This is a genomic window from Proteus sp. G2618 (assembly GCF_009915995.1).
In the GTDB taxonomy this organism is placed as follows: domain Bacteria; phylum Pseudomonadota; class Gammaproteobacteria; order Enterobacterales; family Enterobacteriaceae; genus Proteus; species Proteus terrae.
In genome coordinates, this window is sequence record NZ_JAABNI010000004.1 from 57,672 (window position 1) to 100,896 (window position 43,225).

Genomic DNA, 43,225 nt, shown 5'->3' on the forward strand with positions numbered 1-43,225 from the left:
TGATTCAGAGATTTTCATAAGATCTCTACCATCAAAATAGAGCTCTTGTGCGCTCACTCGCCCCGGAAAATCAATAAGCCCCATAATCGCCAACGAGCTAACGGATTTACCCGAACCAGACTCCCCTACAATGCCGACTACTTGCCCTTCTTCAACCTGATAGCTAATTCGGTCTACCGCTTTAAACGGAGTATCTTCATCACCAAAGTGAACAGATAGTTGATTAATATTTAGTAATGCCATGTTCTTACTCCGTTACTGCTTTAATTTCGGATCAAGCGCATCTCGTAAACCATCACCCATTAAATTAAAGGCTAATACGGTAAACAAAATCGCCAGACCAGGAAACGTCACAACCCACCATGCACTTTGTGTAAACTGCAACACATCAGATAACATGGTTCCCCATTCAGGGGTTGGTGGTTGTGCGCCCATACCTAAAAAGCCCAATGCCGCCATATCTAAGATTGCATTAGAAAAACCTAAAGAGGCTTGAACAATTAAAGGCGCAAGGCAGTTAGGTAATATATTGATAAACATCTGACGCATTGAACCCGCGCCTGCAACACGAGAGGCAATCACATAATCACGGTTAACTTCAATTAAAACAGCGGCACGAGTCAGTCGAACATAATGCGGTAAGGCAACAAAAGTTAATGCGATAGAAGCATTAACAATAGAGGGACCAAAAATAGCGACCAACACTAGCGCCAATAATAAACTAGGTAATGCCAGCATGATATCAACAACACGCATAATGCCGATATCCACAAGGCCACCAAAATAACCCGCTGCTAACCCTAGAATAATTCCTAAGATAAGTGACAGAACGACAACAATACAGCCCACCAATAATGAAAGGCGAGCACCAAACATTAAGCGCGAAAGAATATCGCGACCAACATCATCTGTACCTAGAATAAATTGCCAGCTTCCACCTTCTTGCCAAACAGGAGGTACCAATAAGAAATCACGGAATTGCTCATTAGGGGCATGAGGTGCAAGAAAACCTGCAAATGATGCAATAAGCAACATAATTACAATATAGATTAACCCAACAACGGCACCTTTATTTTGTTTAAAATAATGCCAGAATTCTTGGAAGGGCGTCATGGGAGCCGGTGCACTGATGACCGGTGTTACTTTATTTTCAGTCATTTATGCATTCCTTATTTTTTATGGCGAATACGAGGATTCACAATGCCATAAAGAACATCAACCAACAGATTGACGAAGATAATCATCGTTGCAATTAAAAGTACACCACCTTGAACAACGGGGTAGTCACGCCGCTGTAGAGCATCAATCAACCAGCGTCCTAATCCCGGCCATGAGAAAATGGTTTCTGTTAAGATTGCACCTGCCAGCATTGTCCCGACTTGTAGACCAATAACGGTGACAACAGGCAACATCGCATTACGTAATGCGTGAATAAGAATGACGCGAGCACGGCTTAAGCCTTTTGCTCTTGCAGTACGAATATAATCTTCGCCTAATACTTCAAGCATCGAAGAGCGTGTCATACGGACGATAACTGCTAAAGGAATGGTTCCTAATACAATGGCAGGTAAAATGATGTGATGAACGGCATCTAAGAAATCCCCTTCCTCACCCCAAATAAAGGTATCAATCAGCATAAATCCAGTAAGTGGATTACTGTCATCTAAAAAGACACTATCCGCGAGGCGTCCAGAGACAGGTGTTAGGTCTAATTTCACAGACACTAACATGATTAACATGATCCCCCACCAGAAGATTGGCATGGAGTAACCTGCCAATGACACACTAATCGCAGTATGATCAAAGATAGATCCACGTTTTACCGCTGCCAAAACACCAACGGGGATCCCAACTGAAACCGCAAAAATCATGGCACACACGCCAAGTTCTAAAGTGGCTTTAAAGCGAGGTAAAAATTCATCCCATACAGGAATGCGACTTTTTAATGAGATACCCAAATCACCATGGAGAATGCCATTTAGGTAATTGATATATTGTTGCCATAAAGGCTTATCCAGCCCCAACTCTGCCATTAAATAAGCATGACGCTCTGGAGAAAGTCCACGTTCACCCGCCATAATCATTACCGGATCACCGGGAATAAGATGGACGAAAATAAACGTCAATAATGTAATTCCGATAAACGTAGGGATCACAAGTCCCAAACGTTGAAGGATAAATTGCAGCATATCCTAATTCTCTTTTCAAACATCAGCTAAAAGATAGCGCTGATAAATCAGGGGAAAGCCCCCTGCGCCCACAGTGTACTGAATGTATTCGTTATTATTGAATAGCGGTGCCTTTCACAAAGAAAGACACCGTATTTAAGGCAATCCAACGATTAGGTATTGCTATTATTTAAGAGAGACATTCTCGAAGTGATGTTTGCCTAACGGATCAACCACGTAGTTTTCTACTTTTTTACTCACTGGTTCATAAACGGTCGAGTGAGCAATAATCAGTGCAGGTGCTTGATCATGCATAACAACTTGAGCTTGTTTGTAAAGTTCAACACGCTTGTCGTGATCGGCGGCGACTCGAGCAGGTTGGATCAGATCTTCAAATGGCTTATAGCACCATTTTGAATAGTTCGATCCTTGCTCTTTTGCCGCACAACTAAATAGCGTAGCGAAGAAGTTATCTGGATCCCCATTATCCCCCGTCCAACCCATCATCACGGCTTGGTGTTCACCGGATTTAGCACGTTTGAGATATTCGCCCCACTCGTAACTTACAATCTTGGTTTTAACGCCAATTTTTTCCCAATCCGCTTGTACCATTTCAGCCATACGGCGGGCATTCGGATTGTAAGGGCGCTGTACTGGCATTGCCCATAAATCGATAGTAAAGCCATCTGCAAGACCCGCTTCTTTTAGCAGTGCTTTGGCTTTTTCCGGGTTATATTCGTAATCAACGATATCGTCGTTATAACCCCACATTGTAGGAGGGATGAGGTTTTTCGCTTTCTGACCTGCGCCTTGATAAACAGCTTCAATAATAGCGTCTTTATTCACCGCCATACTTAATGCTTGGCGAACCTTTTGGTTATCCAGTGGTTTTTTCTCAACATTAAAAGAGATATAACCAACATTTAAGCCTGGTTGCTCTAATAGGTTGATATCGCTATTTTGTTTCATCTTCGCAATATCAGCAGGATTTGGGAAAGGCATTGCCTGACACTCACCTTTTTGCAGTTTTGCATATCGTACAGAGGCATCAGGTGTAATGGAGAAGACTAAACGGTCAATATCTGGTTTTTTATCCCAATATTGGTCATTAGCTTTATAAAGAATACGAGAATCTTTTTGATATTGTTGTAATTGGAAAGGCCCTGTACCAATAGGATCTAAGTCCACTTTTTCAGGCGTACCTGCTTTCATCATATTATCTGCATATTCAGCAGATAATATAGAAGCAAAGTCCATTGCCATATCAGCAATAAAAGGGGCTTCTGAACGAGTTAAAACAAAACGAACGGTATGATCATCAACCTTCTCGATTTTCTCGATCATGTTGTTCATATCCATTCCTGAGAAGTATTCATAACTTCCGCCAGACACTTTATGGTAAGGATGTTTTGGATCCATTTGACGCATAAACGTATACATCACGTCATCCGCATTAAATTCACGTGTTGGCTTAAAGGTTTTACTACTATGCCAATTTACGCCTTTACGCAAATGGAAGGTATACACTTTGCCATCATCGCTCACATCCCAGCTTTCAGCTAAGCCTGGAATGATTTCTGTTGTACCCAGTTTAAATTCAACTAAACGGTCATAGATAGGTACTGAACTTGCGTCATAGGTTGTTCCAGAGGTAAATAACTGAGGGTTAAATCCTTCAGGTGAGCCTTCAGAGCAATACACCAATGTTTTTGCCTGCACACCAGCAGAAACAGCTAATGCGAGCAATCCAATTGTTGCGGTCAAAATTCCTGTCTGTTTTTTGGAGCTTTTCATCATTACTCTCCGAAATTGTTCTGTTGTGTTTTGGTTTCCTGTTTAAAAACGGAATACCTTTTTATTTTGTCATTGTTCAATTAACCAACTGTACTCCCTTACGTCAATAAGGTGTTGGAAGGTAAAAAGAACAAGTTATAAACACAAATGAAACGAATATCGAACAAACTCAGAATAAAAAAATAAGTCTGCGACTAATATCTAGTCAATAAAACCACACATTAAGAAATCCTTAAGTGAAATGACTATTTTAAAAAAAGCCATAATTTGTGATTAACCGCTTAAATATTGAACGAATATTTTGAAATGAAACAAAGAACTTGGTGCTTTATTCTGTTATGGAAGAAAAACAATCACCTTGCTAGAGGATCCTGATTTTAGTTTTAATCAAGCAAATAGAGTGAAAAGTATCAATTTTTAGCTCTTAGCAAATCACTTAACTAGATAAGACCATGAAATTCAGTCTGTTATTAATGATTTTAATTCTTTCATAGTGAAAAATTTATATTATTTAAGCATTATCAGAAGTTCTATCGTCCATAAAAGTGACGTTGGAAGAAAATTTACAGACTTTTTTAGATTGTTTATTAAAAAATTTCTAAAATAATTTAATGCCTAAACGACTTTATAGGCCAGCTAAGCCCTCTGCATTTTCAGCTAATATTTATCTTGATTTGGAAAATATTTCCACGGTTCTCTGTTTCTGAGTTGTATGGAAGTTTGGAATGTAGGGAGAGAGATGAGATAAAAAGAAGATGAGCGAGAGAAAACACCTTTTATGGTGAAATCAAAAATAAGAGTGAGGTATTTTTGGTAAGGCTAAAACGACAAAACCCCGCTTTAAAAGCGGGGTTCTTAATATGGTCGGCGAGAGAGGATTCGAACCTCCGACCCACTGGTCCCAAACCAGTTGCGCTACCAGGCTGCGCTACTCGCCGAAAACGAGGTGCATCTTACTGCCAGAAACCCACTCCGTCAATACTTTTTTAGTATCTCCTGACTATTCGTATGGTTTTCAACCAAAACGGTTGATTTTTAACTTTTTTATCATAAAAAGAGATGAATTTTAGCGTTATTGTAACACGCTTACCTGTCTATCTTCGTTTTACTATGGCTTTCTTTACGTTACCCATAAAACATGAAAAAAAATCACAAATTTATTCTCAATTATTATCGTCTAATTAGTATACTTTTTATATAATTCCCTTATGTCAAATAAGGTAGGTAGTTTAGAGAATGAAACAATGTTGGTGGGGTGTCGCATTACTTTTATTGTCAACCACACTTCCAGCTCAAGCATCTACAGCTCATGCTTGCCGAGTGTACTTTAAAGAAGCGGATAGATTTATTCAGTACATTTCTCAAAGAGAAGATCTAAAACATAATATGCCGGAGATTAAAGCTAACTTCGAGCAAAGCAAAAAACAGATAATGACAGCGCCTCTGGCAGAACAAAAAGTAATATGTGATAAGGAAATGCAGGAGCTTAATAGTTTGAACAAAATGTTTGGACCTAAAGAAGAAACGGTACTAAATAAATAATCAAGTAAACAGATAATGACTAAATATAATTACTTATTCATTATTTAGTCATTAATTTGATATTAATTCTTATTTTCATGATTATTATTCGTAGTTGTACTTTCCAATCTTTTTATGCGTTCTTTAGGGGAATTATCACTTTTATCATCACCCTGAGTATAATAATCGTAAGGTAATAATAAAGTATCTAATACAGCACTAAAAGGGAGATCGAGAATAACCAATGGTTTCATTGCCCATCCGGTTTCATCATCTTTTAGCATTGTCATGTTATTTTTTGTCCCTGAATAAAGTTCTTTATTCGGGCCTGCATGGGTCATAACACTTGAGCAGCCTGTCAGTAATGTCGTCAAAAATGTGACTAATGTTAAATTTTTACTTGTCGTTCTAAATATCATAGGGCACCTATAAAACGAGATCCGTAGTCAACGCTTTTTATCATATAGTTAAACCTGTTTTCTCTTACAGGACAAGAGAAAGATGATATAAAAAAGCTTAATTTTTTAGTTATTAAATAAATAAGTCTAGCGTGAGAATGTTTCACTTTATCTAATTAAAAAAAACATAATAATATTATTAATTATTATGTTTCGATGATATTAAAATTCAACCTTCATTATTTTAAATAAACACTTTAACTCTATATTTATCTTTCTTGTTTTTTTGATCTCTATATATGTTGAATCTGTGCGATAAGACACAGCGACTTTCATGATTCTTTGCCAAAATAGGTTTATCGTTTTAGCTCAAATTTTCTCATTTTTATTTTTGGGTACAGGATCTTTTTTATGAGTGATATTGCATTAACAATGGTGATGTTGTCATTAGCAGGCGCTCTAGGTCTTTGGATTGGCAATATCAAAATCTATCGAGTCAGCCTAGGAATAGGTGGCGTTCTTTTTGGTGGAATTATTATTGGTCATTTTGCTCAACACTATAATTTTTCACTTAATGCACAAACTCTTCATTTTATTCAAGAATTTGGACTTATTCTTTTCGTTTATACCATTGGTATCCAAGTCGGCCCTGGTTTTTTCTCCTCACTGCGTGTTTCAGGCTTAAAACTAAACGCCTTCGCCATCTTAATTATTCTTCTGGGCTCAGTCATAACCGCTTCTATTTATCGTCTATTTGACGTTCCTTTACCTATTATTTTGGGTATTTTTTCTGGTGCTGTCACCAACACCCCTTCTTTAGGTGCTGGGCAACAAATACTGACAGATCTGCATGTTGATCCGGCTTCGGTGGGGCAAATGGGGATGGGCTATGCCATGGCCTATCCTATGGGTATCTGTGGCATTCTGCTAGTAATGTGGCTTATTCGTGTGTTCTTTAAAATCAACATTGATGAAGAAGCAAAAGCCTTTAGTAACCAACAACACAGTACTAAAGATGCCCTACATACCATTAATATTGCGATTAAAAACCCCAATTTAGATGGCTTATTAATGCAAGATATTCCTCTGCTCAATGAAGATGCCATCGTCTGCTCCCGCTTAAAGCGTGGAGATAACATTATGGTACCTATGCCTTCAACGATTATTCAGTTGGGAGATTTACTGCATATTGTAGGTTCAAAAGAAGATCTCAATAAAGTACGTCTAGTACTTGGTGAGGAGGTCGATGCTTCACTTTCAACATCAACAAATTTACTTCAATCAGTACGAGTCGTCGTAACGAATGATTCCGTGCTCAGTAAACGTTTAAAAGATCTGGATCTTAAAAGAAAATACGATGTTGTAGTGACTCGCTTGAACCGCGCGGGTATCGAACTTATTCCGAGCAATAATAGTATGTTGCAATTCGGGGATATTCTTAATGTTGTTGGACGCCCTGAGTCTATTGAAGCCATTACAGTCCTGTTAGGTAACGCCCGTCAGAAATTAGAACAAGTTCAGATGCTTCCTGTCTTTATTGGTATCGGCTTAGGGGTTTTGCTTGGCTCTATTCCTATTTTTATTCCCGGTATTCCTGTGGCTCTTAAATTAGGTTTGGCTGGTGGTCCTCTTGTTGTTGCCTTAATTTTAGGACGTATTGGTACATTTGGTAAGCTCTATTGGTTTATGCCTCCAAGTGCAAACTTGGCATTGCGAGAGTTAGGAATTGTCATGTTTCTTGCTGTGGTAGGATTAAACTCTGGCGGTGAATTTGTCGAAACCTTAATTTATGGTCAAGGCTTGAGTTGGATTGGTTATGGTATTTTGATTACATTATTACCGTTATTGATTGTCGGTGTGATTGCCAGAGTCTTCTTTAAGCTTAATTATTTAAGCCTCTGCGGAATGTTGGCAGGTTCAATGACCGATCCCCCTGCATTAGCCTTCGCAAACTCAATTCATAGCTCAAGTGGAGCTGCTGCGCTTTCCTATGCCACAGTTTACCCTTTAGCAATGTTTTTACGCATCATAACACCACAATTAATGGCGCTTATTATATGGACTTTGTAGTAAAAATAATAAATATATTAAATAGTTGAACCAAATTTGTTATCAAAATCCACATTTGGCTTAGCAGAGGGATAATTAAGGCAATGAATGGCTCTTATTTAAGCCATAGATTTTATAAATGTCTGTTTTAATAGTTCTCGTGCTAAGAAATTTAGATTGAGACGGATTGCTAAATTTTTAGTAATCAATTTCTTTCCGTCAAACTTATGCTCAAAAGTCCTCGTTATTGTCTTTGCCCCTTCTTCTCGCTGAAGGGGCATTTTTATTAGATATTCACTGGCTGATAGATGTTCTCGATTTCTTCAGCCAGAATTTTTATTCCTTTCTCAATCAACTCAGGCTCAGGTACATAATTCATCCGCATACATTGATGAGCGTGATCCCATGAATCTTCTAATCCTGGAAAGAAGTAATGTCCCGGCACCATTAATACACCACGTTTTTTCAAACGACGATAAAGCTCTTCACAAGAAACAGGTAAATCTTTAAACCAAAGCCATAAAAATATCGCACCTTCCGGCTTATGAATAAGACAACGTTCCTCAGGTAAGTAGCGGCGGATAATATTAATAGTTTCAAGTACTCGTTGATGATAGAAGGGCCCTATCACATCTTGAGATAACCGCATTAAATCATCGCGTTTTAGCATTTCTAATGCCATTGCAGGTCCAATTCCACCAGGTGCAAGACTAATAATGCCGTTAATATTTGTAATGGCTGAAATCAGCTCTTCATTGGCGATAATAATGCCACAGCGTGCACCCGGTAAACCTAACTTGGACAGGCTCATACAAAGGATAGTGTTGTCATTCCAACGAGGTGTTGCTTTAGTGAAAATAATACCCGGAAAAGGAACGCCATAAGCGTTATCTATAATCAGAGGAATATTGTGACGTTTAGCTAAAACCTCTAGCTTTTCAACTTCATCATCAGTAATCACATTACCCGTTGGATTTGTTGGTCTAGAAACACAAATAGCGGCTATGTCATCACCAATCTCAAGATGAGCAAAATCGACATGATATTTAAATTGCCCATTCGGCAACATTTCTATTGTTGGTTTATTCGCAACAAACAGATCTTCTTCTAATCCAGAATCAGTATAACCAATATATTCAGGGGCAATTGGGAAAAGAATTTTACGTTTCTTCCCATCTTTGGTTGTGCCACCTAATAAATTAAATAGATAGAAAAAAGCACTTTGGCTACCATTAGTTAGCGCAATATTTTTTGCCGAAATATTCCAGCCTAGCTTCTGTTTTAAACATGCTGCCAACGCTTGTAACATAGCATCTTTGCCTTGCGGGCCATCATAGTTACAAACTGCATCACTTAATGAGCCATTTTCGGTCATTTCTTTAAGTAATTGGCGAAAATAGTCATCCATTTCAGGAATATGAGCAGGATTCCCACCTCCTAGCATCACAGCACCGGGTGTACGTATTCCTTCATTTAAGTCTTGCATCAAGCGAGCAATGCCTGAGTGCTGAGCAAACTTTTGTCCAAATTGTGATAGTTGAGTCATCTTTGCAGGTATCTTCTATGTTGCTTTCTCGTTAAGAAATACCATACCGCGAGCTTTAATCTGCATCAATAGTTATAATCGAAATGATAGAATAGTAATATTAATATGATTTTAAATATTGAAATATAAAACCAATAACACTCTAGATTAAAGATAACTCAACTCATATTTTACTTTTTATTGGCGTTTTCACTCTCTTCTTGGCGGCAAAAACAAGAGAGAATATGGTCATCAACCATACCAACAGCTTGCATAAAAGCGTAGCAAGTTGTTGTACCAACAAATTTAAAGCCTTTTTTCTTCAACGTTTTTGCCATTTTATCTGAGATTTCAGTGGACGCGGGCACTTGGGAAATATTGGACCACTGATTAATAATGGGTTTATTATCAACAAATTGCCAAATAAACTGACTAAAATCTTCGCCTTGTTCTTCCATTGCCATGAAAATACGGGCGTTATTAATAATGGCGTTAATTTTTCCTTGATGACGAATAATTGCGGGATCTTGCAGTAAGGTTTCAACATCTTTATCTGTCATTGTGGCAATTTTTTCAGGTGAAAAATTAAAAAAACAGCGACGATAACCTTCTCTTTTCTTAAGTACGGTATACCAAGATAACCCAGCTTGTTGACCTTCAAGACAGATCATTTCAAAAAGCTTGTATTTATCTCGTTCAGGTTTACCCCATTCATCATCATGATATGCCAAATATTCAGGATCATTAGTTACCCAATCGCAACGCTGTTTATTCATTTTCTTATTCCTTGTTACCAATAACTTGTAATAGCACCATTTTATATACTGTATAAATATACATGTAAATAGGTGAAAAAAAATTCAATCTAATTCTTTGAGCATAGTCATAAAGTCAATTAAGGGATTATTTTTTTGATCGAGGGAAAATTGCCCGCATTCCTTGCTGTATATCTTTCGCCTAGAAGGTATACTGAAACCTTTCTTTTTATTCTATGTATCGCCATGCGGATATAACATGCAAAAGTTTGATACCAAAACCTTTCAAGGTCTTATCCTGACACTACAGGATTACTGGGCTCGCCAGGGCTGTACCATTGTCCAACCATTAGATATGGAAGTGGGTGCAGGCACATCACACCCAATGACTTGTTTACGTGCATTAGGCCCAGAGCCTATCGCTGCGGCTTATGTACAGCCTTCTCGTCGTCCAACAGACGGACGTTATGGTGAAAACCCTAACCGTTTACAGCACTATTACCAATTCCAAGTTATCATTAAGCCATCACCTGATAATATTCAGGAACTTTATCTTGGCTCATTAAGAGAATTAGGTTTAGACCCAACAATTCATGATATTCGTTTTGTAGAAGATAACTGGGAAAACCCAACTTTAGGTGCTTGGGGCTTAGGCTGGGAAGTTTGGCTCAACGGCATGGAAGTGACGCAGTTTACCTATTTCCAACAAGTAGGTGGATTAGAGTGTAAACCTGTTACGGGTGAAATCACTTACGGCTTAGAACGTCTTGCCATGTATATTCAAGGTGTTGATAGCGTTTATGACTTAGTTTGGTGTGATGGTCCATTAGGTAAAACCACCTATGGCGATATCTATCATCAAAACGAAGTTGAGCAATCAACCTATAACTTTGAATACGCCGACGTAGACTTCCTGTTCTCTTGCTTTGAGCAATATGAAAAAGAAGCTCGTGAGTTGTTAGAGTTAGAAAAACCTCTGCCTTTACCTGCCTATGAACGTATTTTAAAAGCAGGACACACCTTTAACTTATTGGATGCACGTAAAGCTATCTCTGTGACAGAGCGCCAGCGTTATATTTTACGTATCCGTACTTTAACCAAAGCGGTTGCTGAAGCATATTATGCTTCTCGAGAAGCGCTTGGTTTCCCTATGTGTAAAAAGTAAGAGGCTATCATGACAACTGAGACTTTCCTCGTGGAAATCGGCACAGAAGAATTACCGCCGAAAGCGCTTCGTTCTTTAGCCGAATCTTTTGCTGCTAATTTTACTGCTGAACTGGATAACGCCAATATCACTCATGGTGATGTATCTTGGTTTGCAGCTCCTCGCCGTTTAGCTATTAAAGTGGTTAATATGGCGAAATCACAAGCAGATAGAACCATTGAAAAACGTGGCCCTGCAATTGCTCAAGCATTTGACGCTGACGGCAAACCGACAAAAGCAGCTGAAGGTTGGGCAAGAGGTAATGGCATTACAGTTGACCAAGCAGAGCGTTTATCAACAGATAAAGGCGAATGGTTATTTTATCGTGCAGAAGTAAAAGGTGAAGCTGTTAACCAATTACTGATTGGCATGGTAAGCAATGCATTATCAAAATTACCAATTCCAAAATTAATGCGCTGGGGTGATAAGGAAACTCACTTTGTACGCCCTGTTCATACCGTCACTTTATTATTAGGTGATACCGTTATTGATGGTGAAATTTTAGGTATCCAAAGCGATCGCGTTATTCGTGGTCACCGCTTTATGGGTGAAGCTGAATTCACTATCGATAATGCGGATCAGTATCCTGAAATTCTTTATGAACGCGGAAAAGTGATTGCTGATTACGAAACGCGTAAATCAATTATTCTTCATGATGCCCGTCTTGCTGCTGAAAAACTTGGCGGTATCGCAGATTTAAGCGATAGCTTAGTCGAAGAAGTCACTTCATTGGTTGAATGGCCAGTTGTGTTAACAGCAAAATTTGAGGAAAAATTCCTTGAAGTTCCTGCTGAAGCGCTAGTTTATACGATGAAAGGTGACCAAAAATATTTCCCTGTTTATGACAAGCAAGGCAAATTATTACCTAACTTTATTTTCGTCACTAATATTGAATCTTCTGATCCACAACAGATCATCAGCGGTAACGAAAAAGTAGTGCGTCCTCGTTTAGCTGATGCGGAGTTTTTCTTCAAAACTGACCGTAAACAACGTTTAGAAGATAACTTACCACGCCTTGAAACCGTATTATTCCAGAAAGATTTAGGCACACTGCGTGATAAAACAGACCGTATTCAAGCATTAGCTGGCTTTATTGCTGGCAAAATGGGGGCTGATGTTAATAAAGCAACTCGCGCAGGTTTACTGTCAAAATGTGACTTAATGACCAATATGGTGTTCGAATTCACAGATACCCAAGGTGTTATGGGTATGCATTATGCGCGTCATGATGGTGAAGCTGAAGAAGTCGCAGTTGCATTGAAAGAACAATATCAGCCTCGTTTCGCGGGTGATGAATTACCTTCTAATCCTGTTGCTAGCGCCCTCGCTATTGCAGAGAAGATGGATACACTTGCGGGTATTTTCGGTATTGGTCAACATCCTAAAGGAGATAAAGACCCATTTGCTCTACGTCGTGCATCACTGGGTGTTTTACGTATTATCGTTGAGCAAGATTTACCGTTAGATATCGAAGAGCTGACACAAGAAGCGGTTCGCCTTTACGGTGACAAACTGACTAATAAAAATGTGGTCAGTGATGTGGTTGAATTTATGTTAGGTCGTTTCCGTTCTTGGTATCAAGAACTAGGCTACAGCATTGATACTATTCAAGCTGTATTAGCACGTCGCCCAACACAACCTGCTGACTTCAATGCTCGCGTTAAAGCAGTAACTTACTTCCGCACATTAGACGAAGCCTCTGCATTAGCAGAAGCAAATAAGCGTGTTTCTAACATCTTAGCAAAATCCGCTGATGTAAAACTGAATGACACTGTTTTAGCTTCCGTCTTAAAAGCCCCAGAAGAAGTTCAACTAGCGGCTAATCTTTCTGTATTACAAGATAAATTGGCACCATTATTTGCAGAGCGCAAATACCAAGAAGCATTAGTTGAACTGGCCTCATTACGTGATGTGGTCAATAACTTCTTTGACAAAGTCATGGTAATGGATGAAGACGAAGCTGTTCGTATCAACCGTTTAACCATGTTAAGTCAATTGCGTGAACTGTTCTTAAAAGTCGCGGATATTTCTGTTTTACAATAAGTTGTAACCCCCAGAAAACAGAAACCGGCATTGCTTTCACAATGCCGGTTTTTATCAAACATCATTATTTTTTTAGGGGATGATGAACAAGTTCCATAATTCTTATCGACTCTCTATCAATGATATTCACAATAATATGCAGTAAATCATCAATATCCTCCGCATAAAAAGATTCAATCTCCGTTTCTATTTCAATAGGAAAACCATTTATTTTACTAAAACTATAACCAAATAATATAGATCCAGACTCATCACTTACATTTACTTTATCAACATAAATAAGCCTTTCGCTATTAATAAATTTAGGGCAGTAATGATGATTATCTTTAAATAATACCTTAATTTTATTATTAGTGATCACTTCTAGTTTTTCGATAATTATACTTATTTTATTCTCTATTTTATTTTTTATATCAATAATAGAGGATGCTCTATTCAATGAAGCCTTTATCTTTTCAAAAAAATTATTTTCATCGTTCATGCGAGACTCTACAAAATATTGGATAATGATCAAATTTTTTAAAGAAAATATCATCGAGGCAATGATTCGCATCATTTAGGATCCGATAGAAATCAAGCTGTTCAAGGTCTAACTTAAAACAGTCTTCTTTTCCATATAAAAATGATGAAGAGAAAATCATTTGGTCAAAAACATACCATCGATTTATTGATGCAGAATTATAATAATACGTGCCTAAGTTATTCGTTTTCTTATCCGACAAAAGATACCAAAATGGATTAAATAATAGTTCTTTGGGTATCTTTTCCTTTATGTTCAAATAGCTTATCAATACTATTCCTCAACTCTTGAGCAGTTATACGCCTAGCTTTTTCATCAGCACTTAGTACATGATAAAAATAGAAAAAAAGAATAAAACAAATCCAAATAAATAAATATTTTAATTCATATTTAAACTATTAATTTTTTATTAAATAAAAAGGTATCTCATTATTTAAGATACCTTATTTATAGACGATAAAACTTTACAACCCAGTCTCTACGGTAAATATCTGGCGATAACCATCAACATCACGCATAAATGCAATATATTGGTCATTTGGAGAGAATACGACAGCATCACTACTTGGTGCCTGTGCTGTTTTTTCTGTTAATCGAGTTAACTCACTCGTTTTCACATTACATAGCATCACGCTATTATCGCAAATAAAGGTGAGATATTGTCCATTACTACTCCACGTAAAGGCTGACTGAATATCCCAATCCTGCGAAGTGATTTTTTTTATCTCTTTCGTACTTGGCGATACGGTATACAACTGCACAATACCGTTATCATCTTTCATTAAGAAAGCGATCGCATCACCTTGTGGGGAACTTCTTAACCAGTGACGAGGCTGATTTAAAACACCGGCATATTTTCTATTTGCTGTATTTGTTAGGCGAACTTGATGAATACCTTTAGCCACTGCTGGCATTGTTGTATCAGTTCCTGCCAATGGTTTATCACCTTCAACACTGAAAGCCTGATTATCATCAGGTAAATCCACTAGGAAAATATCAGCAACTTTATCGCCATTTTCACTCACGGTATCGCCGATAAATGCAATAGCCCAACGTTGCTGTGAACCATCAGTCTTTATATAACCTTGAGTACCAACCCAACACTCTTCATAAGCTTTATTAATTTCGTCGCTTCCCTTTTGTGGGTGAGCAACAGTTTGGCTTACTACAGTGCAAAAATATTCACCGTCATATTCGCGTGGGTGCTTTTTAGCGACATTAACCGCTTTTAGTGGCACTGCAACAGCCACATTACGTTGATCATATTCGCCACCAAGTTCATGCATAATATGATCATTGTAGGTAAAGCTTAAACGCGTACCGTCAGGACTAAAGACGTGAACATGTGTACCGCCACGTAATGCACCGGCTTGATAAGGTGATGTCAACGAACATGCGTCGATATTAAATGCACGATTATTATTTGACTCATCAACAATCACGCCTCGACGATGATGAAAGTCATAATGCCATTCATTATCTGGGTTTTCTGGCCCATGAATAAAGGCGTAACGCACGGGCTCTGTAGGGCTTACTGTTGCAACCCCTACATGTGCCCCTTGTGTTGCTGTGTAAATGATCTGTTGCTGTTTTGTTTTCGCATGAATTTTTTCTATGGTTAGACCTGTAAAAGATCCCCCATTGGGACGTACATCATAGACTAACCACTGGCTATCTGGCGTCCAAACATTTATATTAGTTAGCTGATGATGACGGCTATCAAACGTAATCTGGTGTTCCTGAAAAGACATATTTATCCTTATCGGGAAATAAATTTCCACATTATAAAAACTAATTAATTTTACCTGGCACTAAAAAAATTCAGTCGAGACTTTTTCGCAAGGTAATTATTCTACCCTCACTAAATAGTCAGAAAATTAGAAAATCATGTTACTTAGTGTTCTCTATATTATTGGTATTACTGCAGAAGCCATGACTGGTGCGCTTGCTGCTGGTCGTCGTAAAATGGATGTTTTTGGCGTTATTATTATCGCCTCTGCAACTGCCATTGGTGGTGGCTCTGTCAGAGACATTCTACTCGGCCATTACCCATTAGGTTGGGTAAAACACCCTGAATATATCGTCACTGTTGCATGTGCTGCTGTCATCACCATGTGGGTTGCTCCCATGATGAAACACCTTCAGCGACTCTTTCTTATCTTAGATGCCATTGGTCTAATGGTTTTCTCTATTATCGGTGCACAAATCGCACTCGATATGGACTATGGCCCAATTATTGCTGCTATTGCTGCGGTGATTACGGGCGCGTTTGGTGGTGTATTAAGAGATATGCTTTGTAATACCATTCCTTTGGTTTTCCAAAAAGAAATTTATGCCGGTATCGCTTTTGGTGCCGCGTGGCTTTATATGGGATTACTGTTTTATACACCATTACCAAGAGACGTCATTATCATCATTACCCTAATTGCAGGGTTAACCGCTCGACTTCTCGCTATTCGTTATAAATTGGGCTTACCTGTCTTTAATTACGAGAATCAAGATTAACGAATCGCTGTTTTAACGACAGCGGTTCTTTTTGATTCTGTGGGGTATCTCAAAATATAATCTCTTTTCGCTATTGTGATAAAAGGTAATTCCTATCACTGAGCCTTTAATTATATGTTAATATTGACATAGTTTAATTTTTCTCTTGTTTCTATATTCAGAAAATAGAATGTAATAAGAAAAAAATGGCTCTGTATTAAACATGGGCGCTGTATGTCATTCATTGTATGTGTATACTATATGGGGGATTTGCTCCCTAAACATGTATTTATACTTAATTCTCCAGTCAAATTCAGAAAGTCATCATGATCCAAGGAACACTTTATATTGTTTCCGCTCCAAGCGGTGCGGGTAAATCAAGTCTTATTCAAGCGCTGTTAAAAACACAGCCTTTATATGACACTCAGGTTTCAGTCTCTCATACAACCCGCCCAATGCGACCGGGAGAGAGCCATGGTGAACATTACTTCTTTGTTACTGAAGAAGAATTTAAAAGCATGATAGACAGCGGGGATTTCCTCGAACATGCTTGTGTTTTTGGTAACTATTACGGAACATCCGGCAAAATTATCAAAGAAATCTTAGCCAGTGGTGTAGATGTCTTTTTAGATATCGACTGGCAAGGCGCACAGCAAGTGCGTAAAGCGATGCCAGAAGCTCGCAGTATTTTTATTCTGCCACCGTCAAAAGAAGAGCTTTACCGCCGACTTCGTGGACGTGGGCAAGATAGCGAAGAAGTGATTACAAAACGTATGTCGCAAGCTGTATCGGAAATGGAACATTTTAATGAGTATGATTATTTGCTGATTAATGATGATTTCAATACTGCGCTTGCTGATTTACAATCAATTATTCGTTCAGAAAAATTACGCCTTGATCGTCAAACGCTACGACATGGTGATTTAATCAGCAAATTATTGGCAGACTGAGTTAACTTTCAGTATTATGCCCAGTCATTTCGTTAATGGTGGAGTAACACAAATATGGCACGCGTAACCGTTCAAGACGCTGTAGAGAAAATTGGTAACCGTTTTGACCTCGTTCTGGTCGCAGCACGTCGTGCGCGTCAGTTACAAGTTGGCGCTAAAGATCCTTTAGTTCCAGAAGAAAATGATAAAATGACTGTTGTCGCGCTACGTGAAATCGAAGAAGGCCTGATTAACGGTAAAATTCTTGATGCTCGTGAACGCCAAGAGCAGCAAGAGCAAGAAGCAGCAGAATTACAAGCTGTTTCAGCGATTGCGGAAGGTCGTCGTTAATCGTTTTATAAAATAGGGGTAGGTCTGCCTTGTACCTGTTTGAAAGCCTGAATCAGATCGTTCAAAAATACTTGCCATCGGAGCAAGTTGAACAACTTAAAAAAGCCTTTATCGTCGCCCGAAATGCCCACGAGGGACAAACTCGTTCAAGTGGTGAGCCTTATATTACTCACCCTGTTGCGGTTGCGTGTATCCTCGCAGATATGCGATTAGACCAGCAAACGCTGATGGCGGCGCTGTTGCATGATGTTATCGAAGATACACCTGCAACCTTCCAAGATATCGAAAGCCTCTTTGGTAGTACGGTAGCCGATCTTGTTGAAGGGGTATCTAAACTTGATAAATTGAAGTTTAGAGACAAAAAAGAGGCTCAGGCTGAAAACTTCCGTAAGATGATTATGGCGATGGTAAAAGATATCCGCGTCATTTTGATCAAGCTGGCAGACCGAACTCACAATATGCGCACTCTGGGATCATTACGCCCAGATAAACGTCGCCGTATTGCTCGCGAAACACTCGAAATTTACAGTCCTCTCGCACATCGTTTAGGTATACATCATATCAAAACAGAGCTTGAAGAGCTGGGTTTCGAGGCGCTACATCCTAATCGCTACCGTGTAATCAAAGAAGTCGTTAAAGCAGCTCGAGGCAACCGTAAAGAGATGATTAATAAAATCCTCTCTGAAATTGAAGGACGCCTGACAGAAGCACATATCGAATGCAAAGTTAACGGTCGTGAAAAACACCTTTACTCTATCTATCGGAAAATGTTGTTAAAAGAGCAACGTTTTCACTCGATCATGGATATTTACGCCTTTCGCGTGATCGTGAAAGAAGTCGATACCTGTTATCGCGTTTTAGGTCAAATGCACAGTCTTTATAAACCGCGTCCCGGTCGAGTTAAAGACTATATTGCAATTCCAAAAGCCAACGGCTATCAATCTCTTCATACTTCACTTATTGGCCCTCATGGGGTACCTGTTGAAGTGCAAATTCGTACTGAAGATATGGATCAAATGGCAGAGATGGGAGTTGCTGCACATTGGGCTTATAAAGAGCAAGGTGAGCAACCGGGCACAACTGCACAAGTTAGAGCTCAACGCTGGATGCAAAGTTTACTTGAATTGCAACAAAGTGCGGGTAGCTCATTTGAATTTATTGAGAACGTAAAATCAGATCTTTTTCCTGATGAAATCTACGTTTTCACGCCAGAAGGTCGCATTGTCGAATTACCAACGGGTGCTACTCCTGTCGATTTTGCTTATGCTGTACACACTGATATCGGTCATGCTTGTGTGGGTGCAAGGGTTGATAGGCAACCTTACCCACTATCACAATCGCTACGTACCGGACAAACGGTTGAAATTATTACCGCTCCTGGTGCAAGACCCAATGCGGCTTGGCTAAACTTTGTCGTCAGTTCAAGAGCTCGCTCTAAAATCCGACAACTGCTGAAAAACTTAAAACGTGAAGACTCTATTAATTTAGGTCGTCGTTTACTCAATCACGCATTAGGTGAGCACAAGCTTGCTGACATTTCAGCTGAAAATATTGAGCGTGAATTGAAGCGTATGAAACTTCATTCAATCGACGACTTAATGGCTGAAATTGGTTTAGGTAATACCATGAGCGTTGTTGTTGCGCGTAATTTATTGATTGATAGTCAAAATCAAGATGAAAACGCACAAACAGAAACAACCAATGATGAAACGCCTAAACTCCCAATTAAAGGCGCTGATGGCGTATTAATCTCCTTCGCTAAATGTTGCCGCCCTATTCCGGGTGATCCTATCGTTGCACATATTAGCCCAGGTAAAGGTTTGGTTATTCACCATGAATCTTGTCGTAATATTCGTGGTTACCAAAAAGAGCCTGAAAAATTCATGCCTGTCGAGTGGGATAAAGAGATCAACAGCGATTTCATTACTGAAATTAAAGTCGATATGATCAACCACCAAGGCGCTTTAGCAAACTTAACCGCAGCTATTAACGATGCTAACTCAAGTATTCAAAGTATGAATACAGAAGAGAAAGATGGTCGCGTGTATTGTGCTTTTATTCGCTTAACTGCGAAAGATAGAATTCAATTAGCCAATATCATGCGTAAACTTCGCATCATGCCAGACGTTCTGCGCGTTAGCCGTAATAAAAACTAGTCATGAATTCAATTCGATATGCCCGCATCTGCCAAATGATGGCGATGCGGCAACCTGATCTTACCGTTTGCCTTGAAGAAGTGCATAAATCCCATAATGTTGCAGCCGTTATAAGAACGGCTGATGCTGTAGGCATTCCTAAAATTCATGCTATTTGGCCTGAAGAAAAAATGCGGATGTTAGTTTCCCCCGCAGCAGGAAGTAATAGCTGGGTCAATGTAGAAACTCATCCTACTATCACAGAAGCGGTTAACGCCTTTCGTACCCAAGGTATGCAAGTTCTTGCGACTCATCTCTCAGATAAAGCAGTTGATTTTCGTGAGATTGATTACACTCGTCCAACTTGTATTATTATGGGACAAGAAAAAACGGGGATCTCACAAGATGCTATCGCACTTGCAGATCAAGATATTATTGTGCCGATGATGGGAATGGTACAATCGCTGAATGTTTCTGTCGCCAGTGCACTAATTTTATATGAAGCACAACGCCAACGTCAGGCTGCAGGTATGTATAATCGAACAGAGAGCACCTTAACAGAAGAAGAACAACAAATTCTTCTCTTTGAAGGCGGATACCCGGTATTGGCAGAAGTTTCTCGCCGTAAAGGACTGCCTCGCCCTTATATTAATGGTAGCGGTGAAATTGAAGCGCCGGAGTCATGGTGGGCGGAAATGCAAATGACACAAAAACAACTTAGGAAATTAAAAAAGACGGAGTATTGATCCCATGAAAGGAAAACTGCTTGATGCAATCCCCTTAACCACTCTTCACGGCGTAGGTGCAAGTCAGGCAGACAAGCTGGCAAAAATAGGGCTTGTGACTATTGAGGATTTGTTACTCCACCTTCCTTTGCGTTATGAAGATCAAACGCATCTTTATGCTATCAGTGATCTCCTTCCCGGTATTCCTGCCACTGTTTCTGGCGAAATCTTAAGAACTGAAGTCAGTTTTGGTCGGCGTAAAATGATGACCTGCCAAATTTCTGATGGCTCTGGAATTTTAACACTTCGCTTTTTTAACTTTACAGCGACGATGAAAAATAACCTTGCTCAAGGTAAACAGGTCACAGCTTATGGCGAAGTTAAACGAGGAAGTCGGGGCCCTGAAATTATTCACCCTGAATATAAAATCAAAGTTGCAGGCTCTGAAGTTAAACTGCAAGAAACACTCACTCCCATCTATTCAACGACAGAAGGCTTACGCCAAACATCATTACGTAAATTAATAGAACAAGCATTAGAATTACTTGATACCTGCGCTATTAACGAATTATTACCTGAGCAATTTATTCACGGTTTACCCCCATTAGCCACAGCATTACGTACACTGCATAATCCGCCTCCTGATATCGCTTTTGCTGAACTTGAGAAAGGACAGCATCCTGCGCAAAAAAGGCTAATTATTGAAGAATTGCTGGCTCACAATCTAGGTATGCTCAATGCAAGAGCTGGTGCACAATCTTATCGTGCAGAGCCATTGTTTATGCCAAATACATCAACGTTACGTCAACAATTTCTCGCCTCTCTCCCCTTTACCCCGACTAATGCACAACAACGTGTCGTCAATGAGATAGAAACAGATTTAGAAAAAGACTATCCAATGATGCGATTGATCCAAGGAGATGTAGGCTCAGGTAAAACGCTAGTTGCCGCATTAAGTGCGTTACGTGCTATTGCTAATGGTAAGCAAGTGGCTTTAATGGCACCAACAGAATTGTTAGCAGAGCAACATGCATTAACCTTTAGAAAATGGTTTGAGCCTTTTGGTATCCAAGTAGGTTGGCTAGCAGGAAAACAGAAAGGGAAAGCCCGCGAAACACAGCAAAATGCCATTGCAAATGGTGAAGTATCGATCATTATTGGAACACATGCGATTTTCCAAGAACAAGTTAAATTTCACTCTCTAGCCTTAGTGATTATTGATGAACAACACCGTTTTGGTGTGCATCAACGCCTTGCCTTATGGAAAAAAGGTGAAGAACAAGGCTTTCACCCTCATCAATTGGTGATGACAGCAACGCCTATCCCACGAACATTAGCGATGACCGCTTATGCTGATATGGACACCTCTATCATCGACGAATTACCGCCGGGGCGTACACCTGTTACTACTGTCGCTATCCCTGATACTCGCCGTAATGACATTATTGAACGCATCAGACTAGCTTGCACAGAAGAGAATCGACAAGCCTATTGGGTATGCACCTTAATTGAAGATTCTGAAGTACTTGAAGCGCAAGCTGCCCAAGTTATCTATGATGAACTTACAATAGCACTCCCTGAAATCAAAGTAGGATTGGTACATGGGCGAATGAAGCCCGCAGAGAAACAAGCTGTAATGGCGGCATTTAAAGAAAATAAGCTCCAACTTTTAGTTGCAACAACAGTGATTGAAGTTGGCGTTGACGTACCTAATGCAAGTTTGATGATCATTGATAACCCAGAACGGTTAGGGCTAGCACAATTACACCAATTACGTGGACGTGTAGGTCGAGGGGCTATCGCCTCTCATTGTGTCTTGTTGTATAAAACGCCACTCACTCAAACAGCGCATTTGCGATTGCAGGTATTAAGGGATAGCAATGATGGTTTTGTCATTGCACAAAAAGATCTCGAAATTCGTGGCCCTGGTGAGCTTCTAGGTACTAAGCAAACAGGTAATGTACAATTTAAAGTGGCTGATTTATTACGCGATCAGGGACTCATTCCTGAAGTACAACGTATTGCACGTTACCTACATGAACATTACCCTAAGCATTCACAAGCCTTAATCGAACGCTGGTTACCGACTAAAACACAGTATAGCCAAGCATAAGATCATTCTTTGCATCGCCTTAACATGCCGTTAAACTCGATTCAGCGTGATATTGAAATAGAACATCCCATAAAAAAACACCCCAATGCTGAAAACCAACAATGGGGTGCTATTTAATACAGAGATACTTCTTCAGTGATAACGGTAAAACTATCCTGCTATAGGTGTAAAGAATGGCAATAGTAGATACAGCTTGATCACTATTGCATTCACAATATCAATAAAGAACGCACCAACCATTGGTACGACTAAGAACGCTAGATGAGAAGGCCCAAAACGATCCGTAACGGCTTGCATATTGGCAATTGCCGTTGGTGTTGCCCCTAAACCAAAACCACAGTGACCCGCAGCTAAAACCGCCGCATCGTAATTTTTACCCATTACTCGGAATGTCACAAAAATAGCGTATAGCGCCATGACACCCGCTTGAACGCCAAGGATAACCAACATAGGTATCGCCAGAGATGCAAGCTCCCATAATTTCAAGCTCATTAATGCCATCGCTAAGAATAACGATAAACTTACGTTACCTAAAACGGACACAGCTCTATCAAAAACACGATAGAAACCAAGCATTGACAGGCTATTACTTAAAATAACGCCGATAAACAGGACACACACAAAGGTCGGTAATGAGAATGCAGTACCTTCTAATAATTGAGAAAGGAATGTACCCGCCATTAAACAAATCGCGATCATCGCAATGGTTTCTAACAAGACCATTGACGTGATCATTCTGCCTGTAGTGGGTTTCTCAAACGCTGTTGGCATTTCATGGTCGTCAGCGCCTAATCCTGGCGTTGGAATATTTTTGATTAAGTAGCGCGCAACAGGGCCACCAATCAATCCTCCCAAAACTAAACCAAAGGTTGCACACGCCATCGCTACTTCAGATGCACTCATGAAGCCATAGTTTTCAACAAACGTTTTACCCCAAGCCGCCCCTGTACCATGACCACCCGATAATGTAATCGAGCCTGCAAGTAATCCCATTAATGGATCAAGACCTAACATTTTTGCTAGCGCGATACCAACGGTATTTTGTACTAACAACAACCCAACAACGACAAAGACGAAAATAAAAAGCGCTTTTCCTCCGGCCTTTAAGCTCGCGAGATTTGCGTTTAACCCGATTGTTGCAAAGAAGGCTAGCATTAATGGATCTTTAAGTGACAGATCAAAACTCACTTCCCAATCCATAAAAGATTTGAATGCTAATAGAAGAACTGCAACAAGTAGCCCACCTGCAACAGGTTCTGGGATCGTATACCGTTCTAAAAAAGGAACAGATTTCACTAACTTACGTCCGATCAAGAGAACCAAAGTGGCCGCAACCAGCGTGCCATAAACATCAAGATGATACATTTATGTACCCCGTCTTATTTGTTAATTTTATATAAAAATACTACGACGCTAAGTTCATCCATAAACAACGCCAAAAGCAGGTATCCCCGATTAGAAAAAAAAACGGAGACAAACACAAGTTAAAACATATAAAAATGTGAGCGCCTCTTATGCATTTTGATAACATCATTTTCACGCAAACGATTGCTTTTGTGGCGCAGATCATTAAAATACCGTTTTTGTCGAATAAGAAATTCACACCATGGTTACTTCAGAAAATCAAAATTTGCCTAAAGATAGTGATGTTTCAGTTAAAAAAAATAGCGAGCTTCTTTTTGCTTTAGAAGAAAAACCGCCATTAGCTCAAACGCTTTTTGCCGCATGTCAGCACCTTTTAGCCATGTTTGTCGCAGTTATTACTCCCGCAATTTTAATTTGCCAAGCATTAGGACTACCGGCACACGATACCCAACGCATTATTAGTATGTCTTTATTTGCATCAGGTATTGCCTCTTTAATACAAATTCGAGCTTGGGGACCTATAGGTTCAGGATTGTTATCAATTCAAGGAACAAGCTTTAACTTTGTTGCTCCACTCATTATGGGAGGATTAGCTCTTAAAAATGGTGGTGCAGATATTCCGACAATGATGGCAGCCCTTTTTGGAACCTTAATGGTCGCCTCATTAACAGAAATCGTCCTTTCACGCGTACTTCACCTAGCAAGACGTATCATTACGCCTTTAGTTTCAGGTGTAGTCGTGATGATTATTGGTCTATCATTAATTCAAGTCGGATTAACGTCTATAGGTGGCGGTTATGCTGCTATCGAAAATAATACTTTTGGCTCGCCACAGAACTTATTGTTAGCAGGCTCTGTTCTTATCGTTATTATTTTACTTAATCGACAAAAAAATCCTTACTTACGAGTAGCTTCTTTAGTTATTGCAATGGCAGTGGGTTATGTTCTTGCTTGGGCTTTAGATATGTTACCCACACCCGCAGAACATCAAGAAACACCGCTGATCACGATCCCTGAGCCATTTTATTATGGCCTATCATTTGATTGGAATTTACTTATTCCTTTAATGCTGGTGTTTATGATCACTTCGCTAGAAACCATTGGTGATATCACGGCAACTTCTGATGTTTCAGAGCAGCCCGTCAGTGGTCCCTTATATATGAAGCGCATCAAAGGGGGTGTATTAGCTAATGGAATTAACTCCATGGTTTCAGCATTTTTCAATACCTTCCCAAACTCTTGTTTTGGCCAAAATAATGGTGTGATCCAATTAACAGGTGTTGCTAGCCGCTACGTAGGTTATATTGTTGCAGCAATGCTTGTTATCTTAGGTTTATTTCCATTCGTTGCTGAATTTGTACAAAGAATTCCTGAGCCAGTATTAGGCGGAGCCACATTAGTGATGTTCGGTACAATAGCTGCGTCTGGCGTACGTATTGTTTCTAAAGAAGCATTAAACCGCCGAGCCATCATGATCCTTGCTATTTCACTTGCGGTAGGGTTAGGCGTTTCGCAACAGCCTCAAATATTACAGTTTGCCCCTGATTGGCTAAAAACATTGCTGTCATCAGGTATTGCTGCGGGCGGTTTAACGGCCATTATTTTAAATCTAATTTTCCCACCAGAAAAATAATTATTAATTAGCAATAAACGAGTAAAGCGCTATTTTTGATTATGAAAATAGCGTTTTATTTATCATCTTTAGGCCAATGGTATTTTTATAAAAGTATGATCCTTTGAGTTACGGTAAATCTTTATCTCAAGACTGAAAATCAAAGAAAAATAAAATGACTACACCATTGAGCCCAATAAAAAATCCTGCACTCAAATACTTAAAAAGTCATCCATCTACTCAAGATTTTCATATACAAACTATTGAGCAATTTTTTACTTATCTCAAAGATTCTATTCTTTCATTATTTAATAGTGATCATAAATTTACTTATTTAGGAAATAAGCCTGTTGCTGAATTCAATTTAGAGCATATTAAAAAAGACTTAGGTACGTTTTTAACTAACCCATATCTTAATAAGCCTACAGTAGATGCTCTTAAATATTCATTTAATTACTTACAGAATCAATCTTACATTACTCCTAATCTTCACGATATTTACCGTTCTGGAAGTCTTGAACCTAATGATTTGATTTCTCAGTTAATTAACTACAGTAACAAACTTCATCAGCAAAAATTAAGTACAACAGAAGGACGACATGCTCAGTTGGTTATGAAAATACTAGGGGAAGTAAACAGTCATTTAAAACGATTACCCAATACGGGAAATCTGACATCCAGAATATCTAGCATCCTTAATAAACAAGTGAAATCTCTTTGATTTATCCGATGAATACTTGAGCATCGCCTAGTTTTCAGGCATAACTGTATAATGTTTTGATGGAGTATAAAACAGGAGAAGGGTTATGCGCTGGCTGATGAAAAGTTTGGTATCTCTGATACTTATCGTTATTTTATTTATTATTATAATTTACGCTTTTATTCAGACTCAGTGGGGCGCGCAGAAAACCAGTGAATGGCTGACACAATACACTGACTATGATATTCGCTTCTCAGGTATTGAGCATGATCTTATGCAACCCGAGCAAGTCATTGTTCATGATCTCCTCGTTAATCCTAAACAAGATAAATCGACAGTATCGGCAAAATCAGCACAAATTCGATTTAATTGGCAATTTTTTACCACCCCTTCTCATCTGCAAAAAATTACATTAGAAAATGGCAATATTGAGTTTGCAGACAAAACACCTTCAATACCCTTAAGTGCCGATATCTTACAATTTAAAAATATGGCACTAAACAGTAAAAAGAATAATTTTTCTTTTGATGCCAATAAAGTAACAGGTGGTATTACGCCATGGATCCCAACATCAACCGATTTGATAGGAGCGGGTCATTTCCAATTCTCTATTGCTAATGGCATGATAAATAATAATGAATTCAGTAATTTTATTATCTCTGGGCAATATCAGCCAAATAGTATTCAAATAGAGAAATTAGGTACTCGTCTACTTAATGGCTCACTATCTTTGAGTGGGCAATATCAAGATAATCAATGGAAATTTGATGAGGTTTATATGAATGGGTTGCGCTGGCAATCCTCGCAAACCCTTAACGAATTAATTCAGTCTCTCTCTGAATATCCTCGTATTAGTATAAGAGCACTTAATATTGTTGATTTTACTGCTGAAGGAAAACAGTGGGCAATCAGTGGCTTTGATGGGCAATTTTCTCAGTTTAGTTGGGATAAGGCTCTTTCATTTACAACTGGTGAACTCAATACAAATGATGTTGTTTTTCAAGATGAACACTTCACTGATCTTATCGCAAAACTCAACCAGCAGAACAATCAACTCAATCTAGATAGCCTCAGCCTACGCTACGAGAAAGGCTTAATTAAACTTGCTGGTCATTGGAATAAAGACAACAAAACCATCAGGATCCAAGACGCCACATTATCGGGTCTTTTATATACGCTACCTGAAAATTGGCTCACTTTTTTAGCTAAACCAATAGATGATAAGAGTAATATTCAAAATATCACTATCGAACAGTTATCTATCAATCAATCCATTTTGATTGATATCACGCCAGAATTTCCATTCCAATTCACGAATTTAACAGGAAAACTGCAAAATTTAGTAATTGCAAAAGAAGGTGAATGGGGATTATGGCAAGGCTCAGCGGTATTTAATGCTGATAGTGGTACATTAAATCGTATTGAATTACGTCGCCCTGATTTAAAAATTGTCACTCAACAAGATAACGCTATCGTTGAGCAATATTCAGCATTTATTGGTGATGGCATTGTTCGGGGTTCAGCTGGTTTAGTGCAATCTAACCAACAGCGCCAATTTTCACTTATTGCTAATGGATTAAATGTACCTTTATCAATACCTTACACATTAGGTTTCAAAACAACCTACTCTGACGAAGTAGGCCAATTCACACTAAAACTGAAAGGTGATTTACGTTCAAACCCAGTGGAATCAACGCTTAATGGTACATTAACTGGAAGTAAAGGTGAGCAACAAATACTCAACTCAGTGATACAAAATGGCGAAATAATTAATCACCTATAATATTGATCTTTCGCAGGAGCACAGATTGCTCCCTTTATAAAAAGCGTTACAATGCGCTATTGCCTTTTTCTTTATTGTGGAGTTTTCATGTCTGACGAAGATTTTTCCCCTGAAAAAATATCTTTAAATGTGTTTCAACAATCTCCTTTAACTGCACTTGAAGATAACAGTACACTGCTTGTGTGTGATGACAACAAAACTCCGTTGTTCTATTGCCTTTCTAAAGAAGACTATGATGCATTGATTGAGCGAGTTATGGATGCCGAACTTGCAGCGATCGTACTTGAACGTCGCCAAAATAAATTAGATGAGCTTGATTTAGACTAAATTTATCGATGTGTAATTTGTCTTAAATAGAACAAACAAAAAACACCCTTTCAGGTGTTTTTTTGTTTTTATCATATCTTTACAGATGAGATTAACGTTTTTTCTTTTTACGACCTGGCTGAACAAAACGCTTACGGGAATTATTTTCCGTTTCTTTAGTTTTTGTTTGAGGAATATGAATACCCAATGCTTTTGCATTACTACTGATTTGTTTTTTCGGCTTATTTTGCTTTGGCTTTGGCGGTGCTTCAGACGTTGATTTTTCAATCGCTTCAAATAAGGTAATTAATTCATCATCGGTCAAATCACGCCATTCACCAACAGGCAATCCTGATAAGCTCACATTCATAATACGAATGCGTTCAAGCTTAGTGACTTCATAACCAAAATATTCACACATACGACGAATTTGACGATTTAACCCTTGAACTAAGGTAATACGAAACACCATCGGCGCTTCTTTCTTAACCTTACATTTCTTGGTTTTTTGTCCCATGATAGGAACACCAGCCCCCATTCCATGAATAAATTCATCTGTGATCGGCTTATTCACTGTCACAAGGTACTCTTTTTCATGATCATTACCTGCACGTAGGATTTTATTCACTAAATCGCCGTGGTTAGTCAGGAAAATCAATCCTTGTGAATCTTTATCTAAACGCCCAATTGGGAAAATACGGGTACTGTGGTTAACATAGTCAACAATATTATCTTTTTCGCCATCATCTGTGGTACTGACAATTCCCACTGGCTTATTCAGTGCAATCAAAACCAGCTCAGAGTTATCCTGTGCTTCAATTAATCGACCATTGACTTTGACTTCATCGCCAGCAAATACTTGGTCGCCAATACTGGCGCGTTTGCCATTAATAAGGACAAGTCCTTGCTCAATATAACGGTCAGCCTCACGGCGTGAGCAGATCCCGCTTTCACTGATATATTTATTAAGACGAGTAGATAAATTGGTGTCCATGCTTCCCTCCGTAAACTGCGAAATATACATCAATTGGATAGCGATAGAAACACTATAAAATAAGCATCAAAGCATAGATTGATTATCCCCACGCTTTAACGTAAAAAAAATAACAAAAATGTTGGTAAGAATGGTAAAAAATAGATTAAATTCAATGAATTAAATAAAATACACTTAACACTGCTTATTTTGTGAAGGTAAAACAATATAAGTACCACTAAAAACAGCACCGACGCCTTCATCACCACAAATATCAACATCTAACTTAATGCGAGCCTTACTGCCCTTCGCTAATCGCCCTAAATCCCCACTTAAATTCTCCATATCAGCAACGGCCGCAGGACGCCCTGATACAGGTTTGCGATAACGAATATGAGCATCCACTAGCACAATATCACCTTGCAACTTATGCTCGCGCATTAATAGCCAAATCAATCCCCAACCTGTTAATGTTGCGAGTGAAAATTGGCTGCCTGCAAAAATAGTGTGATGAGGGTTTTGGTTTCCCGCTTCTGGGATAGTGGTATAAAAACGAGTTCCCGTATATTGAGTAATACGTAATCCCATTTTCTCACTTAAAGGAATATGTTGGTGCCACTGTTTTTGTAATTCAGCACACCAATCTGGTCGATGAAGAATGTCATCTAAAGACTCAATACTTTTTTTCATAAAAAAGTGCTTAATGGGTGTGGTTTGAGGGCCAGTGACTAGACCACAATTTTCATAACCCAATTTTTCAAAGAAGTTTACAGACTCTTCTCTTGCACTACACACGATCCGTTTTATACCTTCTTGGCGAGCCAATGATTCTAGCGCCATGGCAACAAGAGTGCCTAAACCTTTACCTTGTACATCTGTGCGTACTGCCATAAAGCGGATAGCGCCTTCGTTATCCGCATTAATATAAAGTCGTCCAATCGCGACAGGTTGTCCCGTTTCATCGACAACCATTTGATGATGAGCAAAGGTATCATAACCGTCTTTTTCAGAGCCTTCAGGTTGATGTAGAGGCTTACGAAGCATTTCCCAGCGAAAAGCATAATAGGCATCAAATTCCGCCTCGGTTTTTGGGGTTCGTAAATGGTACATATCTGAGCTCCTTTTAACATCACTACATGTTCGACGTTATACCTGCAACCAAAAGGTGACTGGACCGTCATTAGTCAGTGTGATTTGCATATCCGCGGCGAATTGGCCTGTTTGTGTTTCTAAACCTTGCTGCTGACATTGTTCTATAAAGTAGTGGTAGAGGTTTTTCGCTAATTCAGGAGGCGCACCATTCGAAAAACCAGGGCGCATTCCTTTTTGTGTTTCTGCGGCTAGTGTGAATTGAGAGACGACTAATAAACTGCCACCTGCTTGTTGCACATTTAGATTCATTTTGTCATTTTCATCACTAAATATGCGATAACCGCATACTTTTTCACATAATCTTTTGGCTTTCTGTTCGTTGTCATCTTTCTCTACACCTAATAAAACCAACAAACCTTGATTAATAGCGCCGACTGTTTCACCTGCAATATCTACTTTTGCCTGTGTCACTCGTTGAATTAACGCGATCATACTCTCTCCAAAATAAATCAATAAAAAAGGATAACAAATTCAATCTGTTGTTATCCTTACAATAGCATTATTCTTCTACAGGGAGAGAAAAATCATAATCTTTGAAATAATCAATGACAGTTTGTTTATCAATGACATGTACACCTTTCATACCCACAGCAATGGCAGCATCAACATTGGCTTTCACATCATCAAAGAAAACGGCATCTTGTGCTTCAATGTCTTCAGACTGTAAAACATACTTATAAATTTCAGGATCAGGTTTTCTCATACCGATATCTTGAGATAGATAGAGGAAATCGGCTGAGGCTGCTATTTCAGGATAGTGTTCTGGCCAGTAATTTTGATGTAAGCGATTAGTATTTGATAACACCACAACCCGATGTCCTTGCTCTCTTAATTTATTCATTATATCAATGACTTCAGGGCGTAATGCGACGAAAATAGCTTGCCATCCTTCAGCAAACTGTTCAAAGCTTAAATTCATTTCTAATTCTGAACTGATTTCTTCTGCAAACTCGATGTCTGTAATATTGCCGCGTTCGTGTAATTTAAAGATCTCTCCTGTGGTGAAGTTCTTTTTTATGTTCGCTAATGGAACACCACTGAGTTTACTCCATACTGCGAATACCCGGTTAAAATCGATATCAATAATCACATTACCCATATCAAAGATATAAAGCATAAATCCTCTCCATAATAGAAAACTCATTTTACTTTAATCATAAATCGCTTTACTGAACAGGCTTAAACACTAAAAAAGTACAATAATCACACTTAATTTTTTGTAAAACATAAAACCAGAATAGGTAAAGACGAAAAGTGAGGCTAAAAGCATCATTATCTATAATGCATAATAGGGTGGATGATGGCTTTTGATATTGATACCAGAAAAAAATACTTAAATTGTAAATGCAGCTTGAGGAATAAAAGGTAAGAAAAGAGAGGCAGGAAGAGAAAAACTTATGCGGTGGCAAATTTTCCACCGCATTCGTCTAATAGTACAACTAGTACCACATACTCTAAATAATTTAAGTTACAGCTAGGCGACTAGTTAAACGCAACCAACTCTGTAACTTGAAGTATGACGAGTATAAACTCAGGGCGCTAACGCGCCCTAAGAATTATGTTATCAGAATAACGAATTAGTCTTTGCTACGGTAAGCACGACGACGATCGTTTTCTGACAGATAACGCTTACGCAGACGGATAGACTGCGGAGTAACTTCAACTAACTCATCGTCATCAATAAATTCTAATGCTTGTTCTAATGTTTGTTTCAGGTGTGGAGTCAGCGTTGTCGCCTCATCTGTACCAGAAGCACGCATGTTAGTCAGCTTTTTACCCGTCAAGCAGTTTACTGTTAAGTCATTAGAGCGAGTATGAATACCAATCACTTGGCCTTCATAAACTTCTGCACCATGAGTAACGAATAATTTACCGCGGTCTTGTAAGCTATACAGTGCGTAAGCAACGGCTTTACCTTGGCCATTAGAGATCATAACACCGTTATTACGGCGACCGATTTCACCTGGACGAACATCATCATAGTGACTGAATGTTGCATACAGTAAACCAGTACCTGATGTCATGGTCATAAATTCAGTACGGAAACCAATCAGACCACGGCTAGGGATAATGTAGTCTAAACGTACACGTCCTTTACCATCTGGTTGCATATCACGCATTTCGCCTTTACGCTCACCCATCGCTTGCATCACATCACCTTGGTGTTGCTCTTCAATGTCGATAGTAACTTGTTCGAAAGGCTCTTGTTTACGGCCGTCAATATCACGGAAGATAACTTTAGGACGAGATACACCTAATTCGTAACCTTCACGACGCATATTTTCAATCAGAACTGACAGGTGAAGCTCACCACGACCTGATACACGGAATGCATCTGGATCTTCGGTTTCTTCTACACGTAATGCTACGTTATGGACTAACTCTTTTTTCAGACGATCTAAAATCTGACGAGAAGTCACAAACTTACCTTCACGACCACAGAAAGGTGAAGTATTAACACAGAAATACATGCTAACAGTTGGTTCATCAACGGCTAATGCAGGTAATGCTTCAACAGCACCTGTTTCGCAGATCGTATCAGAAATATTCAGTTCGCCTAAGCCTGTGATTGCGATGATATCGCCAGCTTCTGCTACTTCAACTTCGATACGTTCTAAGCCTAAGTGACCTAACACTTTACCGACTTTACCATTACGAGTATTACCTTCGCTATCGATGATGGTAACTTGCTGGTTAGGTTTAACCTTACCACGCTTGATACGACCGATACCGATAACACCCATGTAGTTGTTGTAGTCCAACTGAGAAATTTGCATCTGGAATGTACCTTCCAGATCAACTTTTGGTGGCTCTACATATTTGACAATAGCTTCGTATAACGGAGTCATATCTTCAGCCATATCATTGTAATCTGTTCCCGCAATACCGTTTAATGCAGATGCATAGATAATTGGGAAATCAAGTTGTTCGTCAGTTGCGCCTAAGTTTACGAACAGGTCAAATACCTGATCAACAACCCAGTCTGGACGCGCACCAGGGCGGTCAACTTTATTGATAACAACAATTGGTTTTAAGTTGTTAGCAAACGCTTTTTGTGTCACAAAACGAGTTTGTGGCATTGGGCCATCCATCGCGTCAACCAGCAATAGAACGCAGTCTACCATAGACATAACGCGTTCTACCTCACCACCGAAGTCGGCGTGTCCTGGGGTATCTACGATATTGATACGATAGTCATTCCATTTAATCGCTGTATTTTTCGCAAGAATAGTAATTCCGCGCTCTCTTTCGAGATCATTTGAGTCCATCACGCGCTCAGCAACGGTTTCACGTTCGCCGAACGTACCAGATTGCTGTAGTAATTTATCGACGATAGTTGTTTTACCATGGTCAACGTGGGCGATGATGGCGATATTACGCAAGTTTTCGATCACAAAATTTGCCTCAGGCATTGTAGAAATAAGCGCAGTATTGTACACGCTTTAGACGAGAGACTAAACAAGATCACAATAATGATTGCTTAACAATATGCAATTAATTGAATTGTGATCCTTTTCACGCCTCAGAATTTAGTAGCATCTGTTCGATTGCACCAAAATAGTGCAACTAATTAGGCTTAATTTGCACCAACTTTGTGCAATAATTAAAAAATCACAGGAGATATTCTACACTAAACTTCATCAATACAGTATATATCCCTTTTTAGATAAGTTGGCATGCTTTTCGCAATAGAATTTAGGTGAGCAAAAAATTCACCGAAAAATGTGTAAGGCCACTGCACTCAATAAAACCATTCGCCAGGAGAGTTCCTATGTCCCTTGAACATGTGTTATCCATGATTGAAGAACATAAAGTTAGATATATTGACTTACGTTTCACTGATACCCGCGGTAAAGAACAACATCTTACTATTCCGGCTCATCAGATTAACGATGATTTCTTTGAAGAAGGAAAAATGTTCGATGGTTCTTCTATTGGTGGCTGGAAAGGCATCAACGAATCAGACATGGTACTGATGCCAGATGCAACAACCGCAATGCTTGACCCATTTTTCCAAGATCCAACTCTGATTATTCGCTGTGACGTTTTAGAACCTGGCACAATGCAAGGTTACGATCGCGACCCTCGTTCTATCTCAAAACGCGCTGAACACTATTTAAAATCAAGTGGTATCGCAGACACAGTGCTGTTTGGACCAGAGCCAGAATTCTTCCTGTTTGATGATATTCGTTTCAAAAACGATATTTCAGGCGCTTCTTACGCTATCAATGATATTGAAGCTGCATGGAATACAAATACCAAATATGAAGACGGCAACAAAGGTCACCGCCCAATGGTTAAAGGGGGTTATTTCCCACTACCACCAGTCGATTCATCACAAGATATTCGTTCTACTATGTGTAACATCATGGAAGAAATGGGCTTAGTTGTTGAAGCTCATCACCATGAAGTAGCAACTGCGGGTCAAAATGAAGTGGCTACTCGCTTTAATACTATGACCAAAAAAGCAGATGAAACCCAAATTTATAAATACGTGGTACAAAACGTCGCTCACGTATTTGGTAAAACAGCAACCTTTATGCCAAAACCATTAGTTGGTGATAATGGTTCAGGTATGCACTGCCATATGTCACTGTCCAAAAACGGTGTAAACCTGTTTGCAGGCGACAAATACGGCGGATTATCTGAAATGGCGCTGTATTACATCGGCGGTATTATCAAACATGCTCGTGCATTAAATGCATTTACTAACCCAACCACTAACTCTTACAAACGTTTAGTTCCGGGTTTTGAAGCACCTGTAATGCTAGCTTACTCTGCACGTAACCGTTCAGCATCAATTCGTATTCCAGTTGTTGCTAGCATGAAAGCGCGCCGTATTGAAGTGCGTTTCCCAGATCCGCTAGCAAACCCTTACCTTGCGTTTGCTGCACAGTTAATGGCGGGTCTTGATGGAATTATCAATAAAATTCATCCTGGTGATGCTATGGATAAAAACCTCTATGACTTACCACCAGAAGAAGCGAAAGAGATCCCAACTGTCGCAGGTTCATTAGAAGAAGCATTAAATACATTAAATACAGATCGTGAATTCTTAACTCGCGGTGGTGTATTTACTGATGATGCTATTGATGCTTATTTAGAATTATTACGTGCTGATGTTCAACGTGTACGTATGGCTCCACATCCTCTTGAATTTGAAATGTATTACAGCGCTTAAGACTATTTTTACTAATAAACACTTAAGCCAAGATGTAAAACTGTTTTTTTTGCCGTGAAGCTATTTTGCCCATCTTCGGATGGGCACTTTTCTCCCACTTAAGGAGTCAGTCTTTTCACTTACGCATTGGTTCATTAATGTAATAAAGGTAAGATGCACTAAAATGGTGCAATGGGGTATTCAATATGGAAACGGCAGACTTACCTGACAACACATTAATTTTAGACTCACTAATACACTCTGTATTGGTTATCAATAAAGAGTTTATTATTTGCTACGCAAATCATTCTGCGTTACAGGTTTTAGCACAAAGCCGTCGAAAATTATTTGAAACGCCTTTCACTGCCCTTTTCAGCTATTACTCTTTTGACGCTGATTTAATGCGTGAAACGTTAGCGAATGGACAAAGCTTTACCGACAATGAAGTGATATTGGTTATTAATAACCAATCACACACAATGTCGCTCAGTGCCCAACCTATTTCCGAGCAACATATTTTGCTGGAACTGGCGCCTATGGATAGTCAACGCCGGTTAAGCCAAGAGCAGATCCAACAAGCCCAGCAAATGGCTGCTAGGGAATTGGTTAGGGGGCTGGCACATGAAATTAAAAATCCGTTAGGAGGATTACGAGGCGCGGCTCAGTTGCTGGCAAAATCCTTACCTGATCCTGCCTTAACGGAATACACGCAAGTCATTATTGAACAAGCTGATCGCCTACGTGTGCTGGTGGACAGATTACTCGGGCCTCAACATCCAGGGACAAAAACACATCAGAGCATTCACCATGTTGTTGAGCGCGTTGCTCAGCTTATTTCACTCGAATGCCCTGAAAATGTCACCTTGCTAAAAGATTACGATCCGAGCTTACCTGAGTTATCACATTACCCAGACCAAATAGAACAAGTACTCCTAAATATTACACGCAATGCGTTACAAGCCGTTGAAAAAACAGGAGGGACGATTATTTTACGTACCCGTACTGCTTTTCAAGTCACACTTCATGGCGAACGCCATCGCCTTGTTGCTCGCATTGATGTGATTGATACCGGTGATGGTATTCCTCCTCATCTGCAAGATACGCTTTTTTATCCCATGGTTAGTGGTCGAGAAGGTGGCAATGGGTTGGGATTATCTATTGCACGCAATTTAGTGGATCAGCATGCAGGTAAAATTGAATTTACTAGTTGGCCCGGAAATACTGAATTTTCTATTTATTTACCAATTAAGTAGGAGATAACCAATGCAAAAAGGAAATGTATGGGTTGTTGATGATGACAGCTCTATTCGCTGGGTACTTGAACGCGCTATTTCACGTGAAGGTCTGTTATGTAAAACCTTTGAACATGCGAATGATGTACTTAATGCACTTAATGCAGAAATACCTGATGTATTGTTATCAGACATTCGCATGCCTGATATTGATGGTTTATCTCTTCTAAAAATAATTAAAGAACAATATCCAGCTCTGCCCGTGATTATTATGACGGCACATTCTGATCTGGATGCTGCTGTTAATGCCTATCAACAAGGGGCATTTGATTACTTACCAAAGCCGTTCGATATCGACGAAACGTTAGCATTAATTGATCGCGCCATTACTCATTATCGAGAGCAAAAACAACCAAATACCAATGATACTTCATTGCAATCAGTTTCAGATATGATTGGCGAAGCACCTGCAATGCAAGAAGTTTACCGTATTATTGGTCGGCTCTCTCGCTCTTCAATTAGTGTGCTGATTAATGGGGAATCAGGGACAGGGAAAGAATTAGTGGCACATGCATTACATCGCCACAGTCCAAGAGCTTCCTCTCCTTTTATTGCCTTAAATATGGCAGCCATTCCTAAAGACTTGATTGAATCAGAGCTTTTTGGTCACGAAAAGGGCGCATTCACAGGAGCCTCTCAAGTACGTCAAGGCCGATTTGAACAAGCGAACGGTGGCTCTCTGTTTCTTGATGAAATTGGCGATATGCCTCTCGATATTCAAACACGTTTACTGCGGGTCCTTGCTGAAGGGCAATTTTATCGAGTCGGTGGTTATGCTCCTGTAAAAGTCGATGTGCGTATTATTGCCGCTACACATCAAGATTTAGAAAAACGAGTTCAAGCGGGCGATTTTCGTGAAGATCTCTATCATCGACTCAATGTAATACGCATTCAGTTACCTCCATTACGCGATAGAACCGAAGATATTCCCAGTCTAGCGCGCTATTTTCTACAAAAAACAGCTAAAGAATTAGGTGTCGAAACCAAAGCGCTTCATCAGCAAAGTTTGCAAATAATGATGGAATACAACTGGTCAGGTAACGTCAGACAATTAGAGAATGTGTGTCGCTGGTTAACGGTAATGACGGCAAGCCAAGAGATTATGCCTCAAGATTTACCACAAGAAATTCGCCAACCTGATGAGAAAGCTAAAAATATCAGTCGAATTGCTTCTTCTCAACATTGGTCACAACATCTTTCATTATGGGCAGATGAAGCATTAGGGGAAGGGAAAAAAAACATCTTAACAGATGCCCTACCTCAATTTGAACGCACGCTATTACTTAGTGCCTTGGCATACACACAAGGGCATAAACAAGATGCGGCAAGGTTATTAGGTTGGGGTAGAAATACATTAACCCGCAAATTAAAAGAGTTAGGGATAGAGGAATATTGATCCTCTATCCCCTTCATCGATTAAATAACACGCGAGAATTGACGTTGGCGCATTTGATTTCGTAAATAGGTATCAAAACACATACAGATATTACGAATAAGCAAACGTCCTCGTGGTGTAACTTGAATACCATCTGCTGTTATTTCAACTAAACCATCATCCTTCATTGGCACAAGTAATTCTAAATCTTCTTTAAAATAGTCATGGAAGACAATATTGTGCATTTTTTCAATATCAGAAAAACGCAGACTAAAATTACAAATTAAGGTTTTAATTACATCTCGACGAATACAATCATCATTAGTCAGAGATAAACCACGCCATAGTGCATTCCCTTCACTATTTACACGCGCATAATATTCTTTCAATACTTTTTCATTTTGCGCATAGTTATCGCCTAACATACTTATTGCAGAAACTCCCATACCTAATAAGTCACACTCTTCATGAGTGGTATAGCCTTGGAAATTACGATGTAAAATACCTTTGCGCTGAGCAACTGCTAATTCGTCATCAGGTTTAGCAAAGTGATCCATACCAATAAACTGATAGCCGTTTGTTGTCAGCGTAGAAATTGTTTCTTGTAATATTTCTAATTTTTCTTCAGCTAAAGGGAGGTCTTCATCTTTAATTTTACGCTGAGCAGCGAATAAATTAGGTAAGTGTGCATAATTGAAAACACTCAATCTATCAGGTGATAATTCAATAACGCGTTTTAATGTAAAGGCAAAACTCTCTTTGGTTTGCTTAGGTAAACCATAAATTAAGTCAATGCTGGTGGAGTGAAAACCCACTTCACGCGCACGCTCTACCAATGCAAAAATAAACGCTTCATCTTGCTCTCGATTGACTTTTTGTTGTACTTCTTTATTGAAATCTTGTACGCCCATACTTAGGCGATTAAATCCTTCATGACGCAGATGGTCGATAACATCTAGCTCAATTTCACGGGGATCGATTTCAATAGAGAGTTCTGCATTATCAACAAAATAAAAATGGTGACGTAATAGCGAAACCAATCGGCTAATTTGCTGCTTATCCAGAAAAGTAGGTGTACCCCCACCCCAATGCATCTGAGTCACTTTTCTGTCTTTAAAATAACAAGCCCTGTTAATAATTTCTTTTTCTAAAACATCAAGATATTCATCTGCCTTATGTTTATGCCGCGTAATAATTTTATTACAGCCGCAGAAATAACACAGCTTATGGCAGAAAGGGATATGAATATAAAGCGATAAAGGGCGCTCAAGATAACGTTGAGTCGCTTTGATAAAATCATCATCGCCATATTGCTGATTAAACTCTAATGCTGTTGGGTATGATGTATAGCGAGGACCTGAATAGTTATACTTATGGATCAGGTCAAGATCCCAAATAATTGTTTGTTCTGACATGCCTCTACCTTCCAAAAGTGAACAGCTGATATTTCATACCAGCAAACAGACATTATGAATATCTGAAAGAATAGTGTAACCAATAAATCGGGAACTGAATATGATCGAAAGGGGTATCGTATAAATCCCTTTCTTCTTATTGATAGGCGATAACACTCAAATATACGACGTGATGTAAATCACATTATGTAAAAATAATCTTATCCATTAAAGATATTCATGAATAAATTAAGTTTATTCAATACGTTAGTAATTTCAATTCATCGTGAAATATCAGAAGAAAACTTTCACACCGAGTTTAAAACGATATATTACTCAAAATACGATTTAAATTAATTAAATATCTCGTTATATTAGTTTTATTATTCTTTTATTCCCTCTTAATTCGATGATTATAATAATAGTAACAATTATATCTTTACCTAAATTATAATATTACATATCCTAGAGACAAACATTGATTAATATCCAACTAAGTCGTGTTTTGATTTAAATTTGAGGCTCATTTAAAGAATAAAGGTCGCTATATTACAAGGAAAGATAGCATCCCCCATACCTTATCTTATTCTAATTGACGTTTCTCTTATTTAATCAGTCTCTTTTATATACCCGAATTATGGATTATTAACCACGGAAGGAAACGGACTAGCAACCAAGGATGGTTTATCTCTTCAATAACAATTCATCTCTTTTATTCACTCTTCTATTTCACGCTTATCTTACAATAAATATATGTAGTATTACCTAGCATCAAATAAGAATAATTATTATTTATTACTTATAAATAAAATAAGGCTCTACTTATTCTAAAGTTAATAAGCAGAACCTTTCTCTTTATTATACTTATTTTATAGCATTTATTTATTCTGCTTCTTTACCATAATTAGGAGAACGAGGGCCATACAAAATGCCATTCGCATTTCCAGCAGAAAGTAAACGGATACTGGTTATACCTGCAATTTGATAGCTTTTATCTGATACTGTATTCACGATTTGATTCACAACCGCTGAAACCAGCATCCCGACTAAACTACCCGATGAGCCTTCTGTTTCTGTACTTGATGCCGTTGCAGAGCTGCTCCACAGCACACCACCATTACGAAGATCAACAAGCTTAGCAGCAACAGTAACTCTCGTATCACTAGAAATAATTTGATATGACGTTCCAAATTCTGTGATATCTAAGTATAAAACAGCATCAGCACCAAAGATTTCACGTAATTTATTAGGACTTACTGCATGAATATCTCCTGCCATGGATAAGCCATTTTGCTTAAATGTCTCTTCAACAACAGCAACAGGGAACACGTAATATCCTGCTTCCGCCAATGGATATGTCACTTGAGATAAGAAACTGTGTCCAGCTCCAACTTCTGTTGTATGGTTTTGAGGCACCAAGACTAAAATGCTTTTTGGTTTACTCTGTTTAAATGCGGAGTAATCTGTTTTAACAGGCTGGGTACAACCCGTTAATACCAGAGCAAAAGCCAAACAAATTAAAGTGAATAAGCGACTCATTTTTGCATTCCTTTATTTTTCATCAGGCGATCCATAAATTCCGCTGATTCTGGGTAAAGTGCTTTCTCTTCGCTAAATTCAGCCATAGCTAAATCTAACGCACCCGTTGCACCGTATAACATACCTAAATGTGCATGTAATCCCGGAGGAATACCTAATGATTTGGCACGAGAAAGCTCAATGCTTTTCTTTAATGCATCGATTTGTGCTTGAGGATCACTTTCACTTTGTTGATAGTACTGATACACCACTTGTTGATAACTATCCCAGTTATAAAGTGGTTTAGGGCCACTTGCACAGCCCGTCAGCAATAATGCCCCCAAAACAAGGCTTATTAATGATTTAGACATCGTTATATCCTTATAAAATGTGCACTATTTTGAAGGCTGCCAAGCATTGCTTTCAATACCTGCAACTAAGTTATTAACCGCTTCACGAATAGCTAAATCAAGCACTTTACCGTTAAGTGTTGAGTCATAGCTTGCTGTTCCACCAAACCCAATGATTTCACGATTAGAAAGCTCGTATTCGCCCGCACCTTGAGATGAGAACACCACTTCTGAGGTATTCACATTCACAACGTTTAAGTTCACTTTGGCATAAGCAACTTGTGTTTTACCCCGGCCTAAAATACCGAATAATTGACGATCACCAACTTCTTTACGGCCAAATTCAGTGACATCGCCTGTGATAACATATGTTGCACCTTTTAACTGTTGGCTTTGTCCTTTAATGCCAGCTTCTTCTTTTAATTCAGATAAGTTAGCTCTATCTAATACATTAAAACGCCCTGTTTGCTGTAAGTGCGTCATTAAAATCGTTTTGGATTGATTTCCTAATCTATCAACTCCATCAGAGAATATTCCATTCATATAACTAGAACGGTTATCAAATTTACCAATAGAAATAGCGCTCTTAGTGCCTGTATAAGTTGTGTTATAGGTTGCAACTTTAGCAACTTCTAAAGAACGTGAAGATTCTGATGCACACCCTGCAAGTAATGATGTAGAAACCAAAATCAAACCAAGTGATAATTTATTTAAATTCATATTAATAACCCAATAAAGGTGAAATAAACCTATAGATATTCATTCTATTAATTGAAGTAGAGTTGATATAAACGGAAATAATAATTTTCAGTTTTAGCTCATAAAGCCCACACTTATAAACCTCAGTAATAATAAGGTTAAAAGATAAATCAGCTCTTATTTATAATATAAAGGCAATCAGCGACGGGGAGAATAGAAGATGGGCGATAAAAATAATAACAAATAAATATAGAGATAAAATAGAGAATGCTTTACCTATTATTTTATCAATATCCCTTAAGTCAGTTTAAAATTGAACTTATAAAAAAATGAAAAAGAATTTGTATGACGCTGCTATTTAATTAGTTTTTATAAATATCTTTATCTAAAAAAACATCTAAATAACGTGTAATCATAACCACCCGTAAAACGGGTGGTTTGCTCTTGCCCTATAAGGGCTTGTTACCGACTGCGCCTAAATGACGCTGCTTTCTCTTCGTTCAAGCTCAGTGTCTTTGCTACTTTGGCTTACCCCTTGAAGGGGTTTTCATATTCTTTATTGCTCAATTTATCCGAGATTAAATTCGACTTTTCTTGCTCTCTGATATACTTTTGAATTGTGGCTTCATTGAGTCCAACTGTTGTGACATAGAACCCTTCCGCCCAAAACTTTCTGTTGCCAAATTTATATTTGAGATTGGCATGTCTATCAAAGATCATCAACGAACTTTTATCTTTCAAATATCCCATGAAGCTTGATACGCATATCTTCGGTGGAATACTCACTAACATATGAACATGATCTGGCATAAGGTGCCCTTCGATTATTTC

The 43,225-nt window shown here is 38.8% G+C and carries 37 protein-coding genes and 1 tRNA gene (1 of these 38 running past the window's edge); 17 read left to right on the plus strand and 21 right to left on the minus strand.

Annotated elements, in window-relative coordinates; all coding sequences use genetic code 11:
- The 5 genes from dppD to GWJ01_RS01095 all read right to left on the minus strand — a co-directional run.
- Positions 1 to 243, minus strand: the beginning of a protein-coding gene (dppD, locus tag GWJ01_RS01075; RefSeq protein WP_109395025.1) for a dipeptide ABC transporter ATP-binding protein. It extends 741 nt beyond the left edge of the window; the window shows 243 of its 984 coding nt (coding positions 1-243); it begins with the start codon at positions 241 to 243; its stop codon lies beyond the left edge, outside the window.
- A 12-nt stretch (positions 244 to 255) separates the two neighbouring features.
- Positions 256 to 1,158 (minus strand): dipeptide ABC transporter permease DppC, encoded by a 903-nt coding sequence (gene dppC, locus GWJ01_RS01080; RefSeq protein ID WP_109401583.1) that lies wholly within the window; start codon positions 1,156 to 1,158, stop codon positions 256 to 258.
- 11 nt (positions 1,159 to 1,169) lie between these two features.
- Complete coding sequence (gene dppB / locus GWJ01_RS01085) at positions 1,170 to 2,189, minus strand: dipeptide ABC transporter permease DppB (protein WP_100159699.1); 1,020 nt, start codon at positions 2,187 to 2,189, stop codon at positions 1,170 to 1,172.
- Positions 2,190 to 2,354: 165 nt separating this feature from the next.
- Complete coding sequence (gene dppA / locus GWJ01_RS01090; protein WP_109395027.1) at positions 2,355 to 3,962, minus strand: dipeptide ABC transporter periplasmic-binding protein DppA; 1,608 nt, start codon at positions 3,960 to 3,962, stop codon at positions 2,355 to 2,357.
- 861 nt (positions 3,963 to 4,823) lie between these two features.
- Positions 4,824 to 4,900: transfer RNA gene (locus tag GWJ01_RS01095), tRNA-Pro, on the minus strand.
- Positions 4,901 to 5,198: 298 nt separating this feature from the next.
- Between GWJ01_RS01095 and GWJ01_RS01100 the strand changes: the two genes are divergently transcribed.
- Positions 5,199 to 5,504 (plus strand): DUF5339 family protein, encoded by a 306-nt coding sequence (locus tag GWJ01_RS01100; protein WP_109395028.1) that lies wholly within the window; start codon positions 5,199 to 5,201, stop codon positions 5,502 to 5,504.
- A gap of 62 nt (positions 5,505 to 5,566) precedes the next feature.
- Here the strand turns inward: GWJ01_RS01100 and GWJ01_RS01105 are convergent, their stop codons facing one another.
- Positions 5,567 to 5,902: a YceK/YidQ family lipoprotein gene (locus GWJ01_RS01105; protein ID WP_109395029.1), complete on the minus strand. Its 336-nt coding sequence runs from the start codon at positions 5,900 to 5,902 to the stop codon at positions 5,567 to 5,569.
- Between the two features lie 390 nt (positions 5,903 to 6,292).
- Here GWJ01_RS01105 and GWJ01_RS01110 point away from each other — a divergent pair, with 390 nt between their 5' ends.
- Positions 6,293 to 7,951 carry a putative transporter gene (locus GWJ01_RS01110; RefSeq protein WP_109395030.1) on the plus strand — a complete coding sequence of 553 codons (1,659 nt, stop codon included), beginning with the start codon at positions 6,293 to 6,295 and terminating at the stop codon, positions 7,949 to 7,951.
- A gap of 265 nt (positions 7,952 to 8,216) precedes the next feature.
- On the opposite strand, the gene GWJ01_RS01115 is transcribed toward GWJ01_RS01110, so the two are convergent.
- Positions 8,217 to 9,476: a valine--pyruvate transaminase gene (locus tag GWJ01_RS01115; protein ID WP_109395031.1), complete on the minus strand. Its 1,260-nt coding sequence runs from the start codon at positions 9,474 to 9,476 to the stop codon at positions 8,217 to 8,219.
- Positions 9,477 to 9,646: 170 nt separating this feature from the next.
- On the minus strand, positions 9,647 to 10,231 hold the full coding sequence (locus GWJ01_RS01120; protein ID WP_109395032.1) for a DNA-3-methyladenine glycosylase I: 585 nt from the start codon (positions 10,229 to 10,231) through the stop codon (positions 9,647 to 9,649).
- A gap of 238 nt (positions 10,232 to 10,469) precedes the next feature.
- On the opposite strand from GWJ01_RS01120, the gene glyQ reads away from it, so the two are divergent.
- Positions 10,470 to 11,375 carry a glycine--tRNA ligase subunit alpha gene (gene glyQ / locus GWJ01_RS01125; RefSeq protein WP_004246832.1) on the plus strand — a complete coding sequence of 302 codons (906 nt, stop codon included), beginning with the start codon at positions 10,470 to 10,472 and terminating at the stop codon, positions 11,373 to 11,375.
- Between the two features lie 9 nt (positions 11,376 to 11,384).
- Positions 11,385 to 13,457, plus strand: coding sequence for a glycine--tRNA ligase subunit beta (gene glyS / locus GWJ01_RS01130; protein WP_161710599.1), 2,073 nt, complete (start codon positions 11,385 to 11,387; stop codon positions 13,455 to 13,457).
- Between the two features lie 64 nt (positions 13,458 to 13,521).
- Here the strand turns inward: glyS and GWJ01_RS01135 are convergent, their stop codons facing one another.
- Entirely contained in the window at positions 13,522 to 13,938 is a 417-nt protein-coding gene (locus GWJ01_RS01135) for a hypothetical protein (protein ID WP_161710600.1), read from the minus strand.
- A gap of 503 nt (positions 13,939 to 14,441) precedes the next feature.
- Entirely contained in the window at positions 14,442 to 15,728 is a 1,287-nt protein-coding gene (locus GWJ01_RS01145) for a DUF3748 domain-containing protein (protein WP_161710601.1), read from the minus strand.
- A gap of 136 nt (positions 15,729 to 15,864) precedes the next feature.
- Between GWJ01_RS01145 and GWJ01_RS01150 the strand changes: the two genes are divergently transcribed.
- The 6 genes from GWJ01_RS01150 (at position 15,865) to recG (ending at position 22,714) form a co-directional block, all read left to right on the plus strand.
- Positions 15,865 to 16,482: a trimeric intracellular cation channel family protein gene (locus GWJ01_RS01150; protein ID WP_088494339.1), complete on the plus strand. Its 618-nt coding sequence runs from the start codon at positions 15,865 to 15,867 to the stop codon at positions 16,480 to 16,482.
- Between the two features lie 305 nt (positions 16,483 to 16,787).
- A complete protein-coding gene (gene gmk, locus GWJ01_RS01155) occupies positions 16,788 to 17,411 on the plus strand; it encodes a guanylate kinase (RefSeq protein ID WP_109395036.1) in 624 nt (207 codons plus the stop codon).
- Positions 17,412 to 17,465: 54 nt separating this feature from the next.
- Positions 17,466 to 17,741 carry a DNA-directed RNA polymerase subunit omega gene (gene rpoZ, locus GWJ01_RS01160; protein ID WP_006534607.1) on the plus strand — a complete coding sequence of 92 codons (276 nt, stop codon included), beginning with the start codon at positions 17,466 to 17,468 and terminating at the stop codon, positions 17,739 to 17,741.
- Between the two features lie 29 nt (positions 17,742 to 17,770).
- Positions 17,771 to 19,897, plus strand: a complete 2,127-nt coding sequence (gene spoT, locus GWJ01_RS01165) for a bifunctional GTP diphosphokinase/guanosine-3',5'-bis pyrophosphate 3'-pyrophosphohydrolase (protein WP_075671312.1) — start codon at positions 17,771 to 17,773, stop codon at positions 19,895 to 19,897.
- Between the two features lie 2 nt (positions 19,898 to 19,899).
- Positions 19,900 to 20,622: a tRNA (guanosine(18)-2'-O)-methyltransferase TrmH gene (gene trmH / locus GWJ01_RS01170; protein ID WP_075671310.1), complete on the plus strand. Its 723-nt coding sequence runs from the start codon at positions 19,900 to 19,902 to the stop codon at positions 20,620 to 20,622.
- A 4-nt stretch (positions 20,623 to 20,626) separates the two neighbouring features.
- Positions 20,627 to 22,714, plus strand: a complete 2,088-nt coding sequence (gene recG / locus GWJ01_RS01175; protein ID WP_161710602.1) for an ATP-dependent DNA helicase RecG — start codon at positions 20,627 to 20,629, stop codon at positions 22,712 to 22,714.
- Positions 22,715 to 22,864: 150 nt separating this feature from the next.
- Here recG and gltS read toward each other — a convergent pair whose 3' ends face one another.
- Complete coding sequence (gene gltS / locus GWJ01_RS01180) at positions 22,865 to 24,079, minus strand: sodium/glutamate symporter (RefSeq protein WP_036933836.1); 1,215 nt, start codon at positions 24,077 to 24,079, stop codon at positions 22,865 to 22,867.
- A gap of 241 nt (positions 24,080 to 24,320) precedes the next feature.
- Here gltS and GWJ01_RS01185 point away from each other — a divergent pair, with 241 nt between their 5' ends.
- The 4 genes from GWJ01_RS01185 (at position 24,321) to GWJ01_RS01200 (ending at position 28,501) form a co-directional block, all read left to right on the plus strand.
- Positions 24,321 to 25,712 carry a uracil-xanthine permease family protein gene (locus tag GWJ01_RS01185; protein WP_161710603.1) on the plus strand — a complete coding sequence of 464 codons (1,392 nt, stop codon included), beginning with the start codon at positions 24,321 to 24,323 and terminating at the stop codon, positions 25,710 to 25,712.
- Between the two features lie 154 nt (positions 25,713 to 25,866).
- Entirely contained in the window at positions 25,867 to 26,412 is a 546-nt protein-coding gene (locus GWJ01_RS01190) for a hypothetical protein (protein ID WP_109401589.1), read from the plus strand.
- An 85-nt stretch (positions 26,413 to 26,497) separates the two neighbouring features.
- The gene (locus GWJ01_RS01195) at positions 26,498 to 28,174 is read left to right on the plus strand and encodes an AsmA family protein (RefSeq protein WP_109395041.1); all 1,677 of its coding nucleotides are present in this window, start codon (positions 26,498 to 26,500) and stop codon (positions 28,172 to 28,174) included.
- A gap of 87 nt (positions 28,175 to 28,261) precedes the next feature.
- A complete protein-coding gene (locus tag GWJ01_RS01200; protein WP_088494331.1) occupies positions 28,262 to 28,501 on the plus strand; it encodes a hypothetical protein in 240 nt (79 codons plus the stop codon).
- 91 nt (positions 28,502 to 28,592) lie between these two features.
- Here the strand turns inward: GWJ01_RS01200 and rluF are convergent, their stop codons facing one another.
- The 5 genes from rluF to typA form a co-directional block, all read right to left on the minus strand.
- The gene (rluF, locus tag GWJ01_RS01205; RefSeq protein WP_075671297.1) at positions 28,593 to 29,474 is read right to left on the minus strand and encodes a 23S rRNA pseudouridine(2604) synthase RluF; all 882 of its coding nucleotides are present in this window, start codon (positions 29,472 to 29,474) and stop codon (positions 28,593 to 28,595) included.
- 174 nt (positions 29,475 to 29,648) lie between these two features.
- On the minus strand, positions 29,649 to 30,563 hold the full coding sequence (gene fabY / locus GWJ01_RS01210) for a fatty acid biosynthesis protein FabY (protein WP_109401591.1): 915 nt from the start codon (positions 30,561 to 30,563) through the stop codon (positions 29,649 to 29,651).
- Positions 30,564 to 30,599: 36 nt separating this feature from the next.
- Positions 30,600 to 31,037, minus strand: a complete 438-nt coding sequence (dtd, locus tag GWJ01_RS01215; RefSeq protein WP_072064855.1) for a D-aminoacyl-tRNA deacylase — start codon at positions 31,035 to 31,037, stop codon at positions 30,600 to 30,602.
- A 67-nt stretch (positions 31,038 to 31,104) separates the two neighbouring features.
- Positions 31,105 to 31,722, minus strand: coding sequence for a glucose-1-phosphatase (gene yihX / locus GWJ01_RS01220; protein WP_075671284.1), 618 nt, complete (start codon positions 31,720 to 31,722; stop codon positions 31,105 to 31,107).
- Positions 31,723 to 32,182: 460 nt separating this feature from the next.
- Positions 32,183 to 34,018 carry a ribosome-dependent GTPase TypA gene (typA, locus tag GWJ01_RS01225; RefSeq protein WP_088494327.1) on the minus strand — a complete coding sequence of 612 codons (1,836 nt, stop codon included), beginning with the start codon at positions 34,016 to 34,018 and terminating at the stop codon, positions 32,183 to 32,185.
- 359 nt (positions 34,019 to 34,377) lie between these two features.
- On the opposite strand from typA, the gene glnA reads away from it, so the two are divergent.
- The 3 genes from glnA (at position 34,378) to glnG (ending at position 38,454) form a co-directional block, all read left to right on the plus strand.
- Positions 34,378 to 35,787, plus strand: coding sequence for a glutamate--ammonia ligase (gene glnA, locus GWJ01_RS01230; RefSeq protein ID WP_109395044.1), 1,410 nt, complete (start codon positions 34,378 to 34,380; stop codon positions 35,785 to 35,787).
- A gap of 185 nt (positions 35,788 to 35,972) precedes the next feature.
- Complete coding sequence (gene glnL / locus GWJ01_RS01235) at positions 35,973 to 37,019, plus strand: nitrogen regulation protein NR(II) (protein WP_109401593.1); 1,047 nt, start codon at positions 35,973 to 35,975, stop codon at positions 37,017 to 37,019.
- Positions 37,020 to 37,029: 10 nt separating this feature from the next.
- Positions 37,030 to 38,454, plus strand: a complete 1,425-nt coding sequence (gene glnG, locus GWJ01_RS01240) for a nitrogen regulation protein NR(I) (RefSeq protein WP_109395046.1) — start codon at positions 37,030 to 37,032, stop codon at positions 38,452 to 38,454.
- A gap of 20 nt (positions 38,455 to 38,474) precedes the next feature.
- On the opposite strand, the gene hemN is transcribed toward glnG, so the two are convergent.
- From hemN to tnpA, 5 genes are all read right to left on the minus strand, one after another.
- Entirely contained in the window at positions 38,475 to 39,848 is a 1,374-nt protein-coding gene (gene hemN, locus GWJ01_RS01245) for an oxygen-independent coproporphyrinogen III oxidase (protein ID WP_109401594.1), read from the minus strand.
- 861 nt (positions 39,849 to 40,709) lie between these two features.
- A complete protein-coding gene (locus GWJ01_RS01250; RefSeq protein ID WP_109401595.1) occupies positions 40,710 to 41,366 on the minus strand; it encodes a DUF799 domain-containing protein in 657 nt (218 codons plus the stop codon).
- Positions 41,363 to 41,716: a DUF4810 domain-containing protein gene (locus tag GWJ01_RS01255; RefSeq protein ID WP_075671270.1), complete on the minus strand. Its 354-nt coding sequence runs from the start codon at positions 41,714 to 41,716 to the stop codon at positions 41,363 to 41,365. Before GWJ01_RS01255 ends, GWJ01_RS01250 begins: the two co-directional genes overlap by 4 nt.
- A gap of 24 nt (positions 41,717 to 41,740) precedes the next feature.
- Positions 41,741 to 42,415: a CsgG/HfaB family protein gene (locus tag GWJ01_RS01260; RefSeq protein ID WP_109395048.1), complete on the minus strand. Its 675-nt coding sequence runs from the start codon at positions 42,413 to 42,415 to the stop codon at positions 41,741 to 41,743.
- 507 nt (positions 42,416 to 42,922) lie between these two features.
- Positions 42,923 to 43,225, minus strand: a 303-nt coding sequence (gene tnpA / locus GWJ01_RS01265) for an IS200/IS605 family transposase (protein WP_161710604.1), incomplete at its 5' end; no start/stop codon positions are given.

What these genes read in the sequence shown, in the direction of transcription:
- GWJ01_RS01250 (WP_109401595.1), bottom strand. Translation starts at nt 41,366, where the DNA reads ATGAGTCGCTTATTCACTTTAATTTGTTTGGCTTTTGCTCTGGTATTA.
- rluF (WP_075671297.1), bottom strand. Translation starts at nt 29,474, where the DNA reads ATGGACACCAATTTATCTACTCGTCTTAATAAATATATCAGTGAAAGC.
- GWJ01_RS01105 (WP_109395029.1), bottom strand. Translation starts at nt 5,902, where the DNA reads ATGATATTTAGAACGACAAGTAAAAATTTAACATTAGTCACATTTTTG.
- GWJ01_RS01135 (WP_161710600.1), bottom strand. Translation starts at nt 13,938, where the DNA reads ATGAACGATGAAAATAATTTTTTTGAAAAGATAAAGGCTTCATTGAAT.
- glnL (WP_109401593.1), top strand. Translation starts at nt 35,973, where the DNA reads ATGGAAACGGCAGACTTACCTGACAACACATTAATTTTAGACTCACTA.
- GWJ01_RS01190 (WP_109401589.1), top strand. Translation starts at nt 25,867, where the DNA reads ATGACTACACCATTGAGCCCAATAAAAAATCCTGCACTCAAATACTTA.
- GWJ01_RS01185 (WP_161710603.1), top strand. Translation starts at nt 24,321, where the DNA reads ATGGTTACTTCAGAAAATCAAAATTTGCCTAAAGATAGTGATGTTTCA.
- GWJ01_RS01150 (WP_088494339.1), top strand. Translation starts at nt 15,865, where the DNA reads ATGTTACTTAGTGTTCTCTATATTATTGGTATTACTGCAGAAGCCATG.
- GWJ01_RS01255 (WP_075671270.1), bottom strand. Translation starts at nt 41,716, where the DNA reads ATGTCTAAATCATTAATAAGCCTTGTTTTGGGGGCATTATTGCTGACG.
- GWJ01_RS01100 (WP_109395028.1), top strand. Translation starts at nt 5,199, where the DNA reads ATGAAACAATGTTGGTGGGGTGTCGCATTACTTTTATTGTCAACCACA.
- GWJ01_RS01115 (WP_109395031.1), bottom strand. Translation starts at nt 9,476, where the DNA reads ATGACTCAACTATCACAATTTGGACAAAAGTTTGCTCAGCACTCAGGC.
- glyQ (WP_004246832.1), top strand. Translation starts at nt 10,470, where the DNA reads ATGCAAAAGTTTGATACCAAAACCTTTCAAGGTCTTATCCTGACACTA.
- yihX (WP_075671284.1), bottom strand. Translation starts at nt 31,722, where the DNA reads ATGCTTTATATCTTTGATATGGGTAATGTGATTATTGATATCGATTTT.
- fabY (WP_109401591.1), bottom strand. Translation starts at nt 30,563, where the DNA reads ATGTACCATTTACGAACCCCAAAAACCGAGGCGGAATTTGATGCCTAT.
- GWJ01_RS01145 (WP_161710601.1), bottom strand. Translation starts at nt 15,728, where the DNA reads ATGTCTTTTCAGGAACACCAGATTACGTTTGATAGCCGTCATCATCAG.
- dppA (WP_109395027.1), bottom strand. Translation starts at nt 3,962, where the DNA reads ATGAAAAGCTCCAAAAAACAGACAGGAATTTTGACCGCAACAATTGGA.
- hemN (WP_109401594.1), bottom strand. Translation starts at nt 39,848, where the DNA reads ATGTCAGAACAAACAATTATTTGGGATCTTGACCTGATCCATAAGTAT.
- dppB (WP_100159699.1), bottom strand. Translation starts at nt 2,189, where the DNA reads ATGCTGCAATTTATCCTTCAACGTTTGGGACTTGTGATCCCTACGTTT.
- gmk (WP_109395036.1), top strand. Translation starts at nt 16,788, where the DNA reads ATGATCCAAGGAACACTTTATATTGTTTCCGCTCCAAGCGGTGCGGGT.
- glnA (WP_109395044.1), top strand. Translation starts at nt 34,378, where the DNA reads ATGTCCCTTGAACATGTGTTATCCATGATTGAAGAACATAAAGTTAGA.
- dtd (WP_072064855.1), bottom strand. Translation starts at nt 31,037, where the DNA reads ATGATCGCGTTAATTCAACGAGTGACACAGGCAAAAGTAGATATTGCA.
- GWJ01_RS01110 (WP_109395030.1), top strand. Translation starts at nt 6,293, where the DNA reads ATGAGTGATATTGCATTAACAATGGTGATGTTGTCATTAGCAGGCGCT.
- recG (WP_161710602.1), top strand. Translation starts at nt 20,627, where the DNA reads ATGAAAGGAAAACTGCTTGATGCAATCCCCTTAACCACTCTTCACGGC.
- GWJ01_RS01120 (WP_109395032.1), bottom strand. Translation starts at nt 10,231, where the DNA reads ATGAATAAACAGCGTTGCGATTGGGTAACTAATGATCCTGAATATTTG.
- GWJ01_RS01260 (WP_109395048.1), bottom strand. Translation starts at nt 42,415, where the DNA reads ATGAATTTAAATAAATTATCACTTGGTTTGATTTTGGTTTCTACATCA.
- GWJ01_RS01200 (WP_088494331.1), top strand. Translation starts at nt 28,262, where the DNA reads ATGTCTGACGAAGATTTTTCCCCTGAAAAAATATCTTTAAATGTGTTT.
- trmH (WP_075671310.1), top strand. Translation starts at nt 19,900, where the DNA reads ATGAATTCAATTCGATATGCCCGCATCTGCCAAATGATGGCGATGCGG.
- rpoZ (WP_006534607.1), top strand. Translation starts at nt 17,466, where the DNA reads ATGGCACGCGTAACCGTTCAAGACGCTGTAGAGAAAATTGGTAACCGT.
- GWJ01_RS01195 (WP_109395041.1), top strand. Translation starts at nt 26,498, where the DNA reads ATGCGCTGGCTGATGAAAAGTTTGGTATCTCTGATACTTATCGTTATT.
- typA (WP_088494327.1), bottom strand. Translation starts at nt 34,018, where the DNA reads ATGCCTGAGGCAAATTTTGTGATCGAAAACTTGCGTAATATCGCCATC.
- glnG (WP_109395046.1), top strand. Translation starts at nt 37,030, where the DNA reads ATGCAAAAAGGAAATGTATGGGTTGTTGATGATGACAGCTCTATTCGC.
- glyS (WP_161710599.1), top strand. Translation starts at nt 11,385, where the DNA reads ATGACAACTGAGACTTTCCTCGTGGAAATCGGCACAGAAGAATTACCG.
- dppC (WP_109401583.1), bottom strand. Translation starts at nt 1,158, where the DNA reads ATGACTGAAAATAAAGTAACACCGGTCATCAGTGCACCGGCTCCCATG.
- gltS (WP_036933836.1), bottom strand. Translation starts at nt 24,079, where the DNA reads ATGTATCATCTTGATGTTTATGGCACGCTGGTTGCGGCCACTTTGGTT.